Below are 56,994 nucleotides of genomic sequence, written 5' to 3' on the forward strand. Positions count from 1 at the left end.
GCCTGGCTCAACGAGGCAGAACACTGCAGGTGACACGAACCGGATCACGGAACACTAGGCGGACTCCTTCCTCCTCCGCCGCCTTTTCGCCTTTTCTGTCTTTCCCTTTCTTCTGTCTCTCCGCCCGGGTCTGGTGGCGTGCTTCGGGCTGCCTCGCTCAGCCCCCTCCCACGGAACCGGATAGGCCATCCGAATCTGCTACGGTTGGCCACATCAACCGGATAATCTATCCGCATACGTGGAACGGGCTGGACGATGAAGCAGACAGCGCTGGTCACCGCAGGGACGGCGGGAATCGGGTTCGAGACCGCGTCGGGACTGGCCGAGGCGGGCTTCGAGGTCACCGTGGTCGGGCGGAACGCCGAGCGCGGCGCCCGCGCCGTCGACCGCATCAACGCCCTGGGACCCTTGCACTCCGCCCGGTTCCTGGCCGCCGACCTCTCCTCGCTCGACGCGGTCCGCGACCTGGCCGGCCGGATCCTCGCCGACGGCCCGCTGACCGTGCTGGTCAACAACGTCGGAGCGATGTTCCCGGACCGGCGGGACTCGGTCGACGGGATCGAGGCGACCTTCGCCGTCAACCACCTCTCGCCGTATCTGCTGACCGAACTGCTGCTGCCCGCCCTGCGAGCCGGTGCGCCCAGCCGGATCGTGAACGTCACCTCCGGCGCGGTCGGTGTCGCCAAGCGCGTGTTCGACGCCGTCGAGCCGCCGGGCGGCTACTACGGCTTCCACTGGTACGGCCGCGCCAAGCTCGCCCACCTCGCCCACACCCTGCAACTGGCCGGCCGACTCGACGGCACGGGCGTTTCGGTCTTCGCGGCGGACCCCGGCGGCGCCGCGACCGACATGACCAACGGCACCATGCGCGATGCGAAGATCGTCTCGCCGGGGCTGCGGCTGCTGTGGCCGCTGGTCCGGCGCAAGTTCGAACGCTCGACCGCGGGCCCCGCGTCCCTGGCGGCCAGATCCTCGGTCTTCGCCGCTACCGACGGCTCGCTGGCCGGCCGGACCGGCCTCGTCATCGGACCCCAGGCGCATCCGGTCGCCCCCTTCCGCCCGGCGACAGATCCCCACGTCGCCGAGGCCGTCCGCCGCCTCAGCGAGCGCCTCGCACCACTCACGGCGGCATGACGGTATGACGGCATGACGGCATTCGGAGCCGGTCGACGCTGAGCCGGGTGGTTCACCGCGGCGATGCGGATGAGCCATCCAGTTAGACTTCGTCCATGACGACCGCCCCCCTGCGCAAGGACGCCGCTCGCAACTGGGAACGGATCGTCTCGACGGCTCGCGATCTCGTCGACGAGGGCACACCACTACAGCTCAACGACATCGCCCGCCGCGTCCACCTCGGCGTCGGCACCGTCTATCGCCACTTTCCCACCGCCGAGGCGCTCCTGGAGACCGTCGCCGCCCCCACCCTGGAGGCCCTCGCCGCCCAGGGCGAGCAGGCGCTGGCCGACGACGACCCCGGGCGAGCCCTCGCCGGCTTTCTGCGCCGCACCATCGAGGCGCAGGTCACGGACGCCTCCCTGGCCCCGGTCAGCGCCGCGGCCACGGACGCGCTGCCCCGCACGACCGAGCTGAAGCGGACCCTGTCCTCGGTCGGCACCGAACTGCTCGCGCGGGCCCGCGACGCCGGGGTGGTGCGCGCCGACCTGACCTCTGCCGACCTGGTCCCGCTGATGTGCGGAGTCGCCTACGCCGCGAACGTCCACGGCGCCCCCGAAACCCGCCTCGAAACCGCCCGCCGCTATCTGACCGCCCTCCTGGAAGGCCTGTACGTCTCACGAGGCCACGGCGACCCAGGGCCGGCCTGACCCGCGTGACGCGGGCGGCTGCGCCCGGCCGCTCTAGCCGTTCTCCGTGCCGCCCCGTCTGCGTATGCCCCGGGTCACCATCGCCGTGACCGTGGCCAGACACAGACCCCCCACGACCAGCGGCGCGACCACGAACCACGGCGTCTCCCACAGGCCGCCCGCGTCCCCCGCGAAGAGCGCGGCGGTGGCGGTGAGGAAGAGCCCGGCGACCAGCCTCCCCGGCTGGAACTCATGACGCAGCACGGCTGACCTCCACCTCTCCCACACCGACCTCCAGCACGAGGTCCATCGTGCCCACGTCCTTGGCGCCCTGGGCCGGAGCCAGCGTCACGTCCGTGTGTCTGACCGGCTGCACGTCCACGTCCCTCCTGCTGCTCCCCGGCAGGCGGATGTCGCCCACCCCCACATCGATCTTCATCCGCACCGGCACATCCGCCGGCACGATCACCTTCAACTGCCCCGCACCCACGCGGGCGTCCGTCGCGACCGTCCGCCCCCTGCCCGGCCGTACCCGGCTCAGGTCCAGGGTGCCGCGCCCGGTGCCGAGGCCGTACTTCGGCTGCACCTGCTTCGTCGCCGTGGGCGCCCAGGAGGCGTCTCGCCAATGGGCGGTGATGTCCTTCGGCAGGGCCGAGGCCCCGGCGAGCAGCGCTGCGGTGATCATCGCCAGGAACACCGTCCCGGCTCCCGTGCGCCCCAGGAACGCGCTGACCATCAGGCCCAGTCCGAAGACGCCCAGCGCACACGCCAGACCGGTCTGCAGGCTGGTGCCCAGGGGATGCGTGTCCCAGGTCAGCCCGGTGCCCAGGCCGCCGGCCACCAGGGCGAGCAGGAACACCCAGCCGCCGATCCAGCGCGGGCCGCGCGGTCTCGGGGGCGCGGGGGACCGCTGCGCTCTGGAGCCCGGGTGGGTCCAGGGGATGGCCATGCCGACGTCGACCACCGAGGTGATGTCGCGCTCGCGGCCCTCTCCGGGCCCCCACAGATAGCCGGTGCCGCCGACATGTGTGCCGTCCTTGACGATCGGATCCCGCCACCACGACGGATAGATGGTGACGACCGGCGGTGCCTGGGCCTCCGGCGGGGCGTCGGCGGCGGCCTGCGCCGCGAGCGGGTCGGGACCGGGGGCGCCACGGCGCCGCGACCAGTACCCGGCACCCGCCAGCAGCAGCGAGAGCACCGTGGCGAAGGTCAGCACCGCGCCGTTTCTCAGCATGGTCAGGAAGATTCCGCAGCCGACCAGGGCGAACAGCACGGCGGCGAGCGCCTGGCCGTCTATCCGGCCCGTCAGGAGCTTGCGGACCTCGTTCTCCTCCTCGTCCTCGTACGGCACGAGGAGCCAGGCGAAGCCGTAGAAGATGAGGCCGATGCCGCCGGTCGCGGCCAGCACGGCCAGGGTGATCCGGAAGATCACCGGGTCCATGTCGGTCCGCCGGCCGAGCCCCGCGCACACACCCGCGATCATCCTGTGCCGGCGGTCGCGCCGGAACCGCTCGGGGGCATCGGCGGAGGAGTGCTCGTGGTCATGCGGCTGTGCGTCGGCGGGTGTGGTGGCGCCCGCGGCTGTGTCTGCGCCCGTGTCTGTGCCTGTGTCTGCGCCTGTGTCTGTGCCGGCCGCTCCCGTCCTCTCCGTCGCGGCGGGTGCGGCGTCCGTCGGTCCGGTGCCCGGGGCCGGGCGCGGGCCGGGGCCGGGTCCCGGACCCGTCGCGGCGTGCTCGTGATCCGTCATGCGTCCATGGTGACGGCCCGGCCGCCGCCACGGGAGTCGGGACGACCCTGGCCGAACCCTGAAATCGGCCCTGATGCAGGCCGGGGACCTGTTCGAGCAGCATCTGACCCTCCCGGCCCGGCGCCCCCGACCCGGCCCTGTGGAAGATCAGGGGCGTCTAGGGGACCGACCCTGATGCCCGGACCTGCGCGCCATGTGACCATCGTTGGCATGCCGGAAGCCGCAAGCCTGCCAGTCGACGACCCGCGGCCGCCGCGCAAGCTCTACCGCAGCAGCGACGGACGCTGGCTCGGCGGAGTTGCGCGGGGCCTCGCCGGGCACCTCGGGCTGCCCGTCATCTGGGTCCGGCTCGCGTTCGTCGGCCTGTTCATGGCCAACGGACTCGGCGCTCTGCTGTACGCGGCCTTCTGGTTCTTCGTCCCGCTCGGCGTCGGCGGCGTCGGCGATCACAAGCCGCCGCTGGCCGTGGAGACCGCGCCGGGCGGCCGCCGCAGACTCCTGGCCCGTAAGCCGGACCGCGGACAGATCGTCGCGCTGCTCCTCATGGTCTTCGTGTCCATGGTGTTCGTGAGCAGCGTCAATCTGACCAGCGCGGCCAAGGCCTATCTGCTGCCCGCCGTCCTCGTCATGGCCGGCGTCGCCCTCGTCTGGCGCCAGGCGGACAACGCCCGCCGGGCCCGCTGGGTCGAGGTCGGCAGCCGGCGCCGCACCCTCACCCTGCTGCGCGCGGCGGCCGGTGTCCTGCTCGTCACGGCCGGTGTCTCCGCCGTCTTCGTGCTGCAGGGCTCGGCCGCCCACCTCGGCGCGGTCCTCCAGGCGGCCCTCGCCGTCCTCGTCGGCATCGCGCTGCTGGCCGGCCCGTATCTGGTCCGGATGACCCAGGACCTGTCCGAGGAGCGCCTGATGCGCATCCGGGCCCAGGAGCGTGCGGAAGTCGCCGCCCATGTCCATGACTCCGTGCTGCACACCCTCACCCTGATCCAGCGCAACGCCGACAACGCGAACGAGGTGCGCCGCCTCGCCCGCGCCCAGGAGCGCGACCTGCGCACCTGGTTGTACAAACCGGAGGGCACCGGCAAGGACGAGGCCGACGAGCCGGACACGGTCGCCGAGGCCGTGCGGCGCAGCGCCGCCGAGGTGGAGGACAAGCACGGTGTGCCCATCGAGGTGGTCATCGTCGGCGACTGCCCGCTGGACGAGAGGACCGGCGCGCAGATGCAGGCCGCGCGCGAGGCGATGGTGAACGCCGCCAAGTACGGTGGCGAGGGCGGCGCCGTACAGGTCTATGCCGAAGTCGAGGGGAGGACGGTCTTCGTGTCCGTGCGCGACCGCGGTCCCGGCTTCGACCTCGACTCGATACCCGCCGACCGCATGGGCGTCAGAGAATCGATCATCGGCCGCATGGAGCGCCACGGCGGCACGGCCCGGCTGCGGTCGGTGCCGGGCGGCGGCACGGAGGTCGAGCTGGAGATGGAGAGGGTGGAGAAGACGTCATGAGCGACGCGACCGAGGCGAACGGCACGGCGGGAGCCGCCGAGACGGCCCGGACCGGGACGGCCGGGACCGGGGCTGCCGGCGGCGGCGCGGGCGGACGGCATGTACGGGTGGTCCTCGTGGACGACCACCGGATGTTCCGCACCGGTGTCCAGGCCGAGATCGGGCAGACCGCCGAGACCGGTGTCGAGGTGGTCGGCGAGGCCGCGGACGTCGACCAGGCGGTCACGGTCATCACGGCGACCCGTCCCGAGGTGGTCCTTCTCGACGTCCATCTGCCGGGCGGCGGCGGTGTCGAAGTGCTGCGCCGGTGCGCGGCGCTGACGGCGGACGTCGAGCGGCCCGTCCGCTTTCTCGCGCTGTCGGTGTCGGACGCGGCGGACGACGTGATCGGCGTGATCCGCGGCGGCGCCCGCGGCTATGTCACCAAGACCATCACCGGCACCGATCTGGTCGACTCGATCTTCCGCGTCCAGGAGGGCGACGCCGTCTTCTCCCCGCGGCTGGCCGGGTTCGTCCTCGACGCCTTCGCCTCCACGGACGCCCCGCCCGTGGACGAGGACCTGGACCGCCTCACCCAGCGCGAGCGCGAGGTGCTGCGGCTGATAGCCCGTGGCTACGCCTACAAGGAGATCGCCAAGCAGCTGTTCATCTCGGTGAAGACGGTCGAGTCCCATGTCTCGGCGGTCCTGCGCAAGCTCCAGCTGTCCAACCGCCATGAGCTGACCCGCTGGGCGACGGCCCGCCGCCTGGTCTGATCCCTGAAGGGGTCGGCCCTTATGCCACCCGGGTCGCGCCCGCGAACGGCATCAGGTCGACCGGGGCCAGCCGGACCGGCGCCGAGGGATTGGGTGCGTGGATCATCTGCCCGTTGCCCACGTAGATGCCGACGTGGCTGACCCCGGAGTAGAAGAACACCAGGTCCCCGGGCTGGAGTTCGGAGCGGGAGACACGCCGGCCCGCGTTGATCTGGGCGTAGGTGGTGCGGGGCAGGGAGATGCCGGTGGAGCGGTAGGCGGCCTGGACCAGGCCCGAGCAGTCGAAGGCGCTCGGGCCGGCCGCGCCCCACACATAGGGGCTGCCGAGTTTGGCGTAGGCGTAGGCGATGGCCGCCGAGGCGCGTGCGTTCGCGGTCGTGGCCGGCCCGGCCTGCTCCAGCGTGCCACGAGTGTCCGACGCCCACCGGGAGGCGCGATCCGGCGTGCTGCCGTCACCGGTGACCTCGGTCCGCTGCCGCGCGGTGAGCCCCGCGAGCAGCCGCCTGGCCTCGCCCAGCTTGCCGGTGATCGTCTTCTTCTGCCGTCTCAGCTGTGCCTGCCGCGACCGCAGCGAGGTCAGTTGGACGCGCGCGGCGCCACGCAACCGCTCGATCTCCCGCAGCTGTTCGCGTACGTCCGACACGGCGGCGGCCTGCCGGTCGCCGACCCGCTCCGTCAGCGCGGCGCCCTCCAGATAGCGGTCGGGGTCGCCGGACAGCGCGAGCTGCCAGGCCGGGGCGAAGCCGCCGTCGCGGTACTGCGCGGTCGCGAACGAACCGAGCGTGTCCCGGGCCGTGTTGAGCCCGTCCTGCTTGCGCGCGGTCTCGTCCCGCAGCGTGTTCAGCCGCCGCTGCGCCGAGTCGGTCTTCTCCTTGGCGCCGTCGTACTGCTCGGTCGCCGTCTCGGCCTCCTGGTACAGCTTGTCCACCTTCGCCTTCACCTGCGCCGGCGTCAGCTGTGGTTCGGCGTGCCCCGTGCCGTCGAACCCCGTCGCGGTGGCCGCGCCCGCCAGGGCGAGCGTGGCGGCCGTCCGGGCCGTAGGGCCACCGATCGAGCGTTGCCGGGGCTTGCGGTGCGCTGCCACCTGGACCGTCACGTCCTTCCGTACGACGCGTACGACCAAGGGGTCCGACCGCGCGGTCCGACCGAGTGGTCCGTACATCACGTCCGGCGGTGGCCCGCACAGGGGAGGCGGGCCACCGCCGGACCTTTCTCGGCGGTGGTGGCCGACTGCCGCCCTGGCCCGGGCGGCGGTGGGGAGCCGGTCACCTGGGGGAGGACGGTAGGCCTGGGTGTGACGAGCAGGTAACGAGGTGTACGGAACTGGCCCCGACAGACCGGGAAGTGACCGTATGTGACCACGCGGCCGATCTGGACTCGCCACCTTCACACAGCGTGATGACCGAAGCGTGGAAAGCGGGATGTGCGAGAGGTGTGGGGTGCTATGGGACGCGGATACGTACCCTGCCGTCCAGGGGGCTGTCGCCGACGAATTAGGCTCCGGCCCCATGGGCGTACTCATCCATCTCTTCGTCGGCCTGCACATCATCGGCATCGCCGCGCTGCTCGGCGGCTTCCTGACCCAGATGAAGGCGATGGGCCAGGGCACGGCCCGGTTCGTGCCCGGGATGCTGCACGGCGCGCTGACCATGCTGGTCACCGGCGTGATCCTGATCGGCCTCAACCAGGCCGACCACCACCACATCAACACCATCAAGATCGGCGTCAAGCTGGCGCTGCTGATCGTGATCCTCGGGCTGGTCTATGTGAAGCGCGACGAGGAGAAGATCGACAAGGGTGCGTTCGGGCTGGTCGGCCTGCTGACGATGGCGAACATCTTCATCGCCGTCCTGTGGACCTGACGGTCATCCGTCCCTGCCGCCGGCGCGGGCCACGCGCACCGCACCGGCGGCGACCGCGAGCCACACCGCCACCGCCACCCACAGCAGCACCCGTCCCGGTCATCTGAGCCACGGGACACCGACGGCCGTCGCCACGGACAGCGTCGCCGTCATCCCCATCGGGAACACCGTCGACCACCGGCGCAGGTCGTAGCCGCGCCGGGGCCGTGTCACCTCGGCGGCCAGCAGGACGACGTACCAGGCCAGATCCAGGACGAGCAGCGCGACCGTCACCGTGCGCAGCACGCCGCGGTCGTCGTCGTCCCACAGATACAGGCCCGAGTCCCCGGCGATGAGCAGTGTCGCCCCGGCGAGCGCCGAGATCGCGAGCGCCCCGCCCGCGATCCAGTGATCGCCCGCCCCCTCCAGCACCTGCCGCGGATCGAAACGGGCCAGTGCGAGGCCGTAGAGCACCAGTCCCAGCCAGAACAGCACCAGGGCGGCGTGCGCGAGCCACGCCGTGCGCTCGGCCGCGGCCAGCGTGGCGGCCAGCACGGCAAGCCCCTGTGTGGCCACACAACACAGGAACACCGCTCCCGGCATGCGCCGCCTCCAGTGGCGTACGACCAGCAGCAGCACCGGCCAGAGCAGCGCAGAAAGCGCCAGCAGCGCCTCGGCCAGGGGCTGCCGGCCCAGCGCCGAGATCCGGGTGCCGAGCACGGTGGTCGCGGCGACGGCGGTGAGCGCGCCGGGGCTTCCCGCCTCGGCCAGCCGGCGCCGGCGCCGGCCGACCAGCCGCAGGACGAAGTCGGCGGCCGGCGCCGCCCACGCGACGCAGGCCAACGCCAGGGCCGCCCGGAGACCGTCTCGGCGCCGGTGAGACGCAGTCCCACCGACAGGATGCCGGTCGCCATCACGGCGGCCCCGGCCGCGGGGGGGGCAGGTCCGCCCACCACGCACGCAGACCTGGGGTGCCGGGCATGCGCCCGATGCCAGGGAGCCGCGCGAACTCCACCCGGGAAGGGCACGCGCGCGTGGAGCGCGAAATGCCGGTACGCGTGCGTGGGGCTCAAGAACGCGGCACGCGCGTGGACGGCGAGCGGCGGGGGCGGACCCGGCGGTGGTCAGCCCGGTCGGACCACGCTGTGGATGATCGACTCACCGCCGTAGTAGATCGACTCCTCACGGACGTACGCGCCGGGCTTCGGGGCGTGGATCATCATGCCGTTGCCTATGTATATGCCGACGTGGCTGATGTCGTCGTAGAAGAAGACCAAATCGCCCGGCCGCGCATTCGCCAGGGAGACCGTGGTGCCCGTGTTGACCTGGTCGTACGTGGTGCGCGGAAGCGTGACCCCGGCGGCCTTCCAGGCGGCCTGGGACAGGCCCGAGCAGTCGTAGGAGTCCGGCCCGGTGGCGCCCCACACGTACGGCTTGCCTATCTGCGCGCGGGCGAAGGCGATCGCCTTCTCGGCCTTCGTGTCGTACGAGGTGGACGTCGAGGAGCCGCTCGAACCGGAGCCCGTGGAACCGGAGCCCGTCGAGCCGGAACCGGAGCTGGAGCCAGAGCCGGAGCCGGACGCCGTGGACGAGGACGAGGACGAGGACGACGAGTCGCGCTGCTGCTGCTCGGCCTGCCGCTTCGCCAGCTCGGCCGCCTTGCGCGCCGCCTCCTGCTGCTTCTCCCGCTCGATGGCGGCCAGCCGGGCCTTCTCCTGGGCCGTCAGCTGCGACAGCAGCTCGCGCGCGGAGGCGAGTTTCTTCTGGACGGTGGACTTGGCGGTCTGCAGCTCGTTCTGCGAGTCGGACAGGCTCTTCAGGCTCTGCGCGGCCTCGCGCCGCTTCTTCAAGGTCGCGGCCTGCTCGCCGATGTAGGCGTCGACCGCGCTCTTCTCCCGCGAGGTCATCCGGCTCATCAGCTGGGTCTGGTCGAAGTAGTCCTGCGGGTCGTTCGCCAGCAGGAACGTGGCCGTGTCGGGAGCGGAGGTGCCGGTGCGGTACTGGGCCGCGGCGAAGGAGCCCAGCTCCTCGCGGGCCTTGTTGAGGCGCTCCGTGCGCCGGGCGACGTCGTCGCGGAGCGTGTCGACACGCCCCCGCTGTTTGCCGGTGCGTTCTTTGGCGGCGTCGTACTTCTCGGTCGCCGACTCGGCCTGGCGGTAGAGGTCGTCGACCTTCTTCTCGACCTCCTCCAGGCTCGGCTTGGCGTGATCGGTTCCCGGGGCGGCCTCGGCGCTCTGTGAGAACACGGCCATGGAGGTGAGGGCGGCGGTGGCGAGGGCAGGGGTGCGGAGGCCCGCGCCGATGGTCCCGCCGGGGCGCGGCTTGCGATGCGACGCCAAGGGAGGCGACTCCTTCCAATGGGCCGCCTACCGGGTTAGCTGTCGGGTTCGGGCGGTGGTTCGGAAGGGTTGCCCTACGGCGTCGTCCCGGGCGGGAGTCGGCCGATTCACCCCGGGGTTCGGTGGGTCCCCGGCTCCGTGTGCCGTGCGGGCACGCCGGACTCGGCGGAGGCCGCGCGGCCCGGCGGGGTTCGCCGGTAGGGGTCGTACGGCCCGACCGCACGCTAGCCAACTCGTGTTGCTCCTGTGAAGGTTGGTGCGCGATATGTCCGATACATTTTCGTGACCTGAGGGCGGTTTCATGGCTGCGTCATCGGACGCTTCCGCAGCGTGAGCGGCTGGAGGGCCCTTCGGGCACCAAGATCAACTCTCCTCGAAACCGACCATGTTCCGGAGACGGTGACCGGTTGTCGGTGGGGCGCCCTAGACTCGGAGAGCGATGAGCAGCCTCTTTGACGACAGCTTCCTGGCGGACCTCCAGGCCCCTCGCGGGCGCGAGGAGGAGCCCCCGCCGCCGCCCGAGGACGATCACGCTCCGGAGCCGCTTCCGGACGATCTGTTCGGCGGGAAGTTCGACGTGCCGCCGGACCGGGACGCGTACTACCGCGACGGCGCCCCGCGCCCCGTCCTCGACGCCGCGGCGCTCCTGGAGGGGCTGAACGACAACCAGCGCGCCGCGGTCGTGCACGCCGGCTCCCCGCTGCTCATCGTCGCCGGTGCCGGCTCCGGCAAGACCCGTGTGCTCACCCACCGCATCGCCCACCTCCTCGCCGAGCGGAATGTGCACCCGGGCCAGATCCTCGCGATCACCTTCACCAACAAGGCCGCGGGCGAGATGAAGGAGCGCGTCGAGCAGCTCGTCGGCCCGCGCGCGCACGCGATGTGGGTGATGACCTTCCACAGTGCGTGTGTGCGCATCCTGCGCCGCGAGAGCAAGAAGCTCGGCTTCACCTCGTCGTTCTCGATCTACGACGCCGCCGACAGCAAGCGCCTGATGGCCCTGGTCTGCCGCGATCTGGAGCTCGACCCCAAGCGCTTCCCGCCGAAGTCGTTCAGCGCGAAGATCAGCAACCTGAAGAACGAGCTGATCGACGAGGAGGACTTCGCCGCACAGGCCACCGAAGGCTTCGAGAAGACCCTCGCCCAGGCCTACGCGCTCTACCAGTCACGGCTGCGCGAGGCGAACGCGCTGGACTTCGACGACCTGATCATGACGACGGTCAATCTGCTGCGCGCCTTCCCGGACGTCGCCGAGCACTACCGCCGCCGCTTCCGGCACGTCATGGTCGACGAGTACCAGGACACCAACCACGCCCAGTACGCCCTGGTCCGCGAACTCGTCGGCACGAGGGAGCACGACGAGGACGCGCCCCCGAGCGAGCACGACCTCCCGCCCGCCGAACTGTGCGTCGTCGGTGACGCGGACCAGTCGATCTACGCCTTCCGCGGCGCGACGATCCGCAACATCCTCCAGTTCGAGGAGGACTACCCGACCGCGACGACGATCCTGCTGGAGCAGAACTACCGCTCCACGCAGACCATCCTGTCCGCCGCCAACGCGGTCATCGAACGCAACGAGTCCCGCCGCCCCAAGAACCTGTGGACCAACGCGGGTGCCGGCGCGCGGATCACCGGGTACGTCGCCGACACCGAGCACGACGAGGCGCAGTTCGTCGCCGACGAGATAGACCGTCTCACCGACGCGGGCGAGGCCAAGGCCGGCGACGTCGCCGTCTTCTACCGCACCAACGCCCAGTCCCGTGTCTTCGAAGAGATCTTCATCCGCGTCGGCCTGCCCTACAAGGTGGTCGGCGGCGTCCGCTTCTACGAACGCAAGGAGGTCCGGGACGTCCTCGCCTATCTGCGAGTCCTCGCCAACCCCGAGGACTCGGTGCCGCTGCGCCGCATCCTCAATGTGCCCAAGCGGGGCATCGGCGAGCGCGCCGAGGCGATGATCGACGCCCTCGCCCAGCGCGAGAAGGTGAGCTTCCCGCAGGCCCTCAAGCGGGTGGACGAGGCGTACGGCATGGCCGCGCGCTCCACCAACGCGGTCAAGCGGTTCAACACGCTGATGGAGGACCTGCGCACGATCGTGGAGTCCGGCGCCGGACCGGCGACCGTCCTGGAGGCGGTGCTCGAACGCACCGGCTATCTGGCTGAGTTGCAGGCCTCCACCGATCCGCAGGACGAGACCCGCATCGAGAACCTCCAGGAACTCGCGGCAGTGGCCCTGGAGTTCGAGCAGGAGCGGGCCGAGGGCGAGGCCGGCACGCTGGCCGACTTCCTGGAGCAGGTCGCCCTGGTCGCCGACTCCGACCAGATCCCCGACGAGGACGAGGAAGGCTCCGGCGTCATCACCCTGATGACCCTGCACACCGCCAAGGGCCTGGAGTTCCCCGTCGTCTTCCTGACCGGCATGGAGGACGGCGTCTTCCCGCACATGCGCGCCCTCGGCCAGACCAAGGAGCTGGAGGAGGAGCGGCGCCTGGCGTACGTCGGCATCACCCGCGCGCGGGAGCGGCTCTACCTCACCCGCTCGGCGCTGCGCAGCGCCTGGGGCCAGCCGTCGTACAACCCGCCCTCCCGCTTCCTGGAGGAGATCCCGCCCGCCCATGTCGAGTGGAAGCGGACGGGAGCGACGGCGCCGGTGTCCTCCGGTCCGGCCGCCGGGATCGCGGCCTCGCTGTCCTCGACCCGCTCGCGTTCCTCGGCGTCGGGCGCGTCCGGATTCGCCACCCGGCGCACGGCGGAGAAGCCGGTCGTCGCGGTGGCCGTCGGGGACCGGGTCACCCACGACCAGTTCGGGCTCGGCACGGTCGTCGCCGTGAAGGGCACCGGCGCGAACGCGGAGGCGACGATCGACTTCGGCGACGCCAAGCCGAAGCGACTGCTGCTGCGGTACGCACCGGTGGAGAAGCTGTAAGCACGTAAGCCCTGGGGCCCTCGCCGTGTCGGCAAGGGCCCCAGGGCGCACGGGTCGCTCAGGTCGGATCGAGCCCGTGGCTGCGCAGCCACGGCAGCGGGTCTATCGCCGCCCCGCCCGCGGGACGCACCTCGAAATGCAGATGCGGACCCGTGGAGTTGCCGGAGTTGCCGGAGAAGGCGATCGGATCGCCGGCCTTGACGCTCGCGCCGGAGGCGACGCGGTAGCTGGACAGATGGCAGTACCAGGTCTCCGTGCCGTCCTTCGCCGTCACGATCATCATGTTGCCGTAGGCGCTGTTCCACTTGGTGGAGACGACGCCGTCGGTCGCCGCCATCACCGTGGTGCCGTACGAGACGGGGAAGTCGATGCCCGTGTGCACGGACATCCAGTTCACGCCCGCCTGGCCGAAGAAGGCGCTGAGCCCCTTCTGCGTGACCGGCAGCAAGAACTTCGGGCGCATCCGCTCCTTGAGCGCGGCCGCGGCGGCGGCCTTCTTCTTCTCCACCTGCTGATGGTTCTTGAGGTCGATGCGCTCCTGCGTCCGGCTCGCCCGGTCGGCGAAGTCATGGGCGCCGGCGGAGAGGGTCGTGAGCTGGGAGTCCAGTTTGCTGTTGGCGACCGACGGCTGGACCGCATGCGCGTCCGGGGCGGAGGCGGTGGTGTCCTTGCCGTCGTCGCTCAGCGCGCCGACTGAGGCGGCGGCGATCCCGGCGACCCCCACCACACAGGCCGAGGGCACGGCGATGGTCAGCAGTGCGGAGCGCTTGGCGGGCGTGCGCCGACGGGAACGCGCCGCACTGCGCGCCCCGGCGCGGGTCGCCGGCGCCGGCGCGGCCTCCTCCTGGTCGTCCAGCAGCTCGGGCATGGCGGGCAGCACGCCCGTGGCGCCCGACTCCTCGACGCCGGAAGGCTGTTCACCGAATCCGGCGTTCTCGTACGGCGTCCCGTCCTCGTACAGCGTCTGGTCCTGGTACGGCCTCTGGTCCTCGTACGGCACCTGATGCTCGTACGGCACCTGCGGAAAGGCGCTGGTGGGCGGCTGGGCGAACGGTTCGGCAGGCTGCTCGGTCCGGTCGGGTCCGGCCTGGCCGGCGGAGTTCCACTGCGTGGCGTCGTACGTGCCCGACTCGAAGGTCTGGGTGCCCCACTCCCACTGCTGGGTCGGGGCGGCGACGCCGGACTGGTCGGGCGGCAGCCAGGCGCCCGTGTCCCTCTCCCAGTGGGCGCCCCCCCAGCCGCCGGTGTCGTTGCCCGTCGCCTGGGCGGGGACCGTCCAGGCGGTGGTGTCGTGGAAACCGGAGTCGTAGGCGGCGTGGTGCTGGGCCGCGTACGGGTCGTAGTGCGGGTTCTGGCCGGTCTGCCACTGCGTGGTGTCGTACGCGCCGGTGCTCTGCTGACCGGGCAGGCTGCCGAAGAGCGGGTCGGTGGAGAAGGAGCCGGTGCCATCGGGGAAACCGGTGGCGCCGTAGCCGCCGTACGTGGTGAGGTCACCGTAGGGGGCTTCATGGCTTCCGTACGGCGCGTAGGGCGCTGCGGAGGCGTCCGAAGCCGGGGCCGGGGGGCTCATGGTCCCCGACGGGTGACGGTCGTTCACCAACTTCTCTTTCGCCTCGACAACAGGGGCTGCCAGAGCAGTGCGGTGACTGTACCCGCCGGTACCTGGGCGCGACAATCTTCAGCTGGTTTCGCGTGGACGGGAAACGGGCATTCGGCGGCGTTTCGGGGGACGCCGGACACGAGCTTGGCCAAGGGTTCGATTGGCGTTCGACATATGGTGACTGTTCGTCACCTGAATGTCACGCCACCGTCAGACCGCCGGCCATCCGCTCCCCGGGGTGCGCGGCGTCGAGGGCCTCGCGTATCCCGGCCGCGACGGCGGGATGCACGGGCAGGGCGAGATGCCCGATGCCGGTCACCCGGATGTTCTGCGCGTCGAGATCGGGATGTTCCAGACAGGCCGTCTCCAGCGGCACCATCACGACATCCAGGTCGCTCCAGAAGCTGACGAAGCGCGTACGGCAGCCGGGCGCGGGCCGGGTGAGTTCCTCGATCACTTCCGAACCGGGCCGCATCTGGCGCACGATCGGATGGGCGTTGGCCAGTGGCGCCGCGGTGGTCCCGGAGTGCGGGGTGCCCAGCGTGACGAGTGTGCGCACCCGCAGGTCACCGCCCTGGCGTTGCACGTAGTAGCGGGCGATCAGTCCACCGAGGCTGTGCCCCACGATGTCCACCCGGTCGCTGCCGGTGCGCTCGCAGATCTCCTCGACATGCCGGCCGAGCAGTTCGGCGGCGGCGCGGATGTCGCAGGTGAGCGGGGAGTAGTTGAGCGACACGACGCGTTGCGCGCCGTGCTGGGCGAGATTGCGGCGCAGCAGCACGAACACCGAGCGGTTGTCGATGAAGCCGTGCAGCAGCACCACCGGCGGGCCCGAGCGGACCGGCAGCTGGGCGGTGCCGTCCTGGGCCGGCAGGGCGGGTAAACCGCGCTCCTGGGCGAGACCGGTCGGATAGAGCATGAGATGGCCGGCCAGGATCGCGGCCTCCAGGGCGGTCGCCTTCAGCAGTGCCACGGACACTCCGGTCAGTCTGCCGGGCCACAGCCGGCGGCAGAACGGGAGGAAGAGCGGCAGTACCCCGGTGACCTTCATGGCCGACCTCCTGTCGGCACGCCGGAGGACGGCTCCATCCCCCGTGTGCCCTCATGTCCCATCATGTGATTTCCCCCTCGCTGCGCACCGTAAAACTGCCGGTTGCGGGATGCTGGAGATAACGTTCGTTCACTTCGCGGCGGGTGGCGGAACGCGCCAAAAGTGCGGTACTTGTCGTTACGGACGGAAGCGATCGCTTCCGTGGTCGTGTGATGGAGGCAGTGATGGGTGTGGCAGCCGGTCCGATCCGCGTGGTGGTCGCCAAACCGGGGCTTGACGGCCACGATCGCGGGGCCAAGGTCATCGCGCGTGCCCTGCGCGACGCCGGTATGGAGGTCATCTACACCGGTCTCCACCAGACGCCCGAGCAGATCGTCGACACCGCCATCCAGGAGGACGCCGACGCGATCGGTCTGTCCATCCTCTCCGGCGCGCACAACACGCTGTTCGCAGCGGTGATCGACCTGCTCAAGGAGCGCGACGCCGCGGACATCCAGGTCTTCGGCGGCGGCATCATCCCGGAGGAGGACATCCCGCCGCTGAAGGAGAAGGGCGTCGCGGAGATCTTCACGCCGGGCGCGACGACCGCGTCGATCGTGCAGTGGGTGCGGGAGAACGTACGTCAGGCGGCCGCCTCCGGCGGTTGAGCGGGCGGTCCGCCGTGCGGCGGCGCCAGCTCCTCGGCCATCTGCGCCCGCAATCGCAGCGTGGTCATCAGCCGTTGGAAGGCCTCCGCCCAGTACCCGCCGGCCCCCGGCGCGGCATCGTCCGGTTCGTCGGGTATCGCCAGCAGCCCCTCCAGCCGGACGGTCTCCGCCGGGTCCAGGCAGCGCTCGGCCAGCCCCATCACCCCACTGAAACTCCATGGGTAACTGCCCGCGTCCCGCGCGATGTTGAGCGCGTCCACGACCGCCCGGCCCAGCGGTGCGGCCCAGGGCACGGCGCACACCCCGAGCAGCTGGAACGCCTCCGACAGTCCGTGTGTCGCGATGAAACCGGCCACCCAGCCCGCCCGTTCCGCAGAGTCCAGGGCGGCCAGCAGCTTTGCCCGCTCGGCCAGCGAGACCGCGCCCGGACCGCCGGCCTCCGGCGCCGACGGCGAGCCGAGCAACGCCCTCGACCACGCCGCGTCCCGCTGCCGCACCGCGGCCCGGCACCAGGCCGCGTGCAGTTCGCCCTGCCAGCCGTCCGACACCGGCAGCGCCACGATCTCCTGTGCCGTCCGTCCGCCGAGCCGTCCGGGCCAGCTGCCGAGCGGGGCGGACTCCACCAACTGCCCCAGCCACCATGAGCGTTCTCCCCTTCCCGCCGGTGGTATGGCCACCACACCGTCCCGCTCCATGCCGGAGTCGCACTCGAGTGGTGGCTCGATGACGATCCCCGGCGCGCTCCGCGTACGGTCGAGGGCCACGCATGCCGCGGCCCGTACGGCCATGCGCGCGGCGAGCGCCGAAGCGGGCAGCGCCGACAGCAGTTCCGCCGCCGTCGCCCGCACGGTGCGGCCACGGTCGTCCAACGCCCGCTCCAGGAACGGCTCGTCCGCGGCGGACAGACCCGCGCGCAGCGAGTCGAGGAACATCAGCCGGTCCTCCGCCCGCTCCGCGGCCCAGGTCGACGCCAGCAGCTCGCGGGCGCGGGCGGGCGTGCCGGCGCGCAGCGCGCCCAGCAGGGCCACCCGCTCGGCGAACAGGCCCTCCCGCCACAGTCGGCGCACCGCCTCGGTGTCCCCGAGGTCGGGCAGCCTGGCACCGCCGCCGGGGGCCGCGCGCAGGGCGAACCGCCAGTCCGCGTTGAGCCGGGCCAGCCACAGCGCGCGCGGACCCGCGAACGCCAGCGCGGCGGGGCGCAGGTCCGTACGGCCACGGGCCGCGTCCAGCAGGGCGGGCAGCGCCTGCGGGGGCGCCGCGTACCCGCGCGCGTTGGCCGTCGCGAGCCACTGCGGGAGCAGCTCCATGAGGTCCGGCGAGCTGCCCCGGCGGCCGCTGCCGCTGCCGGCGGAACGGTCGGCCAGCAACGTGGCGAGCCTGCGGGCCGCGGCACCGGGCAGGGCCGGGCGCGGATCCTCGGGCGCCGGCTCCGGTCGGCGGGCCGCCCGCGCGGGCCGTAGCCCGGCCCGCCGCCGTACGGTCGCCATGGCGGCCTCGTCGAGCAGGGCGAGGGGAGCCTCCCGGCCGGATCCGCCGTATGCCGCGGGGCGCCGGTCGGTGCCGAGGAGAGCGGTGGTGACCAGGTCTTCCCAGGGGCTCGGGGCAGCCGCGGTGGCCGCGTCGGCCGAGGACGTCCCGTTCATCGCGTTCCCTTCCCTATTGCCTATGAGCGTTCGAGGGGTGCCGGTGCCGGTGCCGGTGCCGGCGCCGGTGTTTGTTGTCTGTCGTGTCGTGGAGGGGTCAGCACAGCGGTATCGCCTCGTCCGTGTGCTGCGGCCAGGCCGTGAGCGGGGTGAAGCCGCGGTGGCCGCACTCGCCGAACACCGTGACCGGGGCGCCACCGGACAGGGCGACCAGCCGCCACAGACCGGGGCGGGAGCGGGCGGCCCGGGTCAGCGGCAGCGCGCAGTCCGCGTCGGCGTCCGCCAGCTGCCACAGATCGCCGTCCGGGACCGGCACGACCCGGTCCAGCGTCACCGGCACCGACTCCAGCCACGGATCGGCGCGCAGTGCCTCGCCGTACCGGGCCACCGCCTCGGCCGTGGTCGTGCCGGGTGGGCGGAATGTGGCGGGGGCGGGCGGGGCGAACCGCTCGCCCAGGGCGGATCGGGGCTGACCGGCCCCCGGATAGGCGGACAGCTCCGCGTCCAGGGCCAGTCCGACCGGCAGGGTCAGCTCCGGAGCCCGGCCGGCCGCGCCGTAGGACAGCAGCAGTCGGGTGCCGCCCGAGGCGGCGCCGTGCAGCCATATCCGGCGGGTCGTCAGCTTCGGGTCCACCGAGTCGTACTGCGCGAGGACCAGCCAGTGGTCGCGGACCGGCGCCCCGTCCGCCGTGGCGGGCAGGCCCAGCCGGGAGCGGACCGTGGCCGCGAGGGCGTCCGGGAGCCGGTCGCGGCGCAGCCAGCCCTGGTCGAGCAGGTGCAGCAGCGCGCACTCCTCCAGCAGCCGGGCCGGCCAGCCCGCACCCGACGCGGGGATCGCCCCCAACTCCCTTGTCCGCGAGGCGAGTCCGGGAGCCTGCGCGTCGACCATGCGGGCCGCTGTCTCGTCCCACAGTCCGTACCCCGCCTGGCCGGCCGCGGCCAGGCCGCCGCGCAGCAGGTCCGCGAGGCGCTGCTCCAGCTCCGTCGCGCCCGCGGTGACCCGCTCGGCGCGGCGCTCGGCCCGCCGCCTCGCGGCCTCGGGGTCGGCGGTCGCGGCCTGGGAACTCTCCTCGGCCCGGGGCTGATCGGTCTCGGCTCGCTTGCGTCTGCCCGCGAGCCACTGCTCGGCCCACTCCGGCGGTTCGGCGGACGCCGGCACCGAGCCGTCGTCGCCCGCCCACAGCAGAAGCAGTCCGAGAGCGTGCTTGCACGGGAACTTACGGCTCGGGCAACTGCACTTGTACGCCGGACCGGCCGGATCGGCGAGGTCGGCCACCGTCTGATACGGCCTGCTGCCACTGCCCTTGCACAGCCCCCACACCGTCCCCTCTCCGCTCCCCGCCTCGGACCACGGACCGGCCGTGCCGAGCTTGCCCCCTGCTGTACGTGACGCGGCGTCAGGCGCCAGTGACAGCACCTGTTCCGCGCTCCAGCGCACCCCCTGCTCAGTCATGCCACCGACGGTAGGTCCCGCCACTGACAATCGGTCCGCTGCGGGCGTTCGTGCTGGTCAGAGCGATTGTCAGTGGCGTGGTGCACGGTGGATGCCAGACCGAACCGGCCGAGCTGGAGGGGGCCTCAGCCATGTCCGCCATGTCTGTCACATCCGCGTCCGCGTCCGCATCCTCACCCGTGTCCACATCCGCGTCCGCGTCCGAGCGGCCGACCACCGCCGAACCGGGCCAGGGCGAGAGCGCCCAGGCGCTGCGCCCGCACGCCGAGCACGCCTTCGCCGCCGAACTCACCGCTCTCGCCGCGCAGGACGACCGCCCGCGCCCCGCCCGCTGGAAGCTGTCACCCTGGGCGGTGGCGACGTACCTGCTCGGCGGCACCCTGCCGGACGGCACGGTGATCACACCCAAGTACGTGGGGCCGCGCCGGATCGTCGAGGTCGCCGTCACCACGCTCGCCACCGACCGCGCACTGCTCCTGCTCGGCGTGCCCGGCACCGCCAAGACCTGGGTGTCGGAGCACCTGGCCGCAGCCGTCAGCGGCGACTCCACGCTGCTGGTGCAGGGCACGGCCGGCACCCCGGAGGAGGCGATCCGCTACGGCTGGAACTACGCGCAGCTGCTGGCACACGGCCCGAGCCGGGACGCCCTCGTGCCGAGCCCCGTCATGCGCGCCATGGCCGAGGGCATGACGGCCCGGGTGGAGGAGCTGACCCGGATCCCCGCCGATGTGCAGGACTCACTGATCACGATCCTGTCCGAGAAGACCCTGCCCGTCCCTGAGCTGGGACAAGAGGTCCAGGCGGTCCGCGGGTTCAATCTCATCGCCACGGCCAACGACCGGGACAGAGGCGTCAACGACCTCTCCAGCGCGCTGCGCCGCCGCTTCAACACCGTGGTGCTGCCGCTGCCGGCGAGCGCCGACGCCGAGGTCGACATCGTCACCCGCCGGGTCGAGCAGATCGGCCGCTCCCTCGATCTGCCGGCCGTGCCCGACGGCATCGAGGAGATCCACCGGGTCGTGACCGTCTTCCGCGAGCTGCGCGACGGCATCACCGCCGACGGCCGCACCAAGGTGAAGTCGCCGAGCGGCACGCTGTCCACGGCCGAGGCGATCTCCGTCGTGACCAACGGCCTCGCCCTGTCCGCGCACTTCGGCGACGGTGTGCTGCGGCCGGCCGATGTCGCCGCCGGCATCCTCGGCGCCGTCGTGCGCGATCCGGCGGCCGACCGGGTCGTCTGGCAGGAGTACCTGGAGACCGTCGTCCGTGAGCGCGAGGGCTGGACGGACTTCTACCGCGCGTGCCGGGAGGTGAGTGCATGAACGACACACGGTGGCCCCAGGCCTACGCCTCCGGGCCGCTGCTGCTGGGGGTGCGGCATCACGGTCCCGGTTCCGCCCGCGCGGTCCGTGGCGCCCTCGACGCCGCCCGGCCGGCCGTCGTCCTCGTCGAGGGCCCGCCCGAGGCCGACGCGCTGATCCCGCTGGCCGCCGACCCGGGCCTGAGGCCCCCGGTCGCCCTGCTCGCCCATGCCGTGGACGAGCCAGGACGTTCGGCGTTCTGGCCGTTCGCCGACTTCAGTCCCGAATGGGTGGCGATCCGCTGGGCGTTGGAGCACGGCGTCCCGGCCCACTTCATCGACCTGCCGGCCGCGCACACGCTCGCCCGGGAGAAGGGAGAGCAGGACCCAGGAGCGAAGAGGGAGGGGGAGGTCCGGGGTGATCCGCTCGCCGTGCTCGCCGAGGCCGCCGGACACGACGATCCCGAACGCTGGTGGGAGGACATCGTCGAGCATCGGGGCCCGGGGGAGCGGGACCCCTTCGTCCCGTTCGCGGCCCTGGCGGACGCCATGGGCGCGCTCCGCGAGCGGTACGACGCCGGCGGACACGGCCGGGATCTCTTCCGCGAGGCGCACATGCGGCTCCGACTGCGCGCCGCTCGCAAGGAGTTCGGGGAGCAGGTGGCCGTGGTCTGCGGGGCCTGGCACGTGCCCGCGCTGCGCGAGAAGACCACCGTCGCCGCCGACCGGGCCCTGCTCAAGGGGCTGGCGAAGGTCAGGACCGATCTGACCTGGGTGCCCTGGACACACCGCCGGCTCGCCCGGTCCAGCGGATACGGCGCGGGTATCGCCTCGCCGGGGTGGTACGGCCATCTGTTCCACGCCCCCGACCGGCCGGTCGAGCGGTGGCTGACCAAGGTGGCCCGGCTGCTGCGCGAGGAGGACCGGATCGTCTCCTCCGCCCATGTCATCGAGGCCGTCCGGCTCGCCGAGACCCTGGCGGCGCTGCGCGGCCGCCCGCTGCCCGGACTGGGCGAGACCACCGACGCGGTGCGCGCGGTGATGGGCGACGGCTCGGACGTACCGCTGGCGCTGGTGCACGACCGGCTGGTGGTCGGGGACGTCCTGGGCGAGGTCCCGGAATCGGCGCCGGCGGTGCCGCTGCAGCGCGACCTGGCCCGGCAACAGCGAGCGCTGCGGCTCAAGCCGGCGGCGCTGGAGCGCGAACTGGAACTGGACCTGCGGGGCGACACCGACGCCGGACGCAGCAGGCTGTTGCACCGGCTGCGGCTGCTCGGTGTCGGCTGGGGCGAGCCCGCGCGGTCCCGGGGGAGCACGGGCACGTTCCGGGAGACCTGGCGGCTGCGCTGGGAGCCGGAGCTGTCGGTGCGGGTCGCCGAGGCGGGGGTGTGGGGGACGACCGTACTGGGCGCGGCGCAGGCCAGGGCCGAGGCGGACGCCACCGCCGCCTGCGCTCTCGCCGACGTCACCGCGCTCGCCGAGCGGTGTCTGCTCGCCGGGCTGCCAAACGCCCTGCCGGTCGTCATGCGGGTACTCGCCGACCGGGCCGCGCTCGACACGGACGTCGGCCATCTCGCCCAGGCCCTGCCCGCCCTCGTCCGCTCGCTGCGCTACGGCGATGTGCGCGGCACGGACACCGGTGCGCTGGCCGGCGTCGCCATGGGCCTCGCCGAACGCGTCTTCGTCGGACTGCCCCCGGCGTGCGCCGCGCTCGACAGGGACGCGGCGGACGAGATGCGCGGCCATGTGGACGCCGTGCACTCGGCGGTGGGTCTGCTGACGGAGACGCGCGCCGGTGCTGTTGCCGGTGGCGCCGCCGCTGCCGGTTCCGGTCCCTTCGGCGCCGGTCCCGGAGGCGGGCTGCGGGACCGCTGGCGCGCCGTGCTGCGGGCGTTGTCGTCGCGGGACAGCGTGCCCGGTGTGCTCCGGGGACGGGCGGTGCGGCTGTTGCTGGACGACGGCGCGCTGCGGTCCGAGGAGGCCGCGCGGCTGATGGGGCTCGCGCTGTCGCCGGGGACTGCGCCCGCCGACGCGGCCGCCTGGATCGAGGGCTTCGTCGGCGGCGGTGGCGGACTGCTGCTGGTGCACGACGAGCGGCTGCTCGCCCTGGTGGACGGCTGGCTGAGGGGGGTGTCGGGGGAGGCGTTCACGGACGTACTGCCGCTGCTGCGGCGGACCTTCGCGGCGTATGAGCCGGGGGTGCGCAGAACGCTCGGCGAACTGGTCCGGCGCGGACCGGCTGACCGTGCGGCCGGCCGGGCGGCCCACGGCGCTGTGACCCCCGGCTTCGCCGCCGAGCCGGACACCGGGCGCGCCGACGCCGTACTGCCGGTGCTGCGTCTGCTGCTCGGCCTGGACGACGACAGCGACATGAGGGACGACAACATCCTTGCGGGGGTGGGGGTATGAGGACCGAGTCGATACCTGCGGGCGACCTGGGCGATCCGGGCGACCTGGGCGATCCGGCGCGGGAGCGGCTGCGCCGCTGGCGGCTGGTGCTCGGCGGAGAGCAGGCCGACGGCACCGGATGCGCGCTGTCCGGGCGGGACGCGGCGATGGACGGCACGCTCGCCGCGCTCTACGGCAAGGGGGACAGAGCGCAGACGGGCCGGGACCGTTCGGCGGGACTGGGCGCCTCGGCGCCGTCCGTGGCCCGCTGGCTCGGTGACATCCGCACCTACTTCCCGGCCTCCGTCGTCCAGGTCATGCAGTGCGACGCCATCGACCGGCTCGGTCTTGCCGCGCTGCTGCTGGAGCCGGAGATGCTGGAAGCGGTGGAGGCGGACGTGCACCTGGTCGGCACGCTGCTCTCGCTGAACAAGGCGATGCCGGAGACGACGAGGGAGACGGCACGCGCGGTCGTGCGCAAGGTCGTCGAGGACCTGGAGAAGCGACTCGCGACCCGTACCCGGGCCACCCTCGACGGCGCTCTCGACCGCAGCGCGCGGATCAGCCGCCCGCGCCATCACGACATCGACTGGAACCGCACCATCGCGGCCAACCTCAAGCACTATCTGCCCGAGTACCGCACGGTGGTGCCGGAGCGGCTCGTCGGATACGGACGCGCCGCGCGGGCGGTGAAGAAGGACGTCGTGCTCTGTATCGACCAGTCCGGGTCCATGGCCGCGTCGGTGGTGCACGCGTCCGTCTTCGGCGCGGTCCTCGCCTCCATGCGGTCGATCAGCACCCGGCTGGTCGTCTTCGACACGGCGGTGGTCGACCTCACCGACCGACTGGACGACCCGGTCGACGTCCTTTTCGGTGTCCAGCTCGGCGGTGGCACGGACATCAACCGGGCGCTGGCCTACTGCCAGTCGCAGATCACCCGGCCCGCCGAGACGGTCGTGGTGCTGATCAGCGATCTCTACGAGGGCGGTATCCGCGACGAGATGCTCAAGCGGGTGGCGGCGATGAAGGCGTCCGGGGTGCAGTTCGTGGCGCTGCTCGCGCTGTCGGACGAGGGCGCGCCCGCGTACGACCGGGAGCACGCGGCGGCGCTGGCCGCGCTCGGGGCACCGGCCTTCGCCTGCACGCCCGATCTGTTCCCCGAGGTCATGGCCGCGGCACTCGAAAGGCGTCCCTTGCCGATACCGGACAGCGGGTGACGCCGGCTGGACAGCGGGGGCCGACCTGCCCACCCGTACAAGCCCCGCCCATCGCCCCCTGCCCCCCCCGGGGCGACCGGCGCGGTCACCCGTACGGCCGTACCGACGTACCGACGTACCGACGTACCGACGTCCGCGCGCTTCGGGACCGGACGGCGTGCGGTGCCTCGTGCCGGGCATCCGATAGCAGAGCCGAGCGCGTCCCGTACCGGCGACACGTGGCCCGACATGCCCCGTGGGGCGTCCGGATCCGGGCGGCCGAATGCCGTCGGCCTGTCCGGCCGGGCCCCGCGGCTCGGGCGGCTGGTCCCCGTTGGGGTGGGGATCAACCGCCCCGGCCCCGGAGACCACCGGGGCCGCCCCAGAGGCCTCACCGGGTCAACCCCAGCCCGGTGAGGTCTCGCACATCGCCGTGGGCATTGCCGTGACAGCGCCGTGGACATCGCCTGGACATTGCCGTGAACATCGTCGCGAAGCCCCTGATCCCACGGCTCGCCCGGCACGCCGTGCCAGGAGACCCGGCATCATGTGACAGGTATCACCGCTCGGGTGTGACCCTCGATTTAGGGAGCCCCCTCAAGCGGCGATAACCTGCGAGACGGACATGCCGCGCGCTCGGACACCGTGTGCGCCTCCCTTGTGACAAGCGGACGTCACGTTGCCCTTCGCGGCACGCCCACGCATCCAACGAACCGCGAGATCACTGATAGGGACGGAAGCGCGTGGACCTGTTCGAGTACCAGGCGAGGGACCTCTTCGCCAAGCACGATGTACCGGTGCTGGCCGGTGAAGTCATCGACACGCCTGAGGCGGCGCGCGAGATCACCGAGCGACTGGGCGGCAAGTCCGTCGTCAAGGCGCAGGTGAAGGTCGGTGGTCGCGGCAAGGCCGGTGGCGTGAAGCTCGCCGCCACCCCGGACGAGGCCGTCGCCCGCGCGACGGACATTCTCGGCATGGACATCAAGGGCCACACGGTCCACAAGGTCATGATCGCCGAGACCGCTCCGGAGATCGTCGAGGAGTACTACGTCTCCTTCCTCCTCGACCGTGCCAACCGCACCTTCCTCTCCATCGCCTCCGTCGAGGGCGGCGTGGAGATCGAGGAGGTGGCGGCCACCCGCCCCGAGGCCGTCGCCAAGACGCCGATCGACGCGATCGACGGTGTGGACGAGGCCAAGGCCCGCGAGATCGTCGAGGCCGCCAAGTTCCCGGCCGAGGTCGCCGACAAGGTCGTGAACGTCCTCGTCAAGCTGTGGGACACCTTCATCAAGGAGGACGCCCTCCTGGTCGAGGTCAACCCGCTGGCCAAGGTCGCCTCCGGTGAGGTCCTCGCCCTCGACGGCAAGGTGTCGCTGGACGACAACGCCGAGTTCCGTCACCCGGACTTCGCGGAGCTGCACGACAAGGCCGCCGCCAACCCGCTCGAGGCGGCCGCCAAGGAGAAGAACCTCAACTACGTCAAGCTCGACGGCGAGGTCGGCATCATCGGCAACGGCGCCGGTCTCGTCATGAGCACCCTGGACGTCGTCGCGTACGCCGGTGAGAACCACGGTGGCGTCAAGCCCGCCAACTTCCTGGACATCGGCGGTGGCGCCTCCGCCCAGGTCATGGCGAACGGCCTGGAGATCATCCTGGGCGACCCGGACGTCAAGTCCGTCTTCGTGAACGTCTTCGGCGGCATCACCGCCTGCGACGAGGTCGCCAACGGCATCGTGCAGGCCCTGAAGCTCCTGGAGGACCGCGGCGAGAAGGTCGAGAAGCCGCTCGTCGTCCGCCTCGACGGCAACAACGCCGAGCTGGGCCGCAAGATCCTCACCGACGCCGCGCACCCGCTGGTGCAGCGCGTCGACACCATGGACGGCGCGGCCGACAAGGCCGCCGAGCTGGCCGCCGCCAAGTAAGCACTCAGGACGAGGACAGAACACACCATGGCTATCTGGCTCAACAAGGACAGCAAGGTCATCGTCCAGGGCATGACCGGCGCCACCGGCATGAAGCACACCAAGCTCATGCTGGGTGACGGCACGAACGTCGTGGGCGGCGTGAACCCGCGCAAGGCGGGCACCACCGTGGACTTCGACGGCACCGAGGTACCCGTCTTCGGGACCGTCAAGGAGGCCATCGAGAAGACCGGCGCCGACGTCTCCGTCATCTTCGTGCCGGAGAAGTTCACCAAGGACGCGGTCGTCGAGGCCATCGACGCCGAGATCCCGCTGGCCGTCGTGATCACCGAGGGCATCGCCGTGCACGACTCGGCGTCCTTCTGGGCGTACGCCGGCAAGAAGGGCAACAAGACCCGCATCATCGGCCCGAACTGCCCCGGCATCATCACCCCGGGCCAGTCGAACGTCGGCATCATCCCGGGCGACATCACCAAGCCGGGCCGCATCGGCCTGGTCTCGAAGTCCGGCACGCTGACGTACCAGATGATGTACGAGCTCCGTGACATCGGCTTCTCCACCGCTGTCGGCATCGGTGGCGACCCGATCATCGGCTCCACGCACATCGACGCCCTGGCCGCGTTCCAGGACGACCCGGAGACCGAGCTCATCGTGATGATCGGTGAGATCGGCGGCGACGCCGAGGAGCGCGCGGCCGCGTTCATCCAGAAGAACGTGACCAAGCCGGTCGTCGGTTACGTCGCGGGCTTCACCGCGCCCGAGGGCAAGACCATGGGCCACGCCGGCGCCATCGTCTCCGGCTCCTCCGGCACCGCGCAGGCCAAGAAGGAGGCCCTGGAGGCCGCGGGCGTCAAGGTCGGGAAGACCCCGACCGAGACGGCCAAGCTCGCCCGCGAGATCCTCGGCGGCTGAGCGTCCCAGCTGACCGCCGGCAGGCCCGTCCCATCACCGGGGCGGGCCTGCCGACATCCACGGCAACTCTCCGGGGGCGCGGGGAACCGCGCGACCAGCCACAACGCACCCGCACCGGAATCACCGCTCATTCCGCCCGCGGTGCCAGCCGGTCCGGCCTGCCCGCCGCGACCCTCCGCGCCTTCGCCCGCAGCGCCTGCTTCTGCGGCGACAGCGGACCCGCCATCCCCATCCCCACCGTTGGCATCTCCGGCACGTCCTGCACCGCCTGGGCCGGAGCGATCGGTGGCTCGAAGTGCGTAGGCGCCGTCCACAGCGTGAGCGTGGTCGCGCCGATGATCGTCACCGTGAACGCGATCGCCGCGCGGGTCCAGAACACGTTCCGCCGCTCGCACTCCCCGCGCACCGGCTCCGGCGCGCTCGCGCGGAGCCGCTCCGTCGAGGCCAGTCCGAGCAGCCGGCGGTGCAGCTCGGCGGGGTCGGCGAGCTCCGGCAGCCGAGCGGCCAGCGCCTCGCGGGCGTGGGTCAGCCGGTTCGCGGCGGCCGGCGTGCTGGCCTCCGTCTCCGCCGCCGTCTCCGGCAGATCCAGGCCCACCCCGTCGTAGAGGACGAGCGTGCGCCGGTACGACGGCGGCAGTTGCATCAGGGCGTGCAGCAGCGCCCGGTCGGCGGGGTCGGCCGGCGGTGGCTCCGGCTGCCGGTACCGGGGCCGGTAGCGGTGCCAGGGCGAGAGCGCGCAGTCGTAGGCCATCGCCCGCACCCAGCCGCCCGGATCCCGGTCCCGCGCCACCTCGGGCCAGCGCTGCCAGGCCTGCTGAAAGGCCCGCACCACGGCCTCGCGGGCCAGCTCCCGGCGCCCGGTGAGCAGATAGGTCTGGCGTACGAGGGCGGGGGCGCAGAACGCGTACAGCGCGTCGAAGGCCTGAGCCGGCGTCAGAGGATCGGCGGCGAGGGGCGTCGTGAACCCGGCAGTGGCGGCCGATCCCGTCTGCGGTCCGGTGTACGTCTGAGTGTTCTGCGTCGTCACCATGCACCCTTTCGTACGAAAAACCCTATAAACGTATATTGGGCGACACTTCGGAGGTTCGCCTGTTACGACGGGAAGGCGCGTGTCGTTGGGAGCATGGCGAGCGTGAACCTGATGACCGTTCGCCGAACGTCGCTGGCGCCCCTGCTGACTCGGATGCGCGATCGCGAACCCGGACTGGCCGCCAGCCTCCTGGGCGGCGCCGTCGCGGCCGGACTCGGCTTCGCCTCGTTCGCCGCGCTGTTGATGCTGCTGTGGGTCAGTTCGCCGTACCCCGACAGCGGTCCGGGCGGCGCGCTGCATGTGGCCGCCGCGCTGTGGCTGCTGTCGCACGGCGTCGAACTGGTCCGCACCGACTCGCTCTCCGGCGCGCCCATGCCGGTGGGGGTGACGCCGTTGCTGCTTCTGGCGTTGCCCGTGTGGCGGGTGTACCGGGCGGCCAGGGACACGGTGGACCCGCCCGACGACGCCGACGACCCGCCGCCCGTACCGGCGCGCACGGTGTTCACCGGGGTCGTCCTCGGCTATCTCGGCGTCGGCGCCGCGGTCGCGCTCTACTCTTCGAACGGCGAACTGCGTCCCGGATGGGCCGGGGTGACGGTGTGTCTGCCGCTGGTCGCGGCGGGTGCGGCGGCGGCCGGGGTGTGGTCGGCCTACGGCTGCCCCCGCGAGCCGGTACTGCGCGCGCTGGTGGTGGTGCCGGGACCGGTGCGGCGGCTGGTGTTCGGCACGGACGCGCGCGCCCGGCTGGGTACGGCCGTACGGGCCACCGGTGCGGCCATGGCCGTGCTCTGCGGCGGTGGGGCCTCGCTGCTCGCGGTGTCGCTGGTCTGGCACGGCGACCTGGCGCGGGTGTCCTTCCTCCAGCTGACGGAGGGCTGGACGGGGCGGTTCGCGGTGCTGATGCTCGGTATCGCGCTGATCCCCAACGCGGCGGTGTGGGCCGCCTCCTATGCGCTGGGCCCCGGTTTCCTCCTCGGCGCCGGGCATGCGGTGCATCCGTTCGCCTCCGATCCGGCGCCGCTGCTGCCGCCGTTCCCGCTGCTGGCGGCGGTGCCGGACCCGGGCGCCGGAACGCCGCTGAACTGGGTGGCGGGGCTGGTGCCGGCGGCGGCCGGGATCATGGCGGGGTGGTTCGTGGCGCGGGGAGCCGTGCCCCGGCCGGAGCCGGGGGCGCCGGCGGCGGTGCGCTGGTCGGCTGCCCGTACCGCCGGGGTGGTGCTGCTGACGGCGACGGTCTGCGCGGCGGCATTCGCCCTGCTCGCCGAGCTGGCGGGCGGCCCGCTGGGCGTCGCCGCGCTGGCCGACTTCGGGCCGGTGTGGTGGCGGGCCGGGGGAGCGACGGGTGTCTGGACGGCGGTGTTCGCCCTGCCCGTGGCCCTCGTCGTACGGGCGTGGCGGCTGTGGGGCCTGCGCAAGCGGGGCGGGCAGATCCCGGCGCAGGACACGGGGGCGGGCCGGACCGGCGGCAGGGCTGCCGGGGCGAACGCAGGGAGCGGCACGGATCAGGGGGACCGGACGTCGAAGGAGCCGGCCGAGGCCGACGAGGGGGGCCGGAGCAAGGGGGCCGCCAAGGGCGAGGGCGGGGACCGTGACTCCGCCCGAGCGGACGCCGCGCACGGTATGACCGTCGCCGACGAGGAGGCGCTGTACGACTTCCTCCCGGCCGACGACCCCTTCCGCTCGGAATGGCACGACGACCTCGAACGGATCACCCATCGCGCGGCCCGACGCGCGGCCGCCGATCCGCATGGTCCGCACGATCCGCACAGCGAGTCCGACCCGCACGGCGAGTCCGACCCGCACGGCGCGGCCGGCCCACACGATCCGCACGACACGGCCGGCGCCTCCGCAAGCCCCGGCGCCCCCTCGACGGAGCCCCCTGCCGAGCCCGCCCCGGACCTCACCGACCCGGGGCGGCCGGGCGCCGCGGAACCCCCGGACGCGACCCGCTGACCGGGCGCGTCGCCCGGCCGGGACCTCAGCTGTCGTCCACTCCCAGGACGCCCCTCAGCTGCTTCGGCAGCAGCTGGTCGCAGGACTGTTTGGCCTCGTGGGTGAGGGCGTCGTTGACGCATGTGTAGTAGTCCCGGTAGACGAACTGGACCGTGAAGGTCGAGGCCACCAGGACCAGGGCCAGGGAGGCCGTGAGGAGGCCGCCGACGGCCGCTGTCGTCTGGGGGCGGCCCGCGCCGGGCGGCGTCGGGTTGTCCGGGCCGGTGCCGCGCGGCTTGGCGCGCAGCGCGCTGATGCCCCAGTACAGGGCGAGCACGCCCAGCAGCAGGGATACGTACGGCCAGCTGAACAGGGCGAAGAAGACGGCCCACATACCGGACAGCAGGGCGTACCGGGCGCGGCGCTGGACCGGGTCGGTCGGGTCCCAGCGCATGCCGGGGCCGGCCGGTCCGCCGGGACCCTGGGGGCCGCCGCCGGGCCGCTCGCCGAAGCCGCCGGGGGAGCGGCCGGGCTGGCGGTCGCTCCACTGGCTGCCCCACGGGGAGCCGCCGGCGGGACCGGAGCCCTGGCCGTGGGAGCCCTCGGGATGGCGGGGCTGCCAGGGCCGGTCCGGGGCGCCCTCGGGCGGCGGCGCGAACGGGTTGTCCTCCTGCTGCCCGCCTTGCTGACCGCCGTCCTGCTGTCCCGCGCCGGATCCGTCGGCGCCCCGGCCGCCCCGGCCGGTGTGCCCGCCGGGAGCCTCGGGGGGCGAGGCCGGGCGGTCTCGCAGCACGACTGCGCCCCGCTCGCCTCCCTGGGCCGGGCGCGGAGGGAACGTGAGGAGTCGCAGGCTGCGATCGGGCATCAAAAGAGCGTCTTCCCCTAGGCGAATGCGGCTGTCCGATATGAGCTTCCACCCCGACAACGCACCGTACGACCACCGCGTTCCCAAGGCTGCCCCTTCGTGATTCCTTGCGAACGCTACCTTCCGGCCAAGCCCCCGTCCCGTGGGGGCCTTCGCGTGTGCCGGTATCGTTGCTGCCGGTCGGCCGCTTCGTAGACTTCCCTGTATCGCGGGGCGCGAAGCATTCGTACGAATGTACAAAGGGCCGGCCGGACCCGTCACCCCCCGAGAAAGGGCCCCACAGTGGCCGCCACCCCCGCTGGCCCCGCGGTCAAGCGCCTCGTCGTGCTGGTCTCCGGATCCGGCACCAATCTGCAGGCGCTCCTGGACGAGATCGAGCGCACCGGAGCCGAGCGGTACGGCGCCCGGATCGTCGCCGTCGGGGCCGACCGCACCGGTATCGAGGGGCTGGCCCGCGCCGAGCGGGCCGGGCTGGCGACCTTCGTGTGCAGGGTCGAGGACCACGACAGCCGCGAGGAGTGGGACGCCGCCCTCGCCGAGGCCGTGGCCGGGTACGAGCCCGACCTCGTGATCTCCGCCGGGTTCATGAAGATCGTGGGGAAGGAGTTCCTCGCGCGCTTCGGGGGGCGCTGCATCAACACCCACCCGGCCCTGCTGCCCAGTTTCCCGGGGACTCACGGCGTCCGCGACGCGCTCGCGTACGGCGCCAAGGTCACCGGCTGCACCGTCCACTTCGTCGACGACGGCGTCGACACCGGCCCGATCATCGCTCAGGGCGTGGTCGAGGTCCGGGACGAGGACGACGAGAGCGCGCTGCACGAGCGCATCAAGGAAGTCGAGCGAAGGCTGCTCGTCGAGGTCGTGGGGCGGATCGCCCGCAACGGCCATCGTATTGAGGGACGAAAGGTAGTTATCCAGTGACCGCCGAGAGCACCGTCACGGCCGAGAGCGGCAAGCGGGTCCTGCGCCGCGCGCTCGTCAGCGTCTACGACAAGACCGGTCTCGAAGACCTCGCGCGCGGGCTGCACGAAGCCGGTGTGGAGCTGGTCTCCACCGGTTCCACGGCGGGCCGCATCGCCGCCGCCGGCGTCCCCGTCACCAAGGTCGAGGAGCTGACCGGCTTCCCCGAGTGCCTGGACGGCCGGGTCAAGACCCTGCACCCGAAGGTGCACGCGGGCATCCTCGCCGACCTGCGGCTGGAGCGCCACCGCGAGCAGCTCGCCGAGCTGGGCGTGGAGCCGTTCGACCTCGTCGTCGTGAACCTCTACCCGTTCCGCGAGACCGTCGCCTCGGGCGCGAGCGACGACGAGTGCGTCGAGCAGATCGACATCGGCGGGCCGTCCATGGTCCGCGCCGCCGCCAAGAACCACCCCTCGGTCGCCGTGGTCACCAGCCCCGAGCGCTACGCCGACGTCCTCGCGGCCGTCCAGGACGGCGGCTTCGACCTCGCCGCCCGTAAGCGGCTCGCCGCCGAGGCCTTCCAGCACACCGCCGCCTACGACGTGGCCGTCGCCCACTGGTTCGCGTCCTCCTACGCCCCCGTCGACGACTCGGGTTTCCCGGACTTCCTCGGCGCCACCTACGAGCGCGCGAACACCCTGCGCTACGGCGAGAACCCGCACCAGCCCGCCGCCCTCTACACGGACGGCTCGGGCGGACTCGCGGCGGCCGAGCAGCTGCACGGCAAGGAGATGTCGTACAACAACTACACGGACACGGACGCCGCCCGGCGTGCCGCGTACGACCACGACGAGCCGTGCGTCGCGATCATCAAGCACGCCAACCCCTGCGGTATCGCGACCGGTGCGGACGTCGCCGAGGCGCACCGCAAGGCGCACGCCTGCGACCCGGTCTCCGCGTACGGCGGCGTCATCGCCGTGAACCGGCCGGTCAGCAAGGAGCTGGCCGAGCAGGTCGCCGAGATCTTCACCGAGGTCATCGTCGCCCCGGACTATGAGGAGGGGGCCCTGCAGGCCCTCGCCAAGAAGAAGAACATCCGGGTCCTGAAGGCCCCGGGCGCGCCCTGCAACCGGGTCGAGGCCAAGCAGATCGACGGCGGGACGCTGCTCCAGGTCACCGACCGGCTCCAGGCCGACGGTGACGATCCCGCCCACTGGACGCTGGCGTCCGGCGAGGCCCTGAGCGAGGCGGAGCTGACGGAGCTGGCCTTCGCCTGGAAGGCCTGCCGCGCGGTGAAGTCCAACGCGATCCTGCTCGCCAAGGACGGCGCCTCGGTCGGCGTCGGCATGGGCCAGGTCAACCGCGTCGACTCCTGCAAGCTCGCGGTCGAGCGGGCCGGCGAGGAGCGCGCCCGGGGTTCCTACGCGGCCTCCGACGCCTTCTTCCCGTTCCCGGACGGCCCGGAGATCCTCATCGCCGCCGGTGTCCGCGCGATCGTCCAGCCGGGCGGCTCGATCCGTGACGAACTGGTCGTCGAGGCCGCCGAGAAGGCGGGCGTGACGATGTACTTCACGGGCACGCGCCACTTCTTCCACTGACCTCACCGACCAGCCGCAGCAGACCCCGGCCGGACTCTTCGTCCGTGCCGGGGCGTCGTCGTATCTGTGGCGTACGCGGCGGCGATCGCCCGGTCGGCGATGCCGCGAGCCTCGGATGCCGAGGTCAACGAAGTCGCGAGTGCCCGTACCCCGACTCACCCGTTCATGATGGGTCGAAGTGGCCGACGCCCTCCCCGACCTCGTCCCCGTGCGCGACTCCAAGAACCCGGAGGGCCCCGTACTCCTCTTCCCCGCCCCCGCCTGGGTCCCTTTCATCACCGCCCTCAAGCGCTGAACGGCCTCCGGCTCCCCTGCGAGGGAGCCGGAGGCCGTCGAGGTCAGAACTTGATGCAGGTTGTTACGACGTAGCCCTCGATGCCCTTGTAGACGATGGTGCTCCACTGGTCGTCCCGCTTGCCGCAGAGCTTGTACTTCTGGCCGCCCGTGCTGCTGTCGAAGCAGGCCGTTGCCCCCTTGGGGAAGACGCCGAGGGCCGTGGACTTCGCCGTGGTCTTCTTCCGGATCGTGAGGCTTTCCTTTGCCTTGACGGTCCCGTTCCAGCAGCTTGCGGCGGCCTTGGCGGGCGCGGCCTCGGCGGGCGCCGCCAGGCTCAGGGAGGCAACGGCGAGTGCGGCGGAGGCCACCACGGCGGCAACGCGATTGTTCAACACGTGGTCTCTTCTCTTGATCTGCAATGGTGCACCCGCACGCGTTAGCGTCTGCAATGCGAGTGTCGCCGTGAGCATGCCATGTTGCAGAGGCCATCGACAAGCGACGGCCTCCGGCCCTCCCCCGAGGGAGCCGGAGGCCGTCTGCCCCGCTGGGTCAGGTCAGCAGGGCCGCAGGGAGTAGATCGGGTCCCAGGTCGCGTTGCCGGCCTCGTAGGCCGTCGAGGTCCAGCGGGTGCTGCCGTCCTGGTTGTAGAAGCTGGCGACCGTGCCCGGGGTCTGGTTGTTGGTGAACGGGCCGTCTCCGGTCCAGTTGTTCACGGTCCAGGTCTGGCACTTGTAGAAGTCGAACTTGGTGCCCTTGACGATCATGCAGAGGTGACCGTAGGCACAGTCCAGGTCCTTGGCGGTGACCTTCCCCTTCGGGGCCCTGCTGAGGGTCAGACCGTCGTAGCGGACCGTGTCGGCGGAGGCCGAGAGCGGCTTCGGGTGGCCGGCGAGGACCTGGTCGGCGGTGGCCTGGATGCCGGTGACCCGGACGCCGTCCGGGGTGGCGGCGGTGGCCGCGACCGTGGAGCCGGCGAGCAGGGCGGTGGCCGCGACGAGCAGCGCGGCGGGCTTGGCGATGTTCACGATTCCCCCATGTGAACGATGGTGTCGGTCGCTCCGCCGGCACGCCTTCCCGGCGGAGTGGGTCCACCGTCCCGCTGTACTTCGTCCGCCGGTACCTCGGAAGTCTCAGGGTCACGTCCTGCCCGGCGGCGTGTACTCCTTGAGGTAGTGAGCGACACGGGCGGCGTAGTCGCGGTACTTCGGGGGAACGCCGCCCGTGTCGTTCACCTTCTCGTACGACGTCCGGTAGGAGGCGGCCAGCAGGACGCGGCGGTCGCCCGTCAGGGAGGTCTTCAGACGCGGGTCGATATAGCAGAGGTAGCGGGCCATGGCCGGGATGGAGACGGCGGGGGACAGCGGCGGGGACGGGGTCGCGGAGGCGGGGACGCCGTCCGCGCGGATCCACCAGCGCAGCACCTTCGGGGTCCAGCGGGCGATGCCGTACTCGCCCCCGCCGGGCACCGAGGGGTCCGACAGATCGGGGTCGAAGTTGCTCTCGGTCTTCAGCATGGCCGCGATCAGGGCCGGGGTGACTTCTCGCTGGAGGCAGGCGTGGGCCGAGTCGACGATCAGCCGGCGGTACCGCACCGGGACGCCCTGGTCCGTGCGGAGTTCGGCGGCGCCGTAGACGGCGGCCGGATCCCTGGGCCCGGTCCCGCCGGTGCCGGCCCAGTCGCTGACGCCGTAGCCGAGTGCCGCCACGGCCACGGTGGCGACCGCCGAGCCCACGGCCACCGCCGTCCGGCGCCGGCGGGGCAGCAGGGACCGGGGCAGCCGGGGCGAGCGGCCGGTCCCGGCCGCCGACTCGACCCGGCGCAGCAGGGCGTCCGTGCCGATCCGGTCGCCGTGCGTCCTGGTCAGACAGTCGCGCACGATCTCCCGCCAGGCGTCCGGCAGTTCGGGCGACAGACGCAGTTCGTCGGTGCCGCGCGCATAGGCGGCGGCCGCGTCCCGGCGGGCGGTCGGGGTGCCCCCGGGAAGCGGGAAGGAGTCGGTCAGGACCAGATGCGCCAGCACACCGAAGGCCCAGACGTCCGCCGACGGGCGGATGCGGCGGCCGCGTTCGCCGATCTCCGACCAGAGCAGTTCGGGGGGTGTGTAGTCGGGCGTGGAGAAGGCGGGGGTGTACGCGTGCGTGCCCTCCAGCTCCGCCGCCATGTTGAAGTCCGTCAGCCGCGCCGAACCGTCCTTCATCAGCAGCACGTTGGCCGGCTTCAGATCGCCGTGCACCCAGCCGGCGTGGTGCAGCTGGGCCAGGCCCTCGCAGATCTGCGCGAGGAGGGCGGGGCCGGCGGACGGGCGGGGCGCCGTCCGCAGCTGCGCGGACAGGGAGTGTTCCGCCTTCTCCAGTACGAGGACGGTGGCGCCGTCGAGTTCGGGGCGGGCCGGATCGTCGACGACGAGGGTCTCGTACATCCGGATCAGCCGTGGCCGTCTGAGCCTGCGGAGCAGGCCGACCTCGCGCTCGATGAGTTCGCGCAGATGGGAGAGTTGCCGTGGGGTGCCGGTGCCGGTGGGCAGGAACTTGAGCGCGGCCGTGCGCGGCCGTTCACGGTCGTCGCCGCCGGTGCCGTCGCTGTCGCCCCCGGTGCCGTCGGCGGTGCGCCGGCCCGTGTACACGCTGCCGAAGGCGCCCGTCGCGATCGGCTCGCGCACCTCCCAGACGCCGACCCGGTAGCCCCTCGGCACCGGCACGGCGTACGGCTCGGTCACCGGGCCGCCCGGCTCGCGGACCCGGAGGGGGAGAGCACGACCAGGTCGTCCTCCCGCACCAGGTCGAAGCGGAGCGCCAGGGACACCAGGGACTCCTTCTTGCCGTTGAGGCGGGGACCGGTGTCCGCGGTCTCCGGACCGGGCTTGAGCCGCAGCTTCACGGCCAGGTAGTCGATGTTCCACTGCACCGAGGTGCGTGAGGCGGCCGGCCAGGCGGCGCGCAGCCGGTCCACGACCTGGTCGACGGTGGGCAGCGGGGCGTGCGGGTCGCCGCGCAGCCGGGGCTCGCACAGGGCGGCCAGGACCGCGAAATAGCGCTTGGTGCGGTCGACGGAGAAGGCGGGGGCTGTGGTCTCGCCGTCGGGTCCGCCCTCGCCGCGCAGATAGTCGTGGCGGGGTGCCCAGACCTCGATCGTCAGCAGGTCGCCGGCGGCGGGCAGGACGATCCGCGAGAACTCGAACGGGATGGGCGCGTCGAGCCGGCCCGGACCGACCTTGATGTGTTCGCCGGCGCCTTCCGGGTTCTCGACGACATACGTCTGCCGCGCGGAGAGGTTGCTCAGTATCCAGAACGCGCCCTGGGCGCTCAGTTCGCCGGCCCGGCGTGAGACCCCGTCGTGCGGAATCACCAGCTCGTTGCCGGACGCCCGCCCGAAGCGGAGGCGCTCGCCGGGGGCGAGCCGGATCTGGCCGCGATCCTGTCGGTCCTCCGGGGTCCGCGGAGGTACGACGATGATGCTGTACAAGGTGCGTCTCCCCGAGCCTTGCGGCCACCCCGGCCGGTACGGCTACGCCAGTCAGGGTAGGGGGAGACACCGGGGCCGTGCCTCCCCCTGGACGGGTGAGACACGGCCCTCGACACGGAATGGCGCGAACTGTTCTGTCGCGCGGGCGGGTTCAGTACCTGGGACGGTTGAACCATGCGGTGCCGCTCGGCACGACCGGGGCCGCGGTGATGACGGCCGCGAACACCACCCAGATGAGCGGGAAGATGGTGGCCGAGGCGAGACCGGAGTCCATGCCCGCGAAGAGCCCGATCAGGCCGAGGACACCGCCGAGCGCGCCGTAGACCACCGTCGTGATGCGCACTCCCTGACCGCCGCGGCCGAACTTCACGCCCAGCGTGATGGACAGCGCGGCCAGGCCCAGCGCGATCAGCCCGATGAACACGATCAGGCCCGCGGCCATGTGGCCGCCGTCGCCGATCGAGCTGAACGGGCTGTCGTCGGACGAGCTGCCCAGGTCGTCGGCCTTGTTCGAGACGTCGTTGACGAAGGCCCCGATGTACAGCCAGATAAGGCCGACGATGATCTGCACCGCGGAGATGAGGTACAGGAACACCCGCGCGGTCACGAGCAGACCCGGCATCGACTGGGTCATCGCGTTGCCGCCCGGGTAGCCGGGGTAGCCGGGCTGCTGGGGGTAGCCGGGCTGCTGGGGGTAGCCGTACCCCTGCGGCGGGACGCCGGGAGCCTGCGGGTAGCCGTAGCCGGGAGCGGCCGGAGGCTGCTGGGGTGGCGGGCCGTAGGGGTTGTTCGGGTCGCCGAAGCTCATGGCGAGGTTCCTCCGTTGTTCGAGTGCTGGGGACGAGGCGCGGCACTGCACGGAGGAGGGTTTCTACAGATGCGGTCCGTCCCCCCGTTGAGCTGCCCGCTGCACTGTCTGCTCATCGTTCTTTAGGCAGGTCTTGATTGTCCAGCCGGAATGGTGAGGTGTTGTGCAAGTGCAACATCCCTGATCATGGCGTGACAGATCGGAACGGCGGCGGGGTACCGGATTGGAACCGGGGCCGGTTCATCCGCGAGGATGGGGGCATGACCGCCCAGATTCTCGATGGCAAGGCCACCGCAGCCGCGATCAAGTCCGATCTGACCGCCCGCGTGGCGGCGCTGAAGGAGAAGGGCGTCACGCCCGGCCTCGGCACGATCCTGGTCGGGGACGACCCCGGCAGTCAGAAGTACGTCGCCGGCAAGCACCGTGACTGCGCGCAGGTCGGCATCGCCTCCATCCAGCGCGAACTTCCGGCCACGGCGACCCAGGAGGAGATCGAGGCGGTCGTCCGCGAGCTGAACGAGGACCCGGACTGCACCGGTTACATCGTCCAGCTGCCGCTGCCCAAGGGCATCGACGAGAACCGCATCCTGGAGCTGATGGACCCGGCCAAGGACGCCGACGGGCTGCACCCGATGAACCTCGGCCGGCTGGTGCTGAACGAGCCCGCGCCGCTGCCCTGCACCCCGAACGGCATCCTCAGCCTGCTGCGGGCCCATGGCGTGGAGATCAAGGGCGCCGAGGTCGTGGTCGTCGGACGTGGCGTGACCATCGGGCGTCCGATGCCGCTGCTGCTCACCCGGCGCAGTGAGAACGCCACCGTGACCCAGTGCCACACCGGCACCCGTGATCTGTCCGCCCATCTGAAGCGGGCCGACATCATCATCGCGGCCGCCGGCTTCCCGCACCTGATCCGCGCCGAGGACGTCAAGCAGGGCGCCGCCGTCCTCGACGTCGGTGTCTCGCGCAACGCCGAGGGCAAGATCGTCGGCGATGTGCACCCGGACGTGGCCGAGGTGGCCGCCTGGATCTCTCCCAACCCCGGCGGTGTCGGCCCGATGACCCGGGCGCAGCTGCTGGTCAACGTGGTCGAGGCGGCGGAGCGCAGTGCCGGCTGAGGACGCCCGCGCGGGGGCGGTCACCCGCGGAGCGCCAGGCGCGGGCCCGGGCCCCCGCGGCACACACGGCCACGAGAAGGGCCCCCGCGGCACACATGGCCCCGAGAAGGGCTCCCACGGCACACACGGTTCCGAGGAGGGTCCCGGGCGGACCACACGCCGATTCCCGCGGATCACCCGGGACACCGCGCGACCGGAGGGCGGCGGCCGGGCCGCGCGCGGTGACGCCCCCGCCCCGGCGCGGCAGTGGCCCCTGCTCGTCGTGCTCGGCGGGGTCGCGCTCGGCCTGCTGCTGACCGCGCTCGACGTGTTCCGCTACGGCACCCTGCTGATCGGTGCCGCCCTGCTGGCCGGCGCGGTCATGCGCTGGATACTGCCGGGCGTCGGCATGCTCGCCGTCCGCTCCCGCTTCACGGACATCGTCACCTACGGCGTCCTCGGCCTCGCGATCGTCCTGCTGGCGCTGATGGCCCAGCCCAAACCGTGGCTCGTGATGCCGTTCCTGAAGGACACCCTGCACTTCACACTCACCAGCAACAGATAGCGACGCCCGCGCCCCGACGGGGTGTTCGCGTACGCCGGTGGCCCGTGTCCCCCCGGGGACGCGGGCCACCGGCGTCCCGCCGGCTGCAACTTCCGCGGTACCGCACCCGGTTGACTCCCGGCTCCGGCCTCGGGCGTTACCCTGCGGCGGTGCGACCGAGGACCCCCCGCCCGCTCGTCGTGGACACGCTGATCGCCCTCTCCATGGCCGTGGTGGCCGTCCTGCTCGGGCAGGAGTCGCGCGCGCAGGGCTGGCCGGAACTCGACGCTCGCGCCTACGTCCTGGTCGCCCTCGCCCATCTGCCGGTCGCGCTGCGCGGCCGATGGCCGCTCGCCGTCTTCGCCGTCGTCCAGGCCGCCGCGGTCGCCTACATCACCCTCGGCTACTGGCCGGTGGTGTGCACCTTCGGCGCCATGCTCGCGCTGTACACCGTCGCCTCCGTCCGCCCGGTGCGCACCGCCCTGGTCTGCGCGGCCGGCATGACCGGCGTCTGGGCGTACGCCGGTGTGGTCAGCCGGACCCCGTCCATGGCGTCCGTGCTCGGCCAGGCGCTGCTGTACTGCTCGGTGCTGGTCTGGTTCGGGCACCTGGCCCGCCGGTCCGCCGAACTCACCCGGCGGCTGCGCGCCGAGCAGGCCGAGCGGGCCCGGCACGCGGTCGCCGAGGAGCGGGGACGGATCGCGCGGGAGCTGCACGACGTGGTCGCCCACCACATGTCCGTCATCTCGGTGCAGGCGGGTCTCGCCCGGTTCGTCTTCGACTCGAACCCGGTCCGGGCGCGCGGCGCGCTCGGCACCATCGCGGACACCAGCGGCGAGGCCCTGGAGGAACTGCGCCGCATGCTGCACCTGCTGCGCGAGGAGGACCCCGACGCGCCCGAGCGGTCGCCCATGCCCACGCTGGCCCGGCTCGGGGAACTCCTCGACCGGGTCCGGGCCGGCGGACTGCCCGTGGACCTCGATGTCGCGGGACCCGAGCGCCCGCTGCCGCCCGGCGTCGAACTGTGCGCCTACCGCGTCGTCCAGGAGGCCCTCACCAACGTCCTCAAACACGCCGGCCCGGCGCACGCGCGCGTGGAACTCCGGTACCGCGCCCATGAACTGAGGGTCCGGATCGCCGACGACGGAAAGGGGACGGTTCCGGCCAGAGTGCCGACGGGCGCGGGGCATGGCTTGATCGGCATGCGCGAGCGGGCCAAGCTCTACGGCGGGACGGTCACGGTCGGCCCACGCTCCGAGGGCGGCTTCGAGGTCCGGCTGACCCTGCCCACCTCGGCCGCCGAACGCGGCCGCGGGGGCACGGCCGAGGACACGGAGGAGGCCGCGCCGGAGACGGAGCGGTAGGCAGGCGGCGCACGGGGGGGGCGACGTACGGCATGACCAGAGTGCTCGTCGTCGACGACCAGTTCCTCATCCGCGCCGGGCTCGTCGGCCTGCTGGAGGCCGCGCCGGGTTTCGAGGTGGTGGGCGAGGCCGGGGACGGCGCGCAGGCCGTACGGCTCGCCGCCGAGACCCGGCCCGATGTCATCCTCATGGACATCCGGATGCCCGGCGTCAACGGCATCGAGGCCACCGAGCGGATCCTCGCCGAGGCCGATGAGCGGGTCCTCGCCGAGGCCGGTGAACGGCCGCCGCGGGTGCTGGTGCTGACCACCTTCGACCTGGACGAGTATGTGTACGGGGCGCTGCGCGCCGGGGCGGCGGGGTTCCTGCTGAAGGACTCCGGGCCCGAGCGGCTGCTCGCCGCCGTCGCCGTCGTGGACGGCGGCGACGCGCTCTTCGCGCCCAGTGTCACCCGGCGCCTGGTGGAGGCCTTCGCCCGGCAGCAGGCCCCGGACCCGGCCGGCGCGGCCTCGCCCGACCTCGGGGTGCTCACCTCGCGGGAGCGGGAGGTCCTCACCCTCACGGCCCGCGGTCTGTCCAACGTGGAGATCGCCGACCGCCTCTACATCAGCGAGGCCACCGTCAAGACCCATCTCAACCGCACGATGAGCAAGCTCGGCCTGGGCAGCCGCGCCCAGGCGGTCGTGCTGGCCTACGAGACCGGACTGGTGACACCGGGCGGCTGAACGGGCCCGGCGGGACGGCGGTTCATCCCCTCCCCCGAGTCAGGACGAACCGCCGCCGGGAATCAGCCTTCCGCCCATGAACGGCCTGTTCAACGCCTGTCCCTGCGCTGTGGCACGGAAGTGACCGTTCCGCTACGGTGTCCGCGCGCGCCCTCCGTGCTCCCGCGCGCCCCCACTGCGGGAACTGGGATCCTCAGGCGGTGCATCCTTGTGGGTAGCCAGGACGGGGGGAAGTAGGGGGGAAGCGATGCCTCGTTGGAAGGATCTGCCGGAGGAGCTGGATCCGCAGATCAGGGAGTTCACCAGTCAGGTGCGCCGGCTCGTGGACCGCAGCGGCCTGAGCGTCGCGGCACTCGCCGACCGCACCGGCTACAGCAAGACATCCTGGGAGCGCTATCTGGGCGGCCGGCTCCTCGCGCCCAAGGGTGCCGTCGTCGCCCTCGCCGAGGTCACCGGCACCAATCCCGTGCATCTGACCACGATGTGGGAGCTGGCCGAACGCGCCTGGAGCCGGGCGGAGATGCGGCACGACCGCACCATGGAGGCCATCCGGATCTCCCAGGCACGCGCCGCGCTCGGGGAGTTCGGGGCGGCCGAGGCCACCGGCGGCCCGTCCGGCCGTCCGGGCGGTACCGGGTCCGGCCGGACGAACGGCGGCCCGCCGGGCCGTACGGGTGCGGGCCGCACGGGCGGCGGCATCGGCGCGACCACGGGCATCGCCGGTCCGGCCGGGGTCTCCCCGACGATCCCCCCGCAGCCGACGGCCCCCGACGCCGACGCCCGCGAGGGCGCGGGCCCCGCCCCTGCCGACCGTGACGGCACCGGCACCGGCACGGGCACCTCCGGCGGCAACTCCTGGGGCCTGGCCGGGTATCAGGGCCCCTCCCCGGCGAGCGGCCGCCCCGGCACGGGGGCACGCGCGGATGCGGGCGGCGCGGGCGGTGTCCGGCCCGGCACGTCGCCCGACGGTCCCGGCTGGACGCCGAGCACCCCGAACCCGTACGACGGACCGCTTCCCCCTCAGGGGGCACCCCCGGCGCGCCGGGGGAGCGCCCGCCGGCAGCGGGTGATCATGTTCGCCGCGGGAGCCGTCGGCGTGCTCGTCGTCATGGCGACCGTCTACTTCCTGACCGACCGGGGCGCGCGGCACGACGGCGCCACCGGGCGGCCGTCCCCTGCCGCGACGCACGCGAGCCCGCCGCCCGGTGTCAAGTGCACCGGCTCCGCCTGCGACGGCAAGGACGCCGAGGCCATGGGGTGCAGCGGCGACCTGGTCAGCACCGCCAAGACCGCCACCGTCGGCACCACCACCCTGGAGGTCCGGTACAGCAAGGCCTGCGGCGCCGCCTGGGGCCGGATCACCGGCGCCGCCGCGGGCGACAAGGTCCATGTCCTGGCCGGCCGGGTCCAGCAGACCGGTGAGACCAGCGGCGTCGGCGACACCATCGCCTACACCCCGATGGTCGCCGTGAAGGACGCGGCGCAGGCGAAGGCCTGCGCGACGCTGGCGTCCGGGCGGACGGGCTGCACGAAGTAGCCCCGCCCGGCGGCCCCGCCGGACGGGGCCGGGGCGGGTGGGGCGGGTGGGCCGGGAAAACGGGAGGGTGAAATTACGGGAGCGGGCGCATGCCCCGACGGATCCTGGGCACGCGTGGGTTACCCCCACGGGAGTCCGGTCATCCGGCACCCCCACCCGGCGGCCGCCTCAGTCCTCTCCCCCTCTCCCGGACCTGGCGGCCGCCCTTTCGTTCGCCCTGGGTACGACTTGTGGGGTGAGCCACAGGGCCCCGGACATCTCGCATGCCGGATGCGCGATAGCCTGACCGGTGGATCTCTCTTGATGCCAAGAGATCGATCATCCGCCCGGGGCAGGGACGCCCCACCGCCAGCTGTCATACGGAGAACGCCATGACCCGCACTCCCGTGAACGTCACCGTCACCGGCGCGGCCGGCCAGATCGGTTACGCCCTGCTCTTCCGCATCGCCTCCGGCCAGCTGCTCGGCGCGGACGTGCCGGTCCGGCTCCGCCTGCTGGAGATCACCCCGGCGCTCAAGGCCGCCGAGGGCACCGCGATGGAGCTCGACGACTGCGCCTTCCCGCTGCTCCAGGGCATCGACATCAGCGACGACCCGAACGTCGCCTTCGACGGCGCCAACGTGGCCCTCCTGGTCGGCGCCCGTCCCCGCACCAAGGGCATGGAGCGCGGCGACCTGCTCTCCGCCAACGGCGGCATCTTCAAGCCGCAGGGCAAGGCCATCAACGACCACGCCGCGGACGACATCAAGGTCCTCGTCGTCGGCAACCCGGCCAACACCAACGCGCTCATCGCGCAGGCCGCCGCGCCGGACGTCCCGGCCGAGCGCTTCACCGCGATGACCCGCCTGGACCACAACCGCGCGATGACCCAGCTCGCGAAGAAGACGGGCACCACGGTCGCCGACGTCAAGCGCCTGACCATCTGGGGCAACCACTCCGCCACGCAGTACCCGGACATCTTCCACGCCACGGTCGCCGGCAAGAACGCCGCCGAGACCGTGAACGACGAGAAGTGGCTGGCCGAGGACTTCATCCCGACCGTCGCCAAGCGCGGTGCCGCGATCATCGAGGCCCGCGGTGCCTCGTCGGCCGCGTCCGCCGCCAACGCCGCCATCGACCACGTGTACACCTGGGTCAACGGCACCGGCGAGGGCGACTGGACCTCCATGGGTATTCCGTCGGACGGCTCCTACGGCGTCCCGGAGGGCCTGATCTCCTCCTTCCCGGTCACCACGAAGGACGGCAAGTACGAGATCGTCCAGGGCCTGGACATCAACGAGTTCTCCCGTGCCCGCATCGACGCGTCGGTGAAGGAGCTGGAGGAGGAGCGCGAGGCGGTCCGCGCGCTCGGCCTCATCTAGCTCGGCCTCATCCAAGAGTTCCGTACTCGCGATCTAAGAGTTCCGCACTCGCGTCAGACGCCCGGCATCCCGCCGCAGGGATGCCGGGCGTTTTCCGTCCGCGGATTCGGGGCGCTTCCCGTATCCCGCCACCACCAGCGCCGTCGCCGCCAGCACCACCACGCCCACCGTCCGCAGTGCCGGGCCCATGCCGTGGAGCAGGTCGGTGTGGGACGACAGCACCGTGCCGGTGACGGCGACGCCCAGGGCCGCGCCCGTCTCGCGGGCCGTCGTGCCGAGGCCGGAGCCGAGGCCTGCCTGGTGGGCGGGGAGCGAGGTGACCACGCCGAGGGTCAGGGCCGGCATGGACAGTCCGGCGCCGGCCGAGATGACCAGCAGCCAGCAGACGAACAGCCCGTACGGGGTGCCCGCGTCGGCCGTGGACGCGCCGAGCAGACCCAGGCCGATCAGGGCGAGGCCGGCGCCGATGACCGCGCGCGGGCGGCCGGCCCAGCGGGAGGCCAGCTTCTGGGCCGCGGCCATCCCGAACACCAGCGGCAGGATCGCCACACCGGTGAGCGCGGGGCCGTAGCCCTTCACGTCCTGCAGGTACTGCGAGTTGACGAAGAACAGGGCGAACAGGCCGAAGAAGCCGGTGGCCGTGCCGAGGGAGGATGCCCGCAGGCGGGCGGAGGCGAAAGCGCGCGGGTCGAAGAGGGGTGCAGGGGCGCGCAGGGCGTGCAGCGTGAAGGCGGCGATCAGCACCGCGCCCGCCGCGAAGGCGCCGAGGATACGGGCGGAGGTCCAGCCGTAGGCGGGGCCTTCGATGATGCCGAACAGGACGGCGACCAGGCCCGCCGTCAGGAGCAGGGTGCCGAGCGGGTCGGGGTTGCTGCGGGCCGAGCGCTCGGTGCGCGGGACGGCGACCGCCACACACGTGGCGAGCACCGCGGCGAGCGGGACCATGACCGCGAACAGGGCCCGCCAGCTGAGGAACTGGCCGGCCAGCCCGCCGCCCAGATTGCCCGCCGCGCCGCCCAGGCCGATCGACAGCGTCCAGGCGCCCATCGAGCGGGCCCGGTGCTCGGGCGCGCACAGATGCATGAGGATCGACAGCGTCGCCGGTGTGATCAGCGCGGCTCCGGCGCCGGACAGGCCCCGCCCGGCTATCAGGACGGCCGGGCCGGACGCGAGCGCGCTGGTGGCGGCGCCCGCCGCGAACAGGGTGAGCCCGGCCAGCAGGGCGCCCTTGCGGCCGTACCGGTCGCCGAGCGCGCCGGCCGGGATCAACAGGCCCGCGAAGACGATGACATAGGCGTCGACCGTCCACAGGATCTCGGTGTGCGAGGGGTGCAGGGAGGACGAACTCAGCTGCGGGACAAGGAGGTTGATGGCGGCGACCATGCTCTGCGCGACCAGGACGCAGGCGCACAGTGCGAGCAGGGTGGGGCGTTTCAGGGCGTGCGAGGGCACGGCTCCTCCCGGGAGCTTCGGAAGTGGTGTCGGGATCGCCCTCACCGTAGGCTCGCCGGTGACCTGCTTTCCAGTGCAACCTTTGCAAGGAATACCTGCATATGACGCAATCCGCCGGGCCGGACCTGAGACTGGACCTGAATCTGCTGGTCGCGCTGGACGTGCTGCTGGAGGAGCAGAGCGTGCAGGGCGCCGCACACCGGCTGCATCTGTCCGAGCCCGCCATGAGCCGCACCCTCGGCCGGATCCGCAAGGCACTCGGGGATCCCGTCCTGGTGCGCGCGGGACGCCGGATGGTGCCCACCCCCCGCGCGCTGGCGGTGCGCGCCGAGGTGGGCGCGGTGGTGGAGCGGGCGAGAGCCCTGTTCGCGCCGGGGCGGGACGCCGATCTGCGCACGGTGACCCGTACGTTCACGATCCTCGGCCATGACTCGATGGCCGCCATGCTCGGTTCCGCCCTCTTCGACCGCGCCGCCCGCGAGGCCCCCGGCATCCGGCTGCGCTTCCTCTCCGAGAGCCATGTGGACCTGCCGTATCTGCGTCAGGGCATCGCCGATCTGGAGGTCGGGGTGATCGACACGAGTGCGCCCGAGGTGCATGTGGAGACGGTGTACGAGGAGCGCATGCTGGGCGTCGTACGGGCCGGACATCCGCTGCTCACCGGGGAGCTGACGCCCGAGCGGTTCGCCGGGGAGGCCTCGCATCTGATCGTGTCCCGGCGCGGCAAGCAGCACGGGCCCATCGACGAGGCGCTGGCCGGACTCGGCCTCAAGCGCCGGGTGGTGGGCAGCGTCGGCACCTACCCGGCCTCGCTGTTCGTGCTGCGCGAGACCGAGCTGATCGGGCTGATCGGCCACTGGGGCCGCCCGCTGGCCGACATCCTCGGCCTGGTCACCTTCGAGATCCCGCTGCCGCTCCCGGCGGTCGGCGTCGGTCTCGCCTGGCACCCCCGTCACGACGCCGACCCCGCCCACGCCTGGCTGCGCGACTGCGTACGGGAGCTGATCGTCCGGGAGTCAGGCACCGGCGTCCGGGAGTCAGGCACCGGCCTCGCCGGTTAGCCGCTTCTCGAACCAGTGATCGCCGTAGACATCGTCGGTGTAGCACGGGATCTCGGCGTACCCGCAGGCCCGGTACATCGCCTGCGCCTCGGTGAGCACGGCGTGCGTGTCCAGGCGTACGACGGCCAGGCCGCGCGCCCGCGCCGCGCGCTCCAGCCCGTCGAGCAGCCGCCGCGCGAGCCCCAGCCGCCGGGCCTCGGGGTGCACCCACACATGCCGGATCTCGCCCACGCCCGGCTCCAGCCGCCGCAGCGCCCCGCAGCCCACCGGCCGCCGCTCCTCGTACGCGACCAGGAAGGCACCGGCGTCCCCGGTCACCTCCTCGGGGCCGACCAGGGTGGCCTGGTCGTAGCCCTCGGGGAAGCGCGCGTCGATGTCCGCCGCGTAGGCCTCCAGACAGGCCCGGGCGTCCGGTGCGGCACCGTCGACGGTCTCGACGGTGATGGCGGCCAGCCGCAGCAGGCGCTGCGCGCTCGCCATGGCCCCGGTCAGCTCGGCCCGCTGGGCGGGGGTGAGCCCGTCGAGGAGGCCGGCCACCAGGGCGTCGGACCGGCGGTTCTGCTCGGCGACCTCCGAGCGGCCGGCGGGCGTCAGCTCGACGACGCGCAGCCGGTTGTCGTGCGCGGGCACGCCGACCCGGACCATGCCCTGCGCCTCCAGCGCCTTCACCATCCGGCTGAGATAGCCGGCGTCCAGCCCGAGCCGCCCCCGCAGCTCCCGCAGGGACACCCCGGCACCGATCTCGAACAGCAGCCGGGCCTCGCCGAGCGGCCGGTCCTGGCCGAGGTAGTGGTCGTCCAGGACGCCGATACGGCGGGTGAGATACCGGTTGAAGCGGCGGAAGGCGGCGACGTCCTCGGCCGAGACCGACCGCGCGACTTCTTGACCTGAGTCAAAGGTCTGCATTCTTTGACTGTAGTCAGAGACCCCGGCCCCGTCCACCGGCCCGCCCGTCCACCGGCCCGCCCGTCGGCCGCCTCGTCCGTCCACCGGCTCACCCGTTTCGCGGCGCGTGCCGGGCGCCGGGGCGCCGCCGCTCCTAGCGTGGCCGCATGACGCCCGCCTCAGCCCCCTCCTCGTCGACCGTCCAGCCCGTCGGCTACTGGACCTGGGTCGCCCATCAGGCCGTCGTACGTCATCTGCGCGGCGCCCTGGCCGGAATCGATCTCACCCAGCCGCAGTGGTGGGTGCTGAAGGACATCGCGGCGGATCCGGCGCCCCGCACCCGGGCCGAGTTCCAGGGCCGGCTGGCGGCGCATCTCGACGCCGGTCCCGAGGTGATCGGCCGGGCCGTCGACACCCTGACCGCCCGCGGGTGGCTGACTGTCGACGGGGCCGGGAAGCTGCACCTCACCCAGGCCGGCCGGGCGGCCACCGGGCGGGCCGTCGACGTCCTGGCGCGGGTGCGTGCCGAGATCCACGAGGGTGTCCCGGAGGAGGACTACGCCACCACGCTGGACGTCCTGCGCCGGATGATCCGCAACCTGGGCGGCCCGGCCGACCTGCACTCCTGACCGGCCCCCCGGCCGAATTGTCCCTTTTCGGTCATATTTTCAGTGACGAGCCGCACTTTCGGCCACCGATTACGCATGGCTTGCGCCGGACCGGGGCAGGCGGTGCCGGTCCCCGAGGGCGGCATGCGCGTCACACAGGGGCATGGATCAGGAACGGAAGGCAATACCGATCATGGCGGACAGAGCGGAACGACAGGCCCAGGCGACCATTCACGCGGGCGGTGAGTGGCTGGAAGCGATCTCCGGCGCGACGCGCGAGATCCTCGACCCCGCGGACGCCCGGCCGTTCGCCGTCGTCGCGGAGGGTGACGAGAAGGACGCCGAGCGTGCGATCGCCGCCGCCCGGCAGGCCTTCGACCACGGCCCCTGGCCCGGCACCCCCGTCGCCGAGCGTGCCGCCCTGCTGCGCCGCGTCGCCGATCTCCTCGTGCGGGACCGTGCGGAGCTCGGCCTGCTGGAGAGCCGGGACGCGGGCAAGACCGTCGAAGAGGGCCGTATCGACATCGACTGTGTCGCCGACTCCTTCCGCTACTTCGCCGACCTCGTCGCCGCCGAGGCCCCCGGCCGGGTCGTGGACGCGGGCTCGCCCGACATCCACAGCGTGGTCGTGCACGAGCCCGTCGGTGTGTGCGCGCTGATCACCCCCTGGAACTACCCGCTCCTCCAGGCCAGTTGGAAGATCGCCCCGGCGCTCGCCGCCGGCAACACCTTCGTCATCAAGCCCAGCGAGATCACGCCGCTGACGACCGTCGCGCTGATCGGCCTGCTCGCCGAGGCCGGACTGCCCGCCGGCGTGGCCAACATCGTCACCGGCCCCGGTCACACCGTCGGCGCCCGGTTCGCCGAGCACCCCGACGTCGACCTGGTCTCCTTCACCGGCGGCCTGGTCAGCGGCGTCAAGGTCGCCCAGGCCGCCGCCCCGAGCGTGAAGAAGGTCGCCCTCGAACTCGGCGGCAAGAACCCCAACGTCGTCTTCGCCGACTCCTGCGCCACCGAGGAGGACTTCGACACGGCCGTCGACCAGGCCCTCAACGCCGCCTTCATCCACAGCGGCCAGGTCTGCTCCGCCGGCGCCCGCCTCATCGTCGAGGAGTCGGTCAGGGACCGCTTCGTCACCGAACTCGCCCGCCGCGCCCAGCGGATCAGGCTCGGCCGCGGCACGGCGGACGGCGTCGAGTGCGGCCCGCTCGTCTCCGCGCAGCAGCGCGAGAAGACCGAGGCGTACGTCGCCTCCGCGCTCGCCGAGGGCGCGGTGCTGCGCTGCGGCGGCAAGCGGCCCGAGCCGAGCGAGACCCGCCCGGAATCCGGCTACTTCTACGAGCCGACCGTTCTCGACGCCTGCCACCGCGAGATGAAGGTCGTCCGCGAGGAGGTCTTCGGACCCGTCCTGACCGTGGAGACCTTCCGCACCGAGGACGAGGCGGTCCTCCTCGCCAACGACACCGAGTACGGCCTCGCCGGCGCCGTCTGGACCGCGGACGCGGGCCGGGCCCGCCGGGTCGCCGGCCGGCTGCGCCACGGCACCGTCTGGATCAACGACTTCCACCCCTATCTGCCGCAGGCGGAGTGGGGCGGCTTCGGCAAGAGCGGCACCGGCCGCGAGCTGGGGCCGGCAGGACTCGCCGAGTACCGCGAGACCAAGCACGTGTACCAGAACCTCGCGCCGAAGCCGGTGCGCTGGTTCACCGGCTGAGTCCCCGCTCTTCAACACCTCCTGGAGTAACACCCCTCATGTCCGAGACCACCCCTCATCTGTACGACTACGTCGTCATCGGCGGCGGCACCGCCGGCTCCGTCATCGCCTCCCGTCTCACCGAGAACCCGGATGTCACCGTCGCCGTCATCGAGGGCGGCCCGAGCGACGTCGGCCGCGACGACGTCCTCACCCTGCGCCGCTGGATGGGCCTGCTCGGCGGCGACCTCGACTACGACTACCCGACGGTGGAGCAGCCGCGCGGCAACTCCCACATCCGGCACAGCCGCGCCCGTGTCCTCGGCGGCTGCTCCTCGCACAACACCCTCATCTCCTTCAAGCCGCTGCCGTCCGACTGGGACGAGTGGGAGGCGGCCGGCGCCAAGGGCTGGGGCGCCGTCCCCATGGAGGCCTACTTCGCCCGGCTGAAGAACAACATCGTCTCGGTCGACGAGAAGGACCGGAACGCCATCGCCCGCGACTTCGTCGACGCCGCCCAGTCGGCACTCGGCGTGCCCCGGATCGAGGGCTTCAACAAGAAGCCGTTCACCGAGGGCGTCGGCTTCTTCGACCTCGCCTACCACCCGGAGAACAACAAGCGGTCGAGCGCGTCCGTGGCCTACCTCCACCCGGTGATGGACGAGCGTCCCAACCTGACCGTCCTGCTGGAGACCTGGGCGCACAGGCTGGAGCTGACCGGTACCCGCGCCGAGGGCGTGCACGTGCGCACCAAGGACGGCGAGGAACTGCTGGTCCGCGCCCGTAACGAGGTCGTGCTGTGCGCGGGCGCCGTCGACTCCCCGCGGCTGCTGATGCACTCGGGCATCGGACCCCGTAAGGACCTCGAAGCGCTGGGCATCCCCGTCGTGCTCGATCTGCCGGGCGTCGGCGAGAACCTGCTGGACCACCCCGAGTCGGTCATCGTCTGGGAGACCCATGGACCGATCCCGGAGAACTCCGCGATGGACTCCGACGCGGGCCTGTTCGTGCACCGCGACCCCGACCACGCGGGCCCGGACCTGATGTTCCACTTCTACCAGATCCCGTTCACGGACAACCCGGAGCGACTCGGGTACGAGCGCCCGGAGTTCGGGGTGTCGATGACCCCGAACATCCCCAAGCCGAAGTCCCGCGGCCGGCTCTATCTGACCAGCGCCGACCCGTCCGTGAAGCCCGCCCTCGACTTCCGGTACTTCACCGACGAGGACGACTACGACGGCCGCACCTTGGTCGACGGCATCCGCGTCGCCCGCGAGATCGCCCAGGCCGAGCCGCTCGCGAGCTGGCTCAAGCGCGAGGTCTGCCCCGGCCCGGAGATCACCGACGACGCCGGGCTGAGCGAGTACGCCCGCAAGGTCGCGCACACCGTCTACCACCCGGCCGGCACCTGCAAGATGGGTGACGGGGACGACGAACTCGCCGTCGTCGACCCGGAGTTGAAGATCCGCGGCCTCGACGGCATCCGGATCGCCGATGCTTCCGTCTTCCCGACCATGCCCGCCGTGAACCCGATGATCGGGGTGCTCATGGTCGGGGAGAAAGCCGTCGACCTGATCGGAGGTGGTGCCTGATGGGTACCGCCATACAGACCCCCGTCCAGACCCCCGTCTTTTCCGTCTCCGGGCTGTGGAAGGTCTTCGGCTCGAAGCCGGAGCGCGTTCCCTCGGACCCGGAACTCAGCGCACTGGACCCCGCCGACCTCCGCGCCCGCACCGGCTGCACCGCGGCCGTGCGTGATGTCTCCTTCGACGTCCGCAAGGGCGAGGTCTTCGTGGTGATGGGCCTGTCGGGTTCCGGCAAGTCCACCCTGGTGCGCTGTCTGACCCGGCTCATCGAGCCGACGGCCGGCAGCATCGCCATCGACGGCGAGGACGTCCGCGCGATGGACAAGTCCCGGCTGCGCGAACTGCGCCGCCACCGTGCCGCGATGGTCTTCCAGCACTTCGGCCTGCTCCCGCACCGCAGCGTCCTCGACAACGTGGCCTACGGCCTGGAGATCCAGGGCGTCGGCAAGGCCGAACGCCGGGAGCGGGCCGCCGAGGTCGTCGCCAAGGTCGGCCTGGAGGGCATGGAACACCGCCGGCCCGCCCAGCTGTCCGGCGGCCAGCGTCAACGGGTGGGTCTGGCACGGGCGTTGGCGGTCGACCCCGAGGTGCTCCTGTTCGACGAGCCGTTCAGCGCCCTCGACCCGCTCATCCGGCGCGACATGCAGGACGAGGTGGCCCGGCTGCACCGCGAGGAGGGCCGCACGATGGTCTTCATCACCCACGACCTCGCCGAGGCCCTCAAACTCGGTGACCGTATCGCCCTGATGCGCGACGGCAAGGTCGTCCAGCTGGGCACCCCGGAGGAGATCGTCGGCTCCCCGGCCGACGACTACGTCCGCGAGTTCGTCCGCGAGGTCCCGCGCGAGCAGGTCATGACCGTGCGCACGGCGATGAAGCCGGGCGCCTGCAAGGGATCCGAGCACCCGGGCGCTCTGCGGCCGGACGCCGTGGTGGCCGACGCGATCAAGACGGTGGCCGGCCTCGGCGGCCCCGCCTGCGTGGTGGAGGACGACCGCTGTCTGGGCGTCGTCGACCACAAGCGCCTGCTCGCCGTGGTCGCCGGCGTACCCGCCCCCCGCACCGCTCCGGAGGGCGTCTGATGGCAACGCTCACCGTCCCGACCTCCGCCGGCACCACCGAACCCGGTCTGCTCAAGAGCCGGGCCGCGGGCAAGCTCCTGCTGCTCGGCCTCGTCGCCGCGGTCCTCGCCCCCTGGGCCGCCTCCCAGTGGCCCGGCGCCGCCTGGCCCCACGAGCTGACCGTCAGCCTCGCCAAACCGCTCGCCTCGGCCAGTAACTGGGTCATCGACAACCGGGACAGCCACCCGCTGTTCCTGTACTTCTTCGGCTACATCAGCAACGCCGTCGTCCTCTCCGTACGCGCCGTCTACCTCACCCTGCTCGCCGCGGGCTGGACCGGCGTCACGGTCCTCGGCGCCCTGGTCGCCTGGCGCGTCGCCGGGGTCCGGCTGGCCGCCGGCACGGCCGTCGCCCTGCTGAGCTGCGGAGCGCTCGGCATGTGGGTCCCGACCATGCAGACCCTCGCGCTGATGGTCGTCGCGGTCCTCGCCTCCGTGCTCGTCGGCGCGCTGCTCGGCCTCGCCGCCGGCCTCTCCGACCGGCTGAACCGCGCCCTGCGCCCGGTCCTGGACACCATGCAGGTGCTCCCGGCCTTCGCCTACCTCCTCCCCGTCGTCCTGGTCTTCGGCATCGGCGTCCCCGCGGCCGTCCTCGCCACCGTCGTCTACGCCGCACCGCCGATGGCCCGCCTCACCGCGCTCGGCCTGCGCGGCGCCGACCCCGAAGTCCTGGAGGCCGTGGAGTCGCTCGGCGCGACTCGCCGCCAGCGGCTGCTGACCGCCCGTATCCCGCTGGCCCGGGGCGAACTCCTCCTCGGCCTCAACCAGACGATCATGATGGCGCTGTCCATGGCCGTCATCGCCTCGGTCATCGGCGCCGGCGGCCTCGGCGACCGCGTCTACCAGGCGCTCGCCTCCGTCGACGTCGGCGCGGCCCTCGCCGCCGGCATCCCCATCGTGCTGCTCGCGATCGTCCTGGACCGCGTCACCGCGGCCGCCGGCGCCGGAGCCGGCGCGACGGGAGAGCCGCGGACCCGGGCGATCGGCTGGCCGTACGCCCTCGCCGTCACCGTCGCCGCCGCCCTGGCCGCCCGCCTCCTCGGCCGGCTGGACTGGCCCGCCGGCTGGACCCTGAACATCGCCGAACCGGTCAACCGCGCCGTCGACTGGATGACCGGCCATCTGTACTCCGGTGTCCCGGTCGTCGGCGGTACGGCCGACTGGGCGGGTCACTTCACCACCTGGGTGCTCGACCCGGTCCGCTCCGGGCTGCTGTGGCTGCCCTGGTGGTCGGTGCTGCTGATCGTCGCCGCGCTGGCCTGGTCGATCGGCACCTGGCGCACCGCCCTGACCGCCGTACTCGCCATGGCCGCGATCGGTGTGCTCGGCGTCTGGGGACCGGCCCTCGACACGCTCTCGCAGGTGCTGGCCGCCGTCGCCGTCACCCTGGTCCTCGGGTTCGCGACCGGTATCGCCGCCGCCCGCAGCGACCGGGTCGAACGCGCCCTGCGCCCGGTCCTGGACGTGTTCCAGACCATGCCGCAGTTCGTGTATCTGATCCCGGTCGTCGCCCTGTTCGGCGTGGGCCGCGCGCCCGCCGTCGCCGCGGCCGTCGTCTACGCCCTGCCGGCCGTCGTCCGGATCACCGCGCAGGGGCTGCGCCAGGTCGACCCGGCCGCGCTGGAGTCGGCGCGGTCCCTCGGCGCGACCGGCCGCCAGCAGCTGTGGCAGGTCCAGCTCCCGCTCGCCCGGCGCTCGTTGCTGCTCGCCCTCAACCAGGGCGTGGTCCTGGTCCTCGCCGTCGTCATCATCGGCGGCCTGGTCGGCGGTGGCGCCCTCGGCTACAACGTCGCCTTCGGCCTCGCCCAGGGCGACCTGGCGACCGGCCTGGTGGCCGGTGCCGCCATCGTCTGCCTGGGCCTGATGCTCGACCGGGTGACCCAGCCCACCGAGCGACGCGCGAAGAAGGGAGCGTGACATGACGAAGCTCAAGCGCAGGACGGCGCTGATCGCCGCCGGAGCGGCCACCGTGTCGCTGCTCACCGGCTGCGGCGCCGCCGACATGACCAAGCAGGCGTCGCCGTTCGCGGGCGCCCGGGGCGCGAAGTCCGTGACCCTGTCCGTGCAGTCCTGGGTGGGCGCGCAGTCCAACGTGGCCGTCGCCCAGTACCTCCTGGAGCACAAGCTCGGCTACCGCGTCGACACCGTCCAGGTCGACGAGGTGCCCGCGTGGGACGCGCTCAGCCAGGGCCGGGTCGACGCGATCCTGGAGGACTGGGGCCACCCGGACCAGGAGAAGCGCTACGTCGAGGACAAGAAGACGATCGCGCGCGGCGGCGACCTCGGGGTGACCGGCCACATCGGCTGGTTCGTCCCCACCTACCTGGTCAAGCAGCACCCGGACATCACGGACTGGAAGAACCTCGACAAGTACTCCTCCCTCTTCCGCACCGCGGAGAGCGGCGGCAAGGGCCAGCTGATGGACGGCTCCCCGTCGTACGTCACCAACGACAAGGCCCTGGTGCAGAACCTGAAGCTGGACTACCAGGTCGTCTTCGCCGGCTCCGAGGCCGCCCAGATCACCCAGATGAAGCAGTTCGCCAAGGACAAGAAGCCCTTCCTGACCTACTGGTACTCACCCCAGTGGCTGTTCAAGAAGGTGCCCATGACCGAGGTGAAGCTGCCGCCGTACAAGGACGGCTGTGACGCGGACACGGCGAAGATCACCTGCGCCTATCCGCACACCCCGCTGCAGAAGTACCTCAACGCCGACTTCGCGAAGTCCGGCGGCAAGGCGGCGGCCTTCCTGAAGAAGTTCACGTGGACGACCGAGGACCAGAACGAGGTCTCCCTGATGATCGCCGACGAGAAGCTGTCCCCTCAGGACGCGGCGAAGAAGTGGGTGGACAGCCACCCCGAGGCATGGAAGAAGTGGCTGTCCTGAACGGCCCTATGAGGCAAGGCTGTTGGCGATGTCCCGCAGGGCGGCCGTCGCCATCCGCTGGAGTCCCGGTCCGAACGTGATGCGGGTGGCCCCGAGTTCGCCGAGTTCGGCGGGCGAGGGGCCCTCGCCGTCCGGCCGGGTGTTGATGTTGATCGGGCCCTGGACCCCGGCCCGCAGCAGCGGCAGCGCGTCCGCCGGGGCCTGGATCGGGTAGACGCAGTCGGCGCCCGCCGCCACGTACGCCGCGGCCCGCTCGACGGCCTTCTCCGGATCCTTGCCGCCGCGCACGAAGACGTCCACGCGGGCGTTGAGGAACAGCCGACCGGCGGCCTCCTCGCGGAACTCGGCGAGGAACTCCGCCTGCTCGTGCGGATCCCTGAGCACGCCCCCGGCCGAGTCCTCCAGGTTGCAGCCGACGGCACCGGCCTGAAGAAGCCGCTCCACCAGCTCCTTGGGCGCGAGCCCGTACCCGCTCTCGATGTCCGCCGACACCGGCACGTCCACGGCCCGGCAGATCCGGGCGACCGCCGCGAACATCTCATCGGCCGGGGTGGCGCCGTCCTCGTACCCGAGCGAGGCGGCGACCCCCGCGCTCGGCGTGGCCAGCGCCGGGAACCCGGCCTCGGCGAACACCCGGGCGCTGGCCGCGTCCCAGGGTCCGGGCAGCACCAGCGGATCGTCCTGGGCGCGCCCCAGATGCAGCGCGCGGAACACCTCGGTCTTGCTCATGGCTGGTACCCCCCGGGCGGGACGCGACGGCTGACCATCAGACGGTTCCAGCCGTTGATGGCGGTGATCAGGCCGATGAGATGGGCGAGTTCGGCCTCACCGAAGTGGTGCGCGGCCCGCTCGTACACCTCGTCCGGCACGCCGCCGGTGAGCACGGTGACCGCCTCGGTCAGCGCGAGCGCGGCCCGCTCCCGCTCGCTGTAGAGGTCCTCGGTCTCCTCCCAGGCGTCGAGCAGCTGGACGCGGTCCTGCGACTCCCCGCTCTTCCGGGCCAGTCGGAGGTGCATGTCCAGGCAGAACGCGCAGTGGTTGAGCTGCGAGGCCCGGATCATCACCAGTTCGGCGAGGACCGGATCGCCGAGCCCCTTCTTCGAGGCCGCGCTGAGCGCGGACATCGCCTGCGCGACCTCGCGGTCCAGTATCTGCGTACGGCTCACTTGTGCTGTCCGGACTGGTAGTG

48 protein-coding genes, 2 pseudogenes and 1 riboswitch (1 of these 51 only partly in view) are annotated in these 56,994 nt (G+C 72.4%); of the genes and pseudogenes, 29 read left to right on the top strand and 21 right to left on the bottom strand.

The features are described from left to right. Positions 1-255: 255 nt before the first annotated feature. Both IE277_RS33190 and IE277_RS33195 read left to right on the top strand, forming a co-directional pair. Entirely contained in the window at positions 256-1,134 is an 879-nt protein-coding gene (locus IE277_RS33190) for an SDR family NAD(P)-dependent oxidoreductase (RefSeq protein ID WP_189957439.1), read from the top strand. Positions 1,135-1,229: 95 nt separating this feature from the next. Further along, positions 1,230-1,823 (top strand): TetR/AcrR family transcriptional regulator, encoded by a 594-nt coding sequence (locus IE277_RS33195; protein ID WP_189957440.1) that lies wholly within the window; start codon positions 1,230-1,232, stop codon positions 1,821-1,823. Positions 1,824-1,856: 33 nt separating this feature from the next. Here the strand turns inward: IE277_RS33195 and IE277_RS33200 are convergent, their stop codons facing one another. Together IE277_RS33200 and IE277_RS33205 are read right to left on the bottom strand one after the other, a co-directional pair. Next, positions 1,857-2,066, bottom strand: coding sequence for a hypothetical protein (locus IE277_RS33200; protein WP_189957441.1), 210 nt, complete (start codon positions 2,064-2,066; stop codon positions 1,857-1,859). Then, a complete protein-coding gene (locus IE277_RS33205; protein WP_189957442.1) occupies positions 2,053-3,552 on the bottom strand; it encodes a PspC domain-containing protein in 1,500 nt (499 codons plus the stop codon). The genes IE277_RS33200 and IE277_RS33205 overlap by 14 nt, the downstream gene beginning before the upstream one ends. A gap of 210 nt (positions 3,553-3,762) precedes the next feature. Here IE277_RS33205 and IE277_RS33210 point away from each other — a divergent pair, with 210 nt between their 5' ends. Further along, complete coding sequence (locus IE277_RS33210; RefSeq protein ID WP_229882145.1) at positions 3,763-5,049, top strand: ATP-binding protein; 1,287 nt, start codon at positions 3,763-3,765, stop codon at positions 5,047-5,049. Beyond that, positions 5,046-5,804: a LuxR C-terminal-related transcriptional regulator gene (locus tag IE277_RS33215; RefSeq protein WP_189957444.1), complete on the top strand. Its 759-nt coding sequence runs from the start codon at positions 5,046-5,048 to the stop codon at positions 5,802-5,804. The genes IE277_RS33210 and IE277_RS33215 overlap by 4 nt, the downstream gene beginning before the upstream one ends. Positions 5,805-5,823: 19 nt before the next feature. On the opposite strand, the gene IE277_RS33220 is transcribed toward IE277_RS33215, so the two are convergent. Then, on the bottom strand, positions 5,824-6,888 hold the full coding sequence (locus IE277_RS33220; RefSeq protein WP_189957519.1) for a C40 family peptidase: 1,065 nt from the start codon (positions 6,886-6,888) through the stop codon (positions 5,824-5,826). Between the two features lie 424 nt (positions 6,889-7,312). Here IE277_RS33220 and IE277_RS33225 point away from each other — a divergent pair, with 424 nt between their 5' ends. Next, positions 7,313-7,666, top strand: coding sequence for a hypothetical protein (locus IE277_RS33225; protein WP_189957445.1), 354 nt, complete (start codon positions 7,313-7,315; stop codon positions 7,664-7,666). A 3-nt stretch (positions 7,667-7,669) separates the two neighbouring features. On the opposite strand, the pseudogene IE277_RS33230 reads toward IE277_RS33225, so the two are convergent. Beyond that, positions 7,670-8,627: pseudogene (locus tag IE277_RS33230) on the bottom strand (tellurite resistance/C4-dicarboxylate transporter family protein). Between the two features lie 142 nt (positions 8,628-8,769). Further along, entirely contained in the window at positions 8,770-9,984 is a 1,215-nt protein-coding gene (locus tag IE277_RS33235; RefSeq protein ID WP_189957446.1) for a C40 family peptidase, read from the bottom strand. Positions 9,985-9,991: 7 nt separating this feature from the next. After that, positions 9,992-10,162, bottom strand: a riboswitch (cyclic di-AMP (ydaO/yuaA leader). Positions 10,163-10,423: 261 nt separating this feature from the next. Here IE277_RS33235 and pcrA point away from each other — a divergent pair. Then, complete coding sequence (gene pcrA / locus IE277_RS33240) at positions 10,424-12,907, top strand: DNA helicase PcrA (RefSeq protein ID WP_189957447.1); 2,484 nt, start codon at positions 10,424-10,426, stop codon at positions 12,905-12,907. 58 nt (positions 12,908-12,965) lie between these two features. On the opposite strand, the gene IE277_RS33245 is transcribed toward pcrA, so the two are convergent. Beyond that, positions 12,966-14,504, bottom strand: coding sequence for a M23 family metallopeptidase (locus IE277_RS33245; RefSeq protein WP_189957448.1), 1,539 nt, complete (start codon positions 14,502-14,504; stop codon positions 12,966-12,968). A 202-nt stretch (positions 14,505-14,706) separates the two neighbouring features. After that, the gene (locus tag IE277_RS33250; protein WP_189957449.1) at positions 14,707-15,558 is read right to left on the bottom strand and encodes an esterase/lipase family protein; all 852 of its coding nucleotides are present in this window, start codon (positions 15,556-15,558) and stop codon (positions 14,707-14,709) included. A 224-nt stretch (positions 15,559-15,782) separates the two neighbouring features. Between IE277_RS33250 and icmB the strand changes: the two genes are divergently transcribed. Next, a complete protein-coding gene (gene icmB / locus IE277_RS33255) occupies positions 15,783-16,205 on the top strand; it encodes a coenzyme B12-dependent isobutyryl CoA mutase small subunit (protein ID WP_189957450.1) in 423 nt (140 codons plus the stop codon). On the opposite strand, the gene IE277_RS33260 is transcribed toward icmB, so the two are convergent. Together IE277_RS33260 and IE277_RS33265 are read right to left on the bottom strand one after the other, a co-directional pair. After that, a complete protein-coding gene (locus IE277_RS33260; RefSeq protein WP_189957451.1) occupies positions 16,181-17,848 on the bottom strand; it encodes a DUF5691 domain-containing protein in 1,668 nt (555 codons plus the stop codon). The genes icmB and IE277_RS33260 overlap by 25 nt on opposite strands. 97 nt (positions 17,849-17,945) lie before the next feature. Then, positions 17,946-19,301: an SWIM zinc finger family protein gene (locus IE277_RS33265; protein ID WP_189957452.1), complete on the bottom strand. Its 1,356-nt coding sequence runs from the start codon at positions 19,299-19,301 to the stop codon at positions 17,946-17,948. Between the two features lie 140 nt (positions 19,302-19,441). On the opposite strand from IE277_RS33265, the gene IE277_RS33270 reads away from it, so the two are divergent. The 5 genes from IE277_RS33270 to sucD all read left to right on the top strand — a co-directional run bounded on the left by IE277_RS33270 (position 19,442) and on the right by sucD (position 27,019). After that, on the top strand, positions 19,442-20,623 hold the full coding sequence (locus tag IE277_RS33270; RefSeq protein WP_373310943.1) for an ATP-binding protein: 1,182 nt from the start codon (positions 19,442-19,444) through the stop codon (positions 20,621-20,623). Then, positions 20,620-23,010 carry a DUF5682 family protein gene (locus IE277_RS33275; protein WP_189957454.1) on the top strand — a complete coding sequence of 797 codons (2,391 nt, stop codon included), beginning with the start codon at positions 20,620-20,622 and terminating at the stop codon, positions 23,008-23,010. The genes IE277_RS33270 and IE277_RS33275 overlap by 4 nt, the downstream gene beginning before the upstream one ends. After that, positions 23,007-24,206 carry a VWA domain-containing protein gene (locus IE277_RS33280; RefSeq protein ID WP_189957455.1) on the top strand — a complete coding sequence of 400 codons (1,200 nt, stop codon included), beginning with the start codon at positions 23,007-23,009 and terminating at the stop codon, positions 24,204-24,206. The genes IE277_RS33275 and IE277_RS33280 overlap by 4 nt, the downstream gene beginning before the upstream one ends. A 722-nt stretch (positions 24,207-24,928) precedes the next feature. Next, the gene (gene sucC / locus IE277_RS33285; RefSeq protein ID WP_189957456.1) at positions 24,929-26,107 is read left to right on the top strand and encodes an ADP-forming succinate--CoA ligase subunit beta; all 1,179 of its coding nucleotides are present in this window, start codon (positions 24,929-24,931) and stop codon (positions 26,105-26,107) included. A gap of 27 nt (positions 26,108-26,134) precedes the next feature. Then, entirely contained in the window at positions 26,135-27,019 is an 885-nt protein-coding gene (sucD, locus tag IE277_RS33290) for a succinate--CoA ligase subunit alpha (RefSeq protein WP_189957457.1), read from the top strand. Positions 27,020-27,146: 127 nt separating this feature from the next. Here sucD and IE277_RS33295 read toward each other — a convergent pair whose 3' ends face one another. Further along, entirely contained in the window at positions 27,147-28,049 is a 903-nt protein-coding gene (locus IE277_RS33295) for an RNA polymerase sigma factor (RefSeq protein WP_373310944.1), read from the bottom strand. 93 nt (positions 28,050-28,142) lie between these two features. On the opposite strand from IE277_RS33295, the gene IE277_RS33300 reads away from it, so the two are divergent. After that, positions 28,143-30,002, top strand: a complete 1,860-nt coding sequence (locus tag IE277_RS33300) for a cell division protein PerM (protein WP_229882147.1) — start codon at positions 28,143-28,145, stop codon at positions 30,000-30,002. Positions 30,003-30,027: 25 nt separating this feature from the next. On the opposite strand, the gene IE277_RS33305 is transcribed toward IE277_RS33300, so the two are convergent. Next, positions 30,028-30,846: a hypothetical protein gene (locus IE277_RS33305; RefSeq protein ID WP_189957458.1), complete on the bottom strand. Its 819-nt coding sequence runs from the start codon at positions 30,844-30,846 to the stop codon at positions 30,028-30,030. 282 nt (positions 30,847-31,128) lie between these two features. Here IE277_RS33305 and purN point away from each other — a divergent pair, with 282 nt between their 5' ends. The 3 genes and pseudogenes from purN to IE277_RS33320 all read left to right on the top strand — a co-directional run. Next, positions 31,129-31,767, top strand: coding sequence for a phosphoribosylglycinamide formyltransferase (purN, locus tag IE277_RS33310; RefSeq protein WP_189957459.1), 639 nt, complete (start codon positions 31,129-31,131; stop codon positions 31,765-31,767). Further along, the gene (purH, locus tag IE277_RS33315) at positions 31,764-33,344 is read left to right on the top strand and encodes a bifunctional phosphoribosylaminoimidazolecarboxamide formyltransferase/IMP cyclohydrolase (RefSeq protein ID WP_189957460.1); all 1,581 of its coding nucleotides are present in this window, start codon (positions 31,764-31,766) and stop codon (positions 33,342-33,344) included. The genes purN and purH overlap by 4 nt, the downstream gene beginning before the upstream one ends. Positions 33,345-33,516: 172 nt before the next feature. After that, positions 33,517-33,639, top strand: a pseudogene (locus IE277_RS33320) (DUF397 domain-containing protein); the annotation flags it as partial. A 43-nt stretch (positions 33,640-33,682) separates the two neighbouring features. Here IE277_RS33320 and IE277_RS33325 read toward each other — a convergent pair. From IE277_RS33325 to IE277_RS33345, 5 genes are all read right to left on the bottom strand, one after another. Next, the gene (locus IE277_RS33325; protein WP_189957462.1) at positions 33,683-34,015 is read right to left on the bottom strand and encodes a hypothetical protein; all 333 of its coding nucleotides are present in this window, start codon (positions 34,013-34,015) and stop codon (positions 33,683-33,685) included. A 159-nt stretch (positions 34,016-34,174) separates the two neighbouring features. Continuing rightward, on the bottom strand, positions 34,175-34,645 hold the full coding sequence (locus IE277_RS33330) for a hypothetical protein (protein ID WP_189957463.1): 471 nt from the start codon (positions 34,643-34,645) through the stop codon (positions 34,175-34,177). A 111-nt stretch (positions 34,646-34,756) separates the two neighbouring features. Beyond that, positions 34,757-36,337: a serine/threonine protein kinase gene (locus tag IE277_RS33335; protein ID WP_189957464.1), complete on the bottom strand. Its 1,581-nt coding sequence runs from the start codon at positions 36,335-36,337 to the stop codon at positions 34,757-34,759. After that, entirely contained in the window at positions 36,334-37,083 is a 750-nt protein-coding gene (locus IE277_RS33340) for an FHA domain-containing protein (protein ID WP_189957465.1), read from the bottom strand. Before IE277_RS33340 ends, IE277_RS33335 begins: the two co-directional genes overlap by 4 nt. Before the next feature lie 151 nt (positions 37,084-37,234). Then, positions 37,235-37,891, bottom strand: coding sequence for a hypothetical protein (locus tag IE277_RS33345; protein WP_189957466.1), 657 nt, complete (start codon positions 37,889-37,891; stop codon positions 37,235-37,237). 260 nt (positions 37,892-38,151) lie between these two features. On the opposite strand from IE277_RS33345, the gene IE277_RS33350 reads away from it, so the two are divergent. From IE277_RS33350 to IE277_RS33375, 6 genes are all read left to right on the top strand, one after another. Further along, positions 38,152-39,006, top strand: a complete 855-nt coding sequence (locus tag IE277_RS33350) for a bifunctional methylenetetrahydrofolate dehydrogenase/methenyltetrahydrofolate cyclohydrolase (protein WP_189957467.1) — start codon at positions 38,152-38,154, stop codon at positions 39,004-39,006. Continuing rightward, the gene (locus IE277_RS33355) at positions 38,996-39,550 is read left to right on the top strand and encodes a DUF3017 domain-containing protein (RefSeq protein ID WP_189957468.1); all 555 of its coding nucleotides are present in this window, start codon (positions 38,996-38,998) and stop codon (positions 39,548-39,550) included. Before IE277_RS33350 ends, IE277_RS33355 begins: the two co-directional genes overlap by 11 nt. 149 nt (positions 39,551-39,699) lie before the next feature. Beyond that, positions 39,700-40,893: a sensor histidine kinase gene (locus IE277_RS33360; protein WP_444544851.1), complete on the top strand. Its 1,194-nt coding sequence runs from the start codon at positions 39,700-39,702 to the stop codon at positions 40,891-40,893. A 32-nt stretch (positions 40,894-40,925) separates the two neighbouring features. Further along, the gene (locus tag IE277_RS33365; protein ID WP_189957469.1) at positions 40,926-41,618 is read left to right on the top strand and encodes a response regulator; all 693 of its coding nucleotides are present in this window, start codon (positions 40,926-40,928) and stop codon (positions 41,616-41,618) included. Positions 41,619-41,865: 247 nt separating this feature from the next. Next, positions 41,866-43,155: a helix-turn-helix domain-containing protein gene (locus IE277_RS33370; protein ID WP_189957470.1), complete on the top strand. Its 1,290-nt coding sequence runs from the start codon at positions 41,866-41,868 to the stop codon at positions 43,153-43,155. 371 nt (positions 43,156-43,526) lie between these two features. After that, positions 43,527-44,516: a malate dehydrogenase gene (locus IE277_RS33375; RefSeq protein ID WP_189957471.1), complete on the top strand. Its 990-nt coding sequence runs from the start codon at positions 43,527-43,529 to the stop codon at positions 44,514-44,516. Between the two features lie 33 nt (positions 44,517-44,549). Here the strand turns inward: IE277_RS33375 and IE277_RS33380 are convergent, their stop codons facing one another. Then, entirely contained in the window at positions 44,550-45,968 is a 1,419-nt protein-coding gene (locus tag IE277_RS33380; RefSeq protein ID WP_189957472.1) for an MFS transporter, read from the bottom strand. Between the two features lie 101 nt (positions 45,969-46,069). On the opposite strand from IE277_RS33380, the gene IE277_RS33385 reads away from it, so the two are divergent. Continuing rightward, positions 46,070-47,029 carry a LysR family transcriptional regulator gene (locus IE277_RS33385; protein WP_189957473.1) on the top strand — a complete coding sequence of 320 codons (960 nt, stop codon included), beginning with the start codon at positions 46,070-46,072 and terminating at the stop codon, positions 47,027-47,029. On the opposite strand, the gene IE277_RS33390 is transcribed toward IE277_RS33385, so the two are convergent. Beyond that, positions 47,006-47,935, bottom strand: a complete 930-nt coding sequence (locus tag IE277_RS33390; protein WP_189957474.1) for a helix-turn-helix domain-containing GNAT family N-acetyltransferase — start codon at positions 47,933-47,935, stop codon at positions 47,006-47,008. The two genes, IE277_RS33385 and IE277_RS33390, sit on opposite strands and share 24 nt — an antisense overlap. Positions 47,936-48,081: 146 nt before the next feature. Between IE277_RS33390 and IE277_RS33395 the strand changes: the two genes are divergently transcribed. The 6 genes from IE277_RS33395 (at position 48,082) to IE277_RS33420 (ending at position 55,805) form a co-directional block, all read left to right on the top strand. Continuing rightward, on the top strand, positions 48,082-48,543 hold the full coding sequence (locus tag IE277_RS33395; RefSeq protein WP_189957475.1) for a MarR family winged helix-turn-helix transcriptional regulator: 462 nt from the start codon (positions 48,082-48,084) through the stop codon (positions 48,541-48,543). A 172-nt stretch (positions 48,544-48,715) separates the two neighbouring features. After that, positions 48,716-50,236 carry an aldehyde dehydrogenase family protein gene (locus tag IE277_RS33400; RefSeq protein WP_189957476.1) on the top strand — a complete coding sequence of 507 codons (1,521 nt, stop codon included), beginning with the start codon at positions 48,716-48,718 and terminating at the stop codon, positions 50,234-50,236. 38 nt (positions 50,237-50,274) lie between these two features. Beyond that, positions 50,275-51,807 carry a GMC family oxidoreductase gene (locus IE277_RS33405; RefSeq protein WP_189957477.1) on the top strand — a complete coding sequence of 511 codons (1,533 nt, stop codon included), beginning with the start codon at positions 50,275-50,277 and terminating at the stop codon, positions 51,805-51,807. Further along, positions 51,807-52,883: a quaternary amine ABC transporter ATP-binding protein gene (locus tag IE277_RS33410; protein ID WP_189957478.1), complete on the top strand. Its 1,077-nt coding sequence runs from the start codon at positions 51,807-51,809 to the stop codon at positions 52,881-52,883. Before IE277_RS33405 ends, IE277_RS33410 begins: the two co-directional genes overlap by 1 nt. Beyond that, the gene (locus tag IE277_RS33415; RefSeq protein WP_189957479.1) at positions 52,883-54,838 is read left to right on the top strand and encodes an ABC transporter permease; all 1,956 of its coding nucleotides are present in this window, start codon (positions 52,883-52,885) and stop codon (positions 54,836-54,838) included. Before IE277_RS33410 ends, IE277_RS33415 begins: the two co-directional genes overlap by 1 nt. Position 54,839: 1 nt before the next feature. After that, positions 54,840-55,805, top strand: coding sequence for an ABC transporter substrate-binding protein (locus IE277_RS33420; protein ID WP_189957480.1), 966 nt, complete (start codon positions 54,840-54,842; stop codon positions 55,803-55,805). A 6-nt stretch (positions 55,806-55,811) separates the two neighbouring features. On the opposite strand, the gene IE277_RS33425 is transcribed toward IE277_RS33420, so the two are convergent. The 3 genes in view from IE277_RS33425 to IE277_RS33435 are tightly spaced (each overlapping or abutting the next) and all read right to left on the bottom strand, a layout consistent with a single transcriptional unit that may run on beyond the window. After that, entirely contained in the window at positions 55,812-56,534 is a 723-nt protein-coding gene (locus IE277_RS33425; RefSeq protein ID WP_189957481.1) for an isocitrate lyase/PEP mutase family protein, read from the bottom strand. Beyond that, positions 56,531-56,971, bottom strand: coding sequence for a carboxymuconolactone decarboxylase family protein (locus IE277_RS33430; RefSeq protein WP_268252682.1), 441 nt, complete (start codon positions 56,969-56,971; stop codon positions 56,531-56,533). Before IE277_RS33430 ends, IE277_RS33425 begins: the two co-directional genes overlap by 4 nt. Beyond that, on the bottom strand, positions 56,968-56,994 hold the 3' end of the coding sequence (locus tag IE277_RS33435) for a carboxymuconolactone decarboxylase family protein (RefSeq protein ID WP_189957482.1). 483 nt of this gene lie beyond the right edge of the window; only the last 27 of its 510 coding nucleotides appear in the window; its start codon lies beyond the right edge, outside the window; its stop codon occupies positions 56,968-56,970. Before IE277_RS33435 ends, IE277_RS33430 begins: the two co-directional genes overlap by 4 nt.

Origin of the sequence: Streptomyces alanosinicus (assembly GCF_014650595.1) — a bacterium.
Classification (GTDB): Bacteria; Actinomycetota; Actinomycetes; order Streptomycetales; family Streptomycetaceae; genus Streptomyces; species Streptomyces alanosinicus.

Excerpts from the sequence above, each read along its gene's own strand:
- IE277_RS33375 (WP_189957471.1), top strand. The coding sequence starts at position 43,527 with ATGACCCGCACTCCCGTGAACGTCACCGTCACCGGCGCGGCCGGCCAG.
- IE277_RS33280 (WP_189957455.1), top strand. The coding sequence starts at position 23,007 with ATGAGGACCGAGTCGATACCTGCGGGCGACCTGGGCGATCCGGGCGAC.
- IE277_RS33190 (WP_189957439.1), top strand. The coding sequence starts at position 256 with ATGAAGCAGACAGCGCTGGTCACCGCAGGGACGGCGGGAATCGGGTTC.
- IE277_RS33225 (WP_189957445.1), top strand. The coding sequence starts at position 7,313 with ATGGGCGTACTCATCCATCTCTTCGTCGGCCTGCACATCATCGGCATC.
- IE277_RS33365 (WP_189957469.1), top strand. The coding sequence starts at position 40,926 with ATGACCAGAGTGCTCGTCGTCGACGACCAGTTCCTCATCCGCGCCGGG.
- IE277_RS33400 (WP_189957476.1), top strand. The coding sequence starts at position 48,716 with ATGGCGGACAGAGCGGAACGACAGGCCCAGGCGACCATTCACGCGGGC.
- IE277_RS33295 (WP_373310944.1), bottom strand. The coding sequence starts at position 28,049 with ATGGTGACGACGCAGAACACTCAGACGTACACCGGACCGCAGACGGGA.
- IE277_RS33260 (WP_189957451.1), bottom strand. The coding sequence starts at position 17,848 with ATGAACGGGACGTCCTCGGCCGACGCGGCCACCGCGGCTGCCCCGAGC.
- IE277_RS33305 (WP_189957458.1), bottom strand. The coding sequence starts at position 30,846 with ATGCCCGATCGCAGCCTGCGACTCCTCACGTTCCCTCCGCGCCCGGCC.
- IE277_RS33410 (WP_189957478.1), top strand. The coding sequence starts at position 51,807 with ATGGGTACCGCCATACAGACCCCCGTCCAGACCCCCGTCTTTTCCGTC.
- IE277_RS33370 (WP_189957470.1), top strand. The coding sequence starts at position 41,866 with ATGCCTCGTTGGAAGGATCTGCCGGAGGAGCTGGATCCGCAGATCAGG.
- pcrA (WP_189957447.1), top strand. The coding sequence starts at position 10,424 with ATGAGCAGCCTCTTTGACGACAGCTTCCTGGCGGACCTCCAGGCCCCT.
- IE277_RS33425 (WP_189957481.1), bottom strand. The coding sequence starts at position 56,534 with ATGAGCAAGACCGAGGTGTTCCGCGCGCTGCATCTGGGGCGCGCCCAG.
- IE277_RS33205 (WP_189957442.1), bottom strand. The coding sequence starts at position 3,552 with ATGACGGATCACGAGCACGCCGCGACGGGTCCGGGACCCGGCCCCGGC.
- IE277_RS33345 (WP_189957466.1), bottom strand. The coding sequence starts at position 37,891 with ATGAGCTTCGGCGACCCGAACAACCCCTACGGCCCGCCACCCCAGCAG.
- icmB (WP_189957450.1), top strand. The coding sequence starts at position 15,783 with ATGGGTGTGGCAGCCGGTCCGATCCGCGTGGTGGTCGCCAAACCGGGG.
- IE277_RS33250 (WP_189957449.1), bottom strand. The coding sequence starts at position 15,558 with ATGAAGGTCACCGGGGTACTGCCGCTCTTCCTCCCGTTCTGCCGCCGG.
- IE277_RS33390 (WP_189957474.1), bottom strand. The coding sequence starts at position 47,935 with ATGCAGACCTTTGACTCAGGTCAAGAAGTCGCGCGGTCGGTCTCGGCC.
- IE277_RS33415 (WP_189957479.1), top strand. The coding sequence starts at position 52,883 with ATGGCAACGCTCACCGTCCCGACCTCCGCCGGCACCACCGAACCCGGT.
- IE277_RS33300 (WP_229882147.1), top strand. The coding sequence starts at position 28,143 with ATGGCGAGCGTGAACCTGATGACCGTTCGCCGAACGTCGCTGGCGCCC.
- IE277_RS33385 (WP_189957473.1), top strand. The coding sequence starts at position 46,070 with ATGACGCAATCCGCCGGGCCGGACCTGAGACTGGACCTGAATCTGCTG.
- sucD (WP_189957457.1), top strand. The coding sequence starts at position 26,135 with ATGGCTATCTGGCTCAACAAGGACAGCAAGGTCATCGTCCAGGGCATG.
- IE277_RS33195 (WP_189957440.1), top strand. The coding sequence starts at position 1,230 with ATGACGACCGCCCCCCTGCGCAAGGACGCCGCTCGCAACTGGGAACGG.
- IE277_RS33395 (WP_189957475.1), top strand. The coding sequence starts at position 48,082 with ATGACGCCCGCCTCAGCCCCCTCCTCGTCGACCGTCCAGCCCGTCGGC.
- IE277_RS33420 (WP_189957480.1), top strand. The coding sequence starts at position 54,840 with ATGACGAAGCTCAAGCGCAGGACGGCGCTGATCGCCGCCGGAGCGGCC.
- IE277_RS33215 (WP_189957444.1), top strand. The coding sequence starts at position 5,046 with ATGAGCGACGCGACCGAGGCGAACGGCACGGCGGGAGCCGCCGAGACG.
- IE277_RS33265 (WP_189957452.1), bottom strand. The coding sequence starts at position 19,301 with ATGACTGAGCAGGGGGTGCGCTGGAGCGCGGAACAGGTGCTGTCACTG.
- IE277_RS33270 (WP_373310943.1), top strand. The coding sequence starts at position 19,442 with ATGTCTGTCACATCCGCGTCCGCGTCCGCATCCTCACCCGTGTCCACA.
- IE277_RS33350 (WP_189957467.1), top strand. The coding sequence starts at position 38,152 with ATGACCGCCCAGATTCTCGATGGCAAGGCCACCGCAGCCGCGATCAAG.
- IE277_RS33210 (WP_229882145.1), top strand. The coding sequence starts at position 3,763 with ATGCCGGAAGCCGCAAGCCTGCCAGTCGACGACCCGCGGCCGCCGCGC.
- IE277_RS33405 (WP_189957477.1), top strand. The coding sequence starts at position 50,275 with ATGTCCGAGACCACCCCTCATCTGTACGACTACGTCGTCATCGGCGGC.
- IE277_RS33275 (WP_189957454.1), top strand. The coding sequence starts at position 20,620 with ATGAACGACACACGGTGGCCCCAGGCCTACGCCTCCGGGCCGCTGCTG.